The sequence below is a fragment of the Nocardia sp. NPDC059195 genome (assembly GCF_042754695.1).
In the GTDB taxonomy this organism is placed as follows: domain Bacteria; phylum Actinomycetota; class Actinomycetes; order Mycobacteriales; family Mycobacteriaceae; genus Nocardia.
Genome location: NZ_JBHZBG010000011.1, coordinates 115,344 through 171,546, shown reverse-complemented (window position 1 = coordinate 171,546; position 56,203 = coordinate 115,344). Strand labels below are relative to the sequence as shown.

The 56,203-nt window shown below is 66.7% G+C and carries 56 protein-coding genes (2 of these 56 only partly in view); 27 read left to right on the top strand and 29 right to left on the bottom strand.

The features are described from left to right. Positions 1-1,195, bottom strand: partial view of a glucose-1-phosphate adenylyltransferase gene (glgC, locus tag ACFXKN_RS16810; protein ID WP_378940528.1) — the 5' portion only. 23 nt of this gene lie to the left of the window's left edge; only the first 1,195 of its 1,218 coding nucleotides appear in the window; the start codon lies at positions 1,193-1,195; its stop codon lies off the left edge, out of view. Between the two features lie 111 nt (positions 1,196-1,306). Here glgC and glgA point away from each other — a divergent pair, with 111 nt between their 5' ends. Further along, positions 1,307-2,473, top strand: a complete 1,167-nt coding sequence (glgA, locus tag ACFXKN_RS16805; RefSeq protein ID WP_378943044.1) for a glycogen synthase — start codon at positions 1,307-1,309, stop codon at positions 2,471-2,473. A 92-nt stretch (positions 2,474-2,565) separates the two neighbouring features. On the opposite strand, the gene ACFXKN_RS16800 is transcribed toward glgA, so the two are convergent. From ACFXKN_RS16800 to ACFXKN_RS16760, 9 genes are all read right to left on the bottom strand, one after another. Then, complete coding sequence (locus tag ACFXKN_RS16800) at positions 2,566-3,396, bottom strand: putative RNA methyltransferase (protein WP_378943039.1); 831 nt, start codon at positions 3,394-3,396, stop codon at positions 2,566-2,568. Beyond that, positions 3,393-3,560, bottom strand: a complete 168-nt coding sequence (locus ACFXKN_RS16795; protein ID WP_011211259.1) for a DUF3117 domain-containing protein — start codon at positions 3,558-3,560, stop codon at positions 3,393-3,395. Before ACFXKN_RS16795 ends, ACFXKN_RS16800 begins: the two co-directional genes overlap by 4 nt. Before the next feature lie 106 nt (positions 3,561-3,666). Next, positions 3,667-4,299, bottom strand: a complete 633-nt coding sequence (locus tag ACFXKN_RS16790; RefSeq protein WP_378940527.1) for a DNA-3-methyladenine glycosylase I — start codon at positions 4,297-4,299, stop codon at positions 3,667-3,669. Continuing rightward, complete coding sequence (locus ACFXKN_RS16785; protein WP_378940526.1) at positions 4,296-4,616, bottom strand: DivIVA domain-containing protein; 321 nt, start codon at positions 4,614-4,616, stop codon at positions 4,296-4,298. Before ACFXKN_RS16785 ends, ACFXKN_RS16790 begins: the two co-directional genes overlap by 4 nt. A 37-nt stretch (positions 4,617-4,653) precedes the next feature. Then, a complete protein-coding gene (locus ACFXKN_RS16780) occupies positions 4,654-5,790 on the bottom strand; it encodes an Mrp/NBP35 family ATP-binding protein (protein ID WP_378940525.1) in 1,137 nt (378 codons plus the stop codon). A gap of 71 nt (positions 5,791-5,861) precedes the next feature. Beyond that, positions 5,862-6,725 carry a lytic transglycosylase domain-containing protein gene (locus ACFXKN_RS16775; RefSeq protein WP_378940524.1) on the bottom strand — a complete coding sequence of 288 codons (864 nt, stop codon included), beginning with the start codon at positions 6,723-6,725 and terminating at the stop codon, positions 5,862-5,864. A 96-nt stretch (positions 6,726-6,821) separates the two neighbouring features. Continuing rightward, entirely contained in the window at positions 6,822-8,192 is a 1,371-nt protein-coding gene (locus ACFXKN_RS16770) for a lytic transglycosylase domain-containing protein (protein WP_378940523.1), read from the bottom strand. A 112-nt stretch (positions 8,193-8,304) separates the two neighbouring features. Beyond that, positions 8,305-8,895 carry a DUF1003 domain-containing protein gene (locus ACFXKN_RS16765; protein WP_378940522.1) on the bottom strand — a complete coding sequence of 197 codons (591 nt, stop codon included), beginning with the start codon at positions 8,893-8,895 and terminating at the stop codon, positions 8,305-8,307. Beyond that, the gene (locus ACFXKN_RS16760) at positions 8,892-10,199 is read right to left on the bottom strand and encodes a magnesium transporter MgtE N-terminal domain-containing protein (RefSeq protein ID WP_378940521.1); all 1,308 of its coding nucleotides are present in this window, start codon (positions 10,197-10,199) and stop codon (positions 8,892-8,894) included. Before ACFXKN_RS16760 ends, ACFXKN_RS16765 begins: the two co-directional genes overlap by 4 nt. A 52-nt stretch (positions 10,200-10,251) precedes the next feature. Between ACFXKN_RS16760 and ACFXKN_RS16755 the strand changes: the two genes are divergently transcribed. The 3 genes from ACFXKN_RS16755 (at position 10,252) to ACFXKN_RS16745 (ending at position 12,351) form a co-directional block, all read left to right on the top strand. Next, entirely contained in the window at positions 10,252-11,181 is a 930-nt protein-coding gene (locus tag ACFXKN_RS16755) for an HpcH/HpaI aldolase/citrate lyase family protein (RefSeq protein WP_379433353.1), read from the top strand. Positions 11,182-11,270: 89 nt separating this feature from the next. Further along, positions 11,271-11,765, top strand: a complete 495-nt coding sequence (locus tag ACFXKN_RS16750; RefSeq protein WP_056813349.1) for a general stress protein — start codon at positions 11,271-11,273, stop codon at positions 11,763-11,765. Between the two features lie 4 nt (positions 11,766-11,769). Next, positions 11,770-12,351 (top strand): suppressor of fused domain protein, encoded by a 582-nt coding sequence (locus ACFXKN_RS16745; RefSeq protein WP_379433334.1) that lies wholly within the window; start codon positions 11,770-11,772, stop codon positions 12,349-12,351. Here the strand turns inward: ACFXKN_RS16745 and ACFXKN_RS16740 are convergent. Next, complete coding sequence (locus ACFXKN_RS16740) at positions 12,348-13,424, bottom strand: magnesium and cobalt transport protein CorA (RefSeq protein ID WP_379433333.1); 1,077 nt, start codon at positions 13,422-13,424, stop codon at positions 12,348-12,350. The two genes, ACFXKN_RS16745 and ACFXKN_RS16740, sit on opposite strands and share 4 nt — an antisense overlap. A 77-nt stretch (positions 13,425-13,501) precedes the next feature. Here ACFXKN_RS16740 and ACFXKN_RS16735 point away from each other — a divergent pair, with 77 nt between their 5' ends. The 5 genes from ACFXKN_RS16735 to ACFXKN_RS16715 all read left to right on the top strand — a co-directional run bounded on the left by ACFXKN_RS16735 (position 13,502) and on the right by ACFXKN_RS16715 (position 18,149). Then, complete coding sequence (locus ACFXKN_RS16735; protein WP_379433352.1) at positions 13,502-14,356, top strand: PHP domain-containing protein; 855 nt, start codon at positions 13,502-13,504, stop codon at positions 14,354-14,356. Continuing rightward, on the top strand, positions 14,353-14,619 hold the full coding sequence (locus tag ACFXKN_RS16730; RefSeq protein WP_379433332.1) for a hypothetical protein: 267 nt from the start codon (positions 14,353-14,355) through the stop codon (positions 14,617-14,619). Before ACFXKN_RS16735 ends, ACFXKN_RS16730 begins: the two co-directional genes overlap by 4 nt. Positions 14,620-14,670: 51 nt before the next feature. Next, positions 14,671-16,227, top strand: a complete 1,557-nt coding sequence (locus ACFXKN_RS16725; RefSeq protein ID WP_378940517.1) for an FAD-binding protein — start codon at positions 14,671-14,673, stop codon at positions 16,225-16,227. A gap of 422 nt (positions 16,228-16,649) precedes the next feature. Further along, positions 16,650-17,870: an NADP-dependent malic enzyme gene (locus ACFXKN_RS16720; RefSeq protein ID WP_378940516.1), complete on the top strand. Its 1,221-nt coding sequence runs from the start codon at positions 16,650-16,652 to the stop codon at positions 17,868-17,870. Positions 17,871-17,939: 69 nt separating this feature from the next. Then, entirely contained in the window at positions 17,940-18,149 is a 210-nt protein-coding gene (locus tag ACFXKN_RS16715) for a hypothetical protein (protein ID WP_378940515.1), read from the top strand. 42 nt (positions 18,150-18,191) lie between these two features. Here the strand turns inward: ACFXKN_RS16715 and ACFXKN_RS16710 are convergent, their stop codons facing one another. The 4 genes from ACFXKN_RS16710 to ACFXKN_RS16695 are packed head-to-tail and all read right to left on the bottom strand — an operon-like array spanning position 18,192 to position 21,673. Further along, positions 18,192-18,911, bottom strand: coding sequence for an ABC transporter permease (locus ACFXKN_RS16710; RefSeq protein ID WP_378940514.1), 720 nt, complete (start codon positions 18,909-18,911; stop codon positions 18,192-18,194). Continuing rightward, complete coding sequence (locus ACFXKN_RS16705; RefSeq protein WP_378940513.1) at positions 18,908-19,567, bottom strand: ABC transporter permease; 660 nt, start codon at positions 19,565-19,567, stop codon at positions 18,908-18,910. The genes ACFXKN_RS16710 and ACFXKN_RS16705 overlap by 4 nt, the downstream gene beginning before the upstream one ends. Next, positions 19,564-20,712 carry an ABC transporter ATP-binding protein gene (locus tag ACFXKN_RS16700; RefSeq protein WP_379433331.1) on the bottom strand — a complete coding sequence of 383 codons (1,149 nt, stop codon included), beginning with the start codon at positions 20,710-20,712 and terminating at the stop codon, positions 19,564-19,566. The genes ACFXKN_RS16705 and ACFXKN_RS16700 overlap by 4 nt, the downstream gene beginning before the upstream one ends. A 28-nt stretch (positions 20,713-20,740) precedes the next feature. Beyond that, positions 20,741-21,673, bottom strand: a complete 933-nt coding sequence (locus tag ACFXKN_RS16695) for an ABC transporter substrate-binding protein (protein ID WP_379433351.1) — start codon at positions 21,671-21,673, stop codon at positions 20,741-20,743. A 199-nt stretch (positions 21,674-21,872) separates the two neighbouring features. On the opposite strand from ACFXKN_RS16695, the gene ACFXKN_RS16690 reads away from it, so the two are divergent. Together ACFXKN_RS16690 and ACFXKN_RS16685 are read left to right on the top strand one after the other, a co-directional pair. Next, the gene (locus ACFXKN_RS16690) at positions 21,873-22,481 is read left to right on the top strand and encodes a hypothetical protein (RefSeq protein WP_379433330.1); all 609 of its coding nucleotides are present in this window, start codon (positions 21,873-21,875) and stop codon (positions 22,479-22,481) included. Between the two features lie 274 nt (positions 22,482-22,755). After that, positions 22,756-23,817, top strand: a complete 1,062-nt coding sequence (locus tag ACFXKN_RS16685) for an alpha/beta hydrolase family protein (protein WP_378940510.1) — start codon at positions 22,756-22,758, stop codon at positions 23,815-23,817. 113 nt (positions 23,818-23,930) lie between these two features. On the opposite strand, the gene ACFXKN_RS16680 is transcribed toward ACFXKN_RS16685, so the two are convergent. Beyond that, positions 23,931-24,791: a hypothetical protein gene (locus ACFXKN_RS16680; RefSeq protein WP_378940509.1), complete on the bottom strand. Its 861-nt coding sequence runs from the start codon at positions 24,789-24,791 to the stop codon at positions 23,931-23,933. Positions 24,792-25,163: 372 nt separating this feature from the next. On the opposite strand from ACFXKN_RS16680, the gene ACFXKN_RS16675 reads away from it, so the two are divergent. Both ACFXKN_RS16675 and ACFXKN_RS16670 read left to right on the top strand, forming a co-directional pair. After that, positions 25,164-25,820, top strand: coding sequence for a PadR family transcriptional regulator (locus ACFXKN_RS16675; protein WP_378940508.1), 657 nt, complete (start codon positions 25,164-25,166; stop codon positions 25,818-25,820). A gap of 28 nt (positions 25,821-25,848) precedes the next feature. Continuing rightward, positions 25,849-27,321, top strand: a complete 1,473-nt coding sequence (locus ACFXKN_RS16670) for a DHA2 family efflux MFS transporter permease subunit (RefSeq protein ID WP_378940507.1) — start codon at positions 25,849-25,851, stop codon at positions 27,319-27,321. Positions 27,322-27,468: 147 nt separating this feature from the next. Here the strand turns inward: ACFXKN_RS16670 and ACFXKN_RS16665 are convergent, their stop codons facing one another. After that, positions 27,469-29,100, bottom strand: a complete 1,632-nt coding sequence (locus tag ACFXKN_RS16665; RefSeq protein ID WP_379433329.1) for a molybdopterin-dependent oxidoreductase — start codon at positions 29,098-29,100, stop codon at positions 27,469-27,471. Positions 29,101-29,144: 44 nt separating this feature from the next. Then, a complete protein-coding gene (locus tag ACFXKN_RS16660; RefSeq protein ID WP_378940505.1) occupies positions 29,145-29,456 on the bottom strand; it encodes a hypothetical protein in 312 nt (103 codons plus the stop codon). A gap of 367 nt (positions 29,457-29,823) precedes the next feature. Here ACFXKN_RS16660 and ACFXKN_RS16655 point away from each other — a divergent pair, with 367 nt between their 5' ends. After that, complete coding sequence (locus ACFXKN_RS16655) at positions 29,824-30,534, top strand: cutinase family protein (RefSeq protein ID WP_378940504.1); 711 nt, start codon at positions 29,824-29,826, stop codon at positions 30,532-30,534. Positions 30,535-30,585: 51 nt separating this feature from the next. Here the strand turns inward: ACFXKN_RS16655 and ACFXKN_RS16650 are convergent, their stop codons facing one another. From ACFXKN_RS16650 to ACFXKN_RS16635, 4 genes are all read right to left on the bottom strand, one after another. Further along, a complete protein-coding gene (locus ACFXKN_RS16650) occupies positions 30,586-32,382 on the bottom strand; it encodes an AMP-dependent synthetase/ligase (protein ID WP_379433328.1) in 1,797 nt (598 codons plus the stop codon). Between the two features lie 92 nt (positions 32,383-32,474). Beyond that, positions 32,475-33,428 carry an alpha/beta hydrolase gene (locus tag ACFXKN_RS16645; protein ID WP_378940502.1) on the bottom strand — a complete coding sequence of 318 codons (954 nt, stop codon included), beginning with the start codon at positions 33,426-33,428 and terminating at the stop codon, positions 32,475-32,477. 18 nt (positions 33,429-33,446) lie between these two features. Then, positions 33,447-34,280, bottom strand: a complete 834-nt coding sequence (locus tag ACFXKN_RS16640; RefSeq protein WP_379433327.1) for an SDR family NAD(P)-dependent oxidoreductase — start codon at positions 34,278-34,280, stop codon at positions 33,447-33,449. After that, positions 34,277-35,824 carry a flavin-containing monooxygenase gene (locus ACFXKN_RS16635; protein WP_379433326.1) on the bottom strand — a complete coding sequence of 516 codons (1,548 nt, stop codon included), beginning with the start codon at positions 35,822-35,824 and terminating at the stop codon, positions 34,277-34,279. Before ACFXKN_RS16635 ends, ACFXKN_RS16640 begins: the two co-directional genes overlap by 4 nt. A 68-nt stretch (positions 35,825-35,892) precedes the next feature. Between ACFXKN_RS16635 and ACFXKN_RS16630 the strand changes: the two genes are divergently transcribed. Further along, entirely contained in the window at positions 35,893-36,528 is a 636-nt protein-coding gene (locus ACFXKN_RS16630; protein WP_378940499.1) for a TetR/AcrR family transcriptional regulator, read from the top strand. A gap of 12 nt (positions 36,529-36,540) precedes the next feature. On the opposite strand, the gene ACFXKN_RS16625 is transcribed toward ACFXKN_RS16630, so the two are convergent. From ACFXKN_RS16625 to ACFXKN_RS16615, 3 genes are all read right to left on the bottom strand, one after another. Next, positions 36,541-37,287 (bottom strand): response regulator transcription factor, encoded by a 747-nt coding sequence (locus tag ACFXKN_RS16625; protein ID WP_379433325.1) that lies wholly within the window; start codon positions 37,285-37,287, stop codon positions 36,541-36,543. A gap of 135 nt (positions 37,288-37,422) precedes the next feature. Then, the gene (locus ACFXKN_RS16620) at positions 37,423-37,788 is read right to left on the bottom strand and encodes a hypothetical protein (RefSeq protein ID WP_379433324.1); all 366 of its coding nucleotides are present in this window, start codon (positions 37,786-37,788) and stop codon (positions 37,423-37,425) included. Continuing rightward, a complete protein-coding gene (locus tag ACFXKN_RS16615; RefSeq protein WP_379433323.1) occupies positions 37,785-39,164 on the bottom strand; it encodes a cation:proton antiporter in 1,380 nt (459 codons plus the stop codon). Before ACFXKN_RS16615 ends, ACFXKN_RS16620 begins: the two co-directional genes overlap by 4 nt. Before the next feature lie 590 nt (positions 39,165-39,754). Here ACFXKN_RS16615 and ACFXKN_RS16610 point away from each other — a divergent pair. The 10 genes from ACFXKN_RS16610 (at position 39,755) to ACFXKN_RS16565 (ending at position 50,916) form a co-directional block, all read left to right on the top strand. After that, positions 39,755-40,468 carry a LuxR C-terminal-related transcriptional regulator gene (locus tag ACFXKN_RS16610; RefSeq protein ID WP_379433322.1) on the top strand — a complete coding sequence of 238 codons (714 nt, stop codon included), beginning with the start codon at positions 39,755-39,757 and terminating at the stop codon, positions 40,466-40,468. Between the two features lie 124 nt (positions 40,469-40,592). Continuing rightward, a complete protein-coding gene (locus tag ACFXKN_RS16605; protein WP_378943017.1) occupies positions 40,593-41,654 on the top strand; it encodes an LLM class flavin-dependent oxidoreductase in 1,062 nt (353 codons plus the stop codon). A 2-nt stretch (positions 41,655-41,656) separates the two neighbouring features. Then, a complete protein-coding gene (locus tag ACFXKN_RS16600; protein ID WP_379433321.1) occupies positions 41,657-42,907 on the top strand; it encodes an MFS transporter in 1,251 nt (416 codons plus the stop codon). Further along, a complete protein-coding gene (locus tag ACFXKN_RS16595; protein WP_378940493.1) occupies positions 42,904-43,392 on the top strand; it encodes a cobalamin B12-binding domain-containing protein in 489 nt (162 codons plus the stop codon). Before ACFXKN_RS16600 ends, ACFXKN_RS16595 begins: the two co-directional genes overlap by 4 nt. Then, on the top strand, positions 43,392-44,627 hold the full coding sequence (locus ACFXKN_RS16590) for an acetyl-CoA carboxylase biotin carboxylase subunit family protein (protein ID WP_378940492.1): 1,236 nt from the start codon (positions 43,392-43,394) through the stop codon (positions 44,625-44,627). The genes ACFXKN_RS16595 and ACFXKN_RS16590 overlap by 1 nt, the downstream gene beginning before the upstream one ends. Next, positions 44,624-46,105: a hypothetical protein gene (locus tag ACFXKN_RS16585; RefSeq protein WP_379433320.1), complete on the top strand. Its 1,482-nt coding sequence runs from the start codon at positions 44,624-44,626 to the stop codon at positions 46,103-46,105. Before ACFXKN_RS16590 ends, ACFXKN_RS16585 begins: the two co-directional genes overlap by 4 nt. 1 nt (position 46,106) lies before the next feature. Beyond that, positions 46,107-47,369 (top strand): methylaspartate mutase, encoded by a 1,263-nt coding sequence (locus tag ACFXKN_RS16580; RefSeq protein WP_379433319.1) that lies wholly within the window; start codon positions 46,107-46,109, stop codon positions 47,367-47,369. A gap of 38 nt (positions 47,370-47,407) precedes the next feature. Continuing rightward, a complete protein-coding gene (locus ACFXKN_RS16575; protein ID WP_379433318.1) occupies positions 47,408-48,616 on the top strand; it encodes an ATP-grasp domain-containing protein in 1,209 nt (402 codons plus the stop codon). A 36-nt stretch (positions 48,617-48,652) separates the two neighbouring features. Further along, positions 48,653-49,648 (top strand): asparagine synthetase A, encoded by a 996-nt coding sequence (locus ACFXKN_RS16570; protein WP_379433317.1) that lies wholly within the window; start codon positions 48,653-48,655, stop codon positions 49,646-49,648. Then, positions 49,645-50,916: a glutamate synthase-related protein gene (locus ACFXKN_RS16565; RefSeq protein ID WP_379433316.1), complete on the top strand. Its 1,272-nt coding sequence runs from the start codon at positions 49,645-49,647 to the stop codon at positions 50,914-50,916. The genes ACFXKN_RS16570 and ACFXKN_RS16565 overlap by 4 nt, the downstream gene beginning before the upstream one ends. Positions 50,917-50,920: 4 nt before the next feature. Here the strand turns inward: ACFXKN_RS16565 and ACFXKN_RS16560 are convergent, their stop codons facing one another. Beyond that, on the bottom strand, positions 50,921-51,571 hold the full coding sequence (locus ACFXKN_RS16560) for a TetR/AcrR family transcriptional regulator (protein ID WP_378940486.1): 651 nt from the start codon (positions 51,569-51,571) through the stop codon (positions 50,921-50,923). A gap of 177 nt (positions 51,572-51,748) precedes the next feature. On the opposite strand from ACFXKN_RS16560, the gene ACFXKN_RS16555 reads away from it, so the two are divergent. Both ACFXKN_RS16555 and ACFXKN_RS16550 read left to right on the top strand, forming a co-directional pair. Further along, entirely contained in the window at positions 51,749-52,468 is a 720-nt protein-coding gene (locus ACFXKN_RS16555) for an alpha/beta fold hydrolase (protein ID WP_378940485.1), read from the top strand. Between the two features lie 205 nt (positions 52,469-52,673). Further along, a complete protein-coding gene (locus ACFXKN_RS16550; protein ID WP_379433315.1) occupies positions 52,674-53,252 on the top strand; it encodes a LuxR C-terminal-related transcriptional regulator in 579 nt (192 codons plus the stop codon). Between the two features lie 45 nt (positions 53,253-53,297). Here the strand turns inward: ACFXKN_RS16550 and ACFXKN_RS16545 are convergent, their stop codons facing one another. From ACFXKN_RS16545 to ACFXKN_RS16535, 3 genes are all read right to left on the bottom strand, one after another. Beyond that, complete coding sequence (locus ACFXKN_RS16545) at positions 53,298-53,777, bottom strand: PaaI family thioesterase (RefSeq protein WP_378940483.1); 480 nt, start codon at positions 53,775-53,777, stop codon at positions 53,298-53,300. Between the two features lie 244 nt (positions 53,778-54,021). Then, positions 54,022-54,930, bottom strand: a complete 909-nt coding sequence (locus tag ACFXKN_RS16540) for an SDR family oxidoreductase (RefSeq protein WP_379433314.1) — start codon at positions 54,928-54,930, stop codon at positions 54,022-54,024. A 26-nt stretch (positions 54,931-54,956) separates the two neighbouring features. Next, on the bottom strand, positions 54,957-56,203 hold the 3' portion of the coding sequence (locus tag ACFXKN_RS16535) for an NAD(P)/FAD-dependent oxidoreductase (protein WP_379433313.1). It continues 322 nt past the right edge of the window; only the last 1,247 of its 1,569 coding nucleotides appear in the window; its start codon lies off the right edge, out of view; the stop codon is at positions 54,957-54,959.

Below are 56,203 nucleotides of genomic sequence, written 5' to 3'. Positions count from 1 at the left end.
CTACGGTGACCACACCGCCGTTGCTGACCGCGAAACGCTCCCGGTCACGATCGAGATCGAGGCCGATGATCTCGCCCTCGCCGACCACTACGTTCTTGTCCAGGATCGCGTGGCGCACCACCGCGCCACGCCCGATCCGCACACCGGGCATCAACACACTGCCCTCGACCGTGGCGCCGTCCTCGATCACCACATTCGAGCTCAGCACCGAATTACGGACCGTGGCCGCCGACAGGATCGAGCCCGCCCCGACGATCGATTCCTGGGCGAGCCCGCCCTGGGCGAATTTCGCGGGCGGCAGGTTCTCGGCGGCGCCGCGGATCGGCCAGTGCTTGTTGTAGAGGTTGAACACGGGGTGCACCGAGACCAGGTCCATGTGCGCCTCGTAGAAGGCGTCGATGGTGCCGACGTCGCGCCAGTAGCCGCGGTCGCGTTCGGTGGCGCCGGGGACGTCGTTGTCGGCGAAGTCGTAGACGGCGGCCTGGCCGGCGGCGACCAACGTCGGGATGATGTCGCCGCCCATATCGTGGTCGGAATCGGAGTTCTCGGCGTCGGCGCGGATCGCGTCGACCAGCACGCGCGTGGTGAACACGTAGTTGCCCATCGATGCGAACGTCACGTTCGGGTCGTCGGGAGTGCCCGGCGGGTGCGCGGGCTTCTCCAGGAACTGGGTGATCTTGCCGGACTCGTCGGTGTCGATGCAGCCGAACGCGCTCGCCTCGGCGCGGGGCACCCGGATCCCGGCGACAGTGACGCCAGCGCCCGAGGCGATATGGCTGGCCACCATCTGCTCCGGGTCCATCCGGTACACGTGGTCGGCGCCGAACACCACGATGTAGTCGGGGTCCTCGTCGTAGATCAGGTTGAGCGACTGCATGATCGCGTCGGCGCTGCCGGTGTACCAGCGCGGTCCGAGACGCTGCTGCGCGGGCACCGGGGTGATGTACTCACCGGTGAAACCGGACAGCCGCCAGGTCTGTGAGATATGGCGATCGAGCGAATGCGACTTGTACTGGGTGAGGACGCACAGGCGTAGATATCCCGCGTTCACGAGGTTGCTCAACACGAAGTCGATCAGCCGGTACGCGCCACCGAACGGAACCGCGGGCTTGGCCCGGTCGGCCGTGAGTGGAAACAGTCGTTTGCCCTCGCCACCGGCGAGCACGATCCCGAGTACGTGCGGCTGGCTCCTCACCCTGCTCAAAGTACAGGGCCAGCGCGGCAACGGTGGCCCATGTCGACCCGAGGGTCTAATTTAGGACCAGTGAGTGACGGCACCGACAGCGAGCAGACTCCGGCGCAACCGCTGCGGGTCGCCATGCTGACCCGGGAATATCCGCCCGAGGTGTATGGCGGTGCGGGAGTTCATGTCACCGAGCTCACAGCCCGGCTGCGCGAGCTCTGTGATGTCACCGTGCACTGTATGGGCGCGCCGCGCAACGGTGCCGTGGTGCACCGCCCCGACCCCGAGCTGTATGCCGCCAACGCCGCGTTGCAGATGATGTCGGCGCAGCTGCGGATGGCCGATGCCGCCGGCGGTGTGGACGTGGTGCATTCGCACACCTGGTACGCGGGCTTGGCCGGGCATCTCGCCGCCATGCTGTCGGGGATTCCGCATGTACTCACGGCGCATTCGCTGGAACCGCGCAGGCCGTGGAAGGCCGAGCAGCTCGGCGGTGGCTATCGGCTCTCGTCGTGGTCGGAACGCACTGCGATGGAGCACGCCGATGCGGTGATCGCGGTGAGCGAAGGCATGCGTCACGACGTGCTCGACGCCTACCCCGCGATCGATCCCGATCGAGTTCATGTGGTGCACAACGGTATCGACGCGAGTGTGTGGCATCCTGGCCCGCCCGCCGGTGCCGAGGTGCCGGTGCTCGACCGGCTCGGGGTGCGCGCCGACCTGCCGATCGTGTCGTTCGTGGGGCGGATCACCCGGCAGAAAGGCGTCGGGCATCTGCTCGCCGCGGCCGCCTCGTTCGACCCCGATATCCAGCTGGTTCTGTGTGCGGGCGCGGCCGATACCAAGGAACTCGAGGTGGAGGTCGCCGCCGCCGTCGCCGGATTGCTGCGGCAGCGCGGCAACGTTTTCTGGGTGAAGGAGATGCTCCCCGCCGAGCAGGTCCGCCAGATCCTGTCCGCCTCCTCGGTATTCGTGTGCCCGTCGGTGTACGAACCGCTCGGCATCGTGAACCTGGAGGCGATGGCGTGCGCGACCGCCGTCGTCGCTTCCGATGTGGGTGGGATTCCCGAGGTGGTCGTCGACGTGGTCACCGGCCGATTGGTGCACTACGACCCGGAGGCGACGGGGGAGTACGAGCGGGGACTCGCGGCCGCGGTGAACGAGGTCGCGGGGGATCCTGCGCTGGCCGCGCGTTATGGCGAGGCCGGGCGGGCGCGGGCGATCGCGGAGTTCGACTGGACGCGGATCGCCGAGCGCACGCTCGAGGTGTACCGGAGCGTTTTGCGCTAGGGCCGAGCACTGCCGACGGCGCGGGAGGCCGAAGTGTATTGCCGGGGTCTGACGGCAGCATGCCCAGCTGGGTCTCGGTGCGACGTGTGCGGTCAGTTGCGCGGTAAGTAGGTCGACACGGTTACCGAGGCCGTCACTTCGGTGCTGTCGGGTAGCGCCGCGATGCGTGGGTCATCGGCGGGGGTGCCGTGGAAAGCGGACGGCCCCATCGCGACGACATTGGTGACGTCGGGGCGCGACAGCTTCATCGGGAACTCGACGAGGGTGTGCTCGGCGCGGGTGAAGGTGCCTGCCAGGGAGTCGGCCAGGCGGCGGTCCTTGTCGGGGTCGACACTGACCATGCCGAGGGGGCCGATCAGCTCGCCGAGATGACGAGCCGTTGGCGTGACGACGACGAAGCGCCCGCCCGGCGCGAGGACGCGGGCGACTTCGGCGGGGTTACGCGGGGCGAAGACCGAGAGCACGCCGGTGGTGGCGTCGTCGCGCACGGGCAGCCCACGCCAGGCGTCGGCCAGCACGGAGGCCATCCGGGGGTGCGCGCGAGCGGCTCGGCGGGCGGCAGGCTTGGCCACATCCAAGGCGATGCCGAGGGCGCCGGGATGCGCGTCGAGCACATCGGCGAGGTAGTAGCCCGTGCCCGCGCCGATCTCGAGCACCGTGGGATCGGTGTCGAAGGCGCGAGCGATCGCCGCGGCGATCGGGGCGAAATGGCCCGCACCCTGAAAAGCGGCGCGGGCGTCGAGCATGTCGGCGGTATCGCCGGTCATTTTCGTCGATGCGCCGGTCAACAGCCCGACATAACCCTGACGGGCGATGTCGAAGCTGTGGCCGGTACCGCATCGCAGCGCACGATCGTGCGGTTGCAGTTCATCGCCGCACTCCGGGCAGGCCAGAAGTGCGGCGACCTCGGTCAGCGCATTCAGCTGGTGACGCTTTTCAGTTCGTCACCGAGCGCCGCAGCCTCGTCCGGTGTGAGTTCGACGACCAGACGCCCGCCACCCTCGAGTGGAACCCGCATGACGATTCCACGACCTTCCTTGGTTGCTTCGAGGGGACCGTCCCCGGTACGGGGCTTCATGGCCGCCATCCTCTGCTCCCTCCAGATCTGCGCGGTGGTTCTGCGCACTGTTTTCTCGTCTGCCGGTTGTCGCCAACCAGCGGGCTCGCCGGGTGTTCGGCGGGCCACACCGGTCCTATTCTTCCCTATTGCCGTCGCGGGCGGACACCTGAGTGCGAAATGTGACTGCCGAGTCGGTTCCGTTCGGTGCCGCGCTCACCCAGCAAACCTCCAGGTGATCGTCCACCATGCCGGTTGCCTGCATGAGGGCATACGCCGTCGTCGGGCCGACGAAAGCGAACCCGCGACGCCTCAATTCCTTTGCCAGAGCAATGGATTCAGGTGTGGTGGCGGGCACATTCGCGATCGAGGTGGGCCGTGGGCGTGGCGCGGGTGCGAACGACCACACCAGCTCGTCGAGACTCACCGGCAGGTCGCGAGCAACCCGGGCGTTGTTGATCACCGCGTCGATCTTGGCGCGGTTGCGCACGATGCCGACGTCGGCGAGCAGCCGCGCGCGGTCGTGATCATCGAATTCGGCGACCTTCGCGATCTCGAACCCGGCGAACGCGGTGCGGAAGGCGGGTCGCTTACGCAGGACGGTGATCCAGGCCAGCCCGGACTGGAATGCCTCGAGGCAGAGCCGCTCGAACATGGCGTCGTCGCCGTGCAGGGGCCTGCCCCACTCGGTGTCGTGGTAATCGCGGTACAGCTGTGAGCCGGTCGACCAGTCGCAGCGAACGAGGCCGTCGTCGGCGAGCTCGCTCACTCGCGATCCCTGCCCGCCGCCACCTGCGGCTGCCACTGCCGAGCCTGCGCCACCTCGAACTCGAGTTCATCGATCCGCGCGGCCAGCCTGCCCAGCGCCCAGTCGACCTCGCCGGCCTTGTATCCGCGCACCACCTGCTGGAACCGCAATGCCCGCACATCGGCCCCCGTGACCCCATCGGCGGGCAGCACGGTAGCGGTGGTCCCCTCGGGCAACGGCCCGAGCTCCTCGGACCGCCCGAACACCGCACTGGCGACGAGAAACAGCATCGCCGCGACCAACCCGACGATGAGCACGTATAGAAGCAGCGTCAGCATAGAAACAGCCTAGGCAACGCCACTGACAAGTCCTCAATCAGAGATGACGGGTGGTGTCGATTCCCAGGGACATGCCTGCCAGGCCGCGCTTGCGGACGGCGAGTTTGTCGGCCACGCCGCGCAGGGCGACGGCGGCCGGGTTCTCCGGGTCGGAGAGCACGATCGGGTTGCCTTCGTCGCCGCCCTCGCGCAGCGCCTGCTCGATCGGGATCTGGCCCAGCAGCGGCACATTCGAGCCAACGGCGCGGGTGAGGCGGTCGGCGACGACCTGGCCACCGCCGGAGCCGTAGAGCTCCATGCGGGAACCGTCGGGCAGGTCGAGCCAGGACATGTTCTCCACGACCCCGGCGATGCGCTGGCGGGTCTGGAGGGCGATCGCACCCGCGCGCTCGGCCACCTCGGCGGCGGCGATCTGCGGGGTGGTGACGACCAGGATCTCGGCGCTGGGGATGAGCTGGGCGATGGAGATCGCGACGTCGCCGGTGCCGGGCGGCAGGTCGAGCAGCAGCACGTCCAGGTCGCCCCAGAACACGTCGGCGAGGAACTGCTGCAGCGCGCGGTGCAGCATCGGGCCGCGCCACACCACGGGGGTATTGCCCTGGGTGAACTGCGCGATCGAGATCATCTTCACGTCGTGCGCGACGGGCGGCATGATCATCCGCTCGACCTGGGTCGGGCGGGCGTCGGTGCCGAGCATCCGCGGGATGGAGTGGCCGTAGATATCGGCATCGAGCACACCGACCGACAGCCCACGCTGCGCCAGCGCGACGGCCAGGTTGGCGGTGACGCTGGACTTGCCGACGCCACCCTTACCGGAGGCCACCGCGTACACGCGGGTCAGCGAACCGGGCTGGGCGAACGGGATGACCGGCTCGGCCGAATCGCCGCGCAGCGATTTACGCAGCTCGGTGCGCTGCTCATCACTCATCACATCGAGGTCGACAGTCACCGCGCCCGCGCCGTTGACATCCGCGACGGCCTTGGTGACCCGCTGAATGATCTCGGTCCGCAACGGGCACCCGGAGGTGGTCAGATAGATCTCGATATGCACATCACCGCTGTCGGCGATGGCGATGGACTTGACCATCCCCAACTCGGTGATCGGCTTGCGGATCTCCGGGTCGTCGACCTTCGCGAGCGCCGCACGCACATCCGCTTCCGTAATCACTGACATACCCCGATGTTATGCGCCCTTGGATCAGTCGACGATCCGGGGACGACAGTCGATGGTGGTGGGGTCGATTCCTAGTGGATCTGGGGCAGGTCCTGGGGCTTGGGGGCGAGGCCGCTGGAGTAGGAACCCGACCAGGCCATCACGTTGGCGACGTAGGCCATCGAGTTGTTGTAGCGCAGGATCGCCTTCGACTGCTGCGAGAGATCGCGCATGTTCAGGCCGCCGTCGCACAGGTAGCGGCCCGCGGTGAGGGCCGCGTCGAAGAGGTTCTGGGGATCGGCGATGCCATCGGCGTTGCCGTCGGCGGCGTAGCGGTGCCAGGTTTCGGGCAGGAACTGCATCGGGCCGATGGCGCGGTCGTAGCCGCCGAGGCCGTCGAGCTCGCCGCCGTCACTGTCGTGGATGACGTTGTTGCCCGAGAGGCTGCCGTCGAGGACGGGTCCGTAGACCGCCTTGATCGGATTGCCCTGCGCGTCGGCCTTGCCGTAGGCATGGGTGGATTCGACGCGGCCGATGCCCGCCAGCAGCGACCAGGACATCCCGCAGTGCGGATTCTCCACGGACAGTTGCTCTTCGGCGGTCTGATAGGCGGCGACGGCGATGCCGGGAATGCCGAGCGGACCCGCGGGCATATCGGCGGACGAGCGATCTCCCGACAGCGCAACGGTTTTCACGACCGGTGTGGCCGAGGCCGACTGCCGCGCTTCCGCGTGAGCGACCTCGGCGAATTCGGCCTGAGGCGCCGCGACCAGATCGGCCGCCGCCTCGGGCTCGGCGCCGGGCAGCAGGTCGTGCTCGACAGCTGCGTTGGTTGCCGTGGTCGCCTCGGTGGCGGCCGCGGTAACGGCTACCAATCCAGCGGGGACCAAACCGGTCAGTGCGATGAGCGAGCTACGCCGAACTGTCGTAGCAGGCTGTTTCCGATGACGACCCACTGTGTGGTGCCCTCCTCAACCGTGTTGGATGAGAAGAGATTACCGCACCCGAGACCTTTTTGTTACCCCTCTGTGATCTGAGTTTCGGTTTGATTTCTACGGAGCAGGTGCGGGGGCGGGCGGCAGCGGGATGACGATGCCGAACGGCAGCGTGATGCCGGGTTGCTGGGTCGGCGCCACCGGCGCTGGTTCGGCGGGTGCGGGTTCCTCGGCGGGCGCGACACCGGGTTCCGGTGTCTTCTCCGGCGTGGCGGGAGCGGGCTGCTCGGTGGGCTCCGCGGCGGCCGGTGTGCACGCGGCGGGTTCGACCACCGGTTGCTCGGGCGCGGCCGGATCCTTCGGTGCCGCGGCGCCGTAGGTCTGCTGGGCAGGCTTGTCGACGGGCTGCTGTTCGGGTGCGAGCGGGTTGGGCATCTGCGCGGGCACCGGCTCGCTCACACAGGTTTCGGGCGGCGCGACCGGCGCCGGGCAGAAGATGCCACACGGAATCGGCGGCAGACCGGGCAGCGTGATCATCACCTGGGTCGGCGTGGTGACCTTCGGCGTGGTGGGCGCGGGCGTGGTGGTAGTAGTGGGTGTGTTGGTCGACGCGGCCAGCACATTGGGCGCCACCAGCGGACCACTGCCCGGCGGGATGATCTCCGGCGAGATGGCCACCTGACTCGGTGCGCCGCCGGTGCGATAGGCCGCCGACCAGCTCAGCACATTGGCCGCGTAGGACATGGAGTTGTTGTAGCGCAGCACCGCTCGCAGTTCCTGGGCCGCCTCGCGCAGGTTCATGCCACCCGAGCAGAGGTACTTGCCCGCGGCCAGCGCGGCGTCGAAGACATTGTGCGGGTCCGAGGCACCGTCGCCGTTGCCGTCGGCGGCGTAGTGCACCCAGGTGCTCGGCAGGAACTGCATGGGACCCATCGCCCGCACGAATCCGCCGTCGGCTTCCTTGATGATCTCGTTGCCGGGCAACGTGCCGTCGAGGGCGGGCCCGAAGATCGGCGTCGTGGTCGTGCCCGCGGGGTCGGTGCGGCCACTGCTGGCGTGCCCGGATTCGATCCGGCCGATGCCGGCGAGCAGGTTCCAGGTGAGCCCACAGCCCGGCTGCGCCGATTCCAGGGCCAGCTCGGCATTGCGGTAGGCGGCGAGCACGATCTCCGGGATTCCGAGTGCGCCGCTGCCGATGGGTAGCGAAATGCTCTGTAGCGGAACGGTCCCCGCGAAGGGTGCGGCACTGTTGGCGTTCGGCGAGAGGGCACGCAACCTGCGCGGGGCCTCCTGCGCTACCGGTAACAGGCCGACGATCTCGGACGGATCGACTTCGGGCGTGTCCTCGGCGGTGCTCGCGGTGGCGGCCAGCAGGGCCTCCGGTGCGGTCGGTGCGGTGCTCGAGTCGCTCGTGTGCACCCCCGACCCCGAGGCGACGAGACCTGCGACTACAAGGGCCGACATCGTTATCGGAGCTGAGATTCGCACGGCCACACCCTTTTCGTCGAAAAGCAGCGGTGCCGCAGAGTCCCCCTCCGGCCCGCCCGGAACAACGTGATCCAGGTTACCTACCGGTCAGGAAGTTGTTGAGCATTTCCGGTCATGCATCTGGAGCACCAGGCGAAATCGGGGCGGAAGAGGGCGTTTGACCGGAGGTTTTCTTGCGGACCGCTTTCCGCTTTTTGTCCGTCTTCGGCGCGCCGTCGGGGGTGGTGACCTCGTCGATGCGGTCGAGCACGTCTTTGATCTCCTCCAGTTCCCGGCGCAGGTAGTCGCGGGTGGCGACCTCGCCGACCGCGAGGCGCAGCGAAGCGAGTTCGCGGGCGAGGAACTCGGTATCGGCCTTGGTCTGCGCGGCCCTGGTCCGGTCCTCTTCGAGTGAGACCTTGTCCCTGTTGTCCTGGCGGTTCTGCGCCAGCAGGATCAGCGGTGCCGCGTAGGCCGCCTGGGTGGAAAAGGCCAGGTTGAGCAGGATGAACGGGTATGGGTCCCAGCGCAACCACACCACGAACACATTGATCACGATCCACACGATGACGATCAGCGTCTGGATCGCCAGATAGCGTCCGGTGCCGAGGAACCGCGCGACCCGCTCGCTGGAGCGGGCGAACGCGTCGGAGTCCCAGTCGAAATTGAACCGCGACCCGACCGGGGTCTCCAGCCGCTGCCTGGCCGGATTCTTCTCACTCACGCCGAACTCCCGTGCACCAGGCTCGGATCGACCCGGCCCAGTGCCGGTGGTTCCTCTTCCCGCCAATCCTCGGGCAGCAGATGGTCGAGGACGTCGTCGACGGTCACCGCGCCGAGCAGGTGATTCTCCGCGTCGACCACCGGTCCGCACACCAGGTTGTAGGTGGCGAAATAGCGGGTCACCGCGGAGAGCGGCAGATCGGGTGACAGCGGCGCCAGATCAGTGTCGACGATCCCGCCCACCAGGTGCGCCGGCGGTTCCCGCAGCAGCTGCTGAATGTGCACGCAGCCCAGGTAGCGACCGGTCGGCGTGGCCGTCGGCGGTCGTACGACGAAGGCCATCGAGGCCAGCGCGGGCGTGAGGTCGGGGTCGCGGACCCGGGCCAGCGCTTCGGCGACGGTCGTCGCGGGTCCCAGCACGATCGGTTTGGGCGTCATCAGACCGCCCGCGGTGTCGGGGGAGTGCGCGAGTAATCGGCGCACCGGCTCGGATTCCTCGGGATCCATCAGCGCCAGCAGTGATTCGGCTTCGCTCTCCGGCAGCTCGCCGAGCAGGTCGGCGGCGTCGTCGGGGTCCATCGCCTCTAGCACGTCGGCGGCGCGGCGCACCTCGAGATGGCCGAGCAGGTCCACCTGGTCGTCGTCGGGCAGTTCCTGGACCACATCGGCCAGGCGTTCGTCGTCGAGGGCGATCGCCACCTCGATACGACGTTTCTCCGGCAGCTCACGCAACCGATGCGCGACATCGGCCGCGCGCAGCCCCTCGAACTGGGTGAGCAGGGTCGTCACATCCTGGCCGGGCCGGGCCACCTCGGCCGGGGTGAGCCCGTCGACCAGCGACCACTCCACGACGTGCACCGCGCGCCTGCGCCCGATCCGCCGATGCCCGCGCACCGCGACCCGGCTGACGATCCAATCCCGTGTTCTGGTCTGCTCCATCCCCAGATCGGCGACGAGCACCTCGACGTCGGCCAGATCCGGCAGATCCGGGTCGTTCACGCGCACCTGCGAGTCCACGATCTGTGCCAGGGCGAGGAGTTCGCCCGCGCGCTGGGCGAATCGGCGCAGGCTCACGGTCCCGGTATTGAGCGTGACCATGCCCGGTTCGATCGCGGTGACCCGCAGCATCGGCACGAAAATTCGTCGCCGGGTGAGCAATTCCACGACGAGCCCGTGCACGCGTGGCGGCTGGCGCCCGTGCCGGACGGCGACGACCACGTCGCGGACCCGGCCGATAGACTCCCCGTCCGGACCCAGCACCGTCAGGCCGGCGAGCCGGGCGACATACACCCTGGTGGTTGCCATGACCATCAGGTTATCGGTCGGGGACGGCCGGATCAGCCAGGAGGCGCTCCTCATGAAGCCACGTCGTTCGGTACTCGCCGTACCGGGAAGCAACCCGAAGATGATCGCCAAGGCGAAGACTCTGCCGGTGGACGAGGTGTTCCTCGACCTGGAGGACGCGGTCGCCCCCGGCGCCAAGGCCGCCGCGCGGGCGAACATCGTCGCCGCGCTGAACGAACCCGGCTGGGGTGCGCAGTTACGGGTGGTGCGGGTCAACGACTGGTCGACCGAATGGACCTTCGCCGATGTGATCAGCGTGGTCGAGGGCGCGGGCAGATGGCTCGACGCGATCCTGCTGCCCAAGGTCACCGATGCGGGTCAGGTGCAGGCCCTCGATCTGCTGCTGACCCAGCTGGAGAAGGCGAGCGGCCTCGAGGTCGGGCAGATCGGTATCGAACCGCAGATCGAGAACGCGCTCGGCCTGCGCAATATCGATGCGATCGCCACCGCGAGCCCGCGCGTGCAGGCGCTGGTGTTCGGGCCCGCCGACTTCATGGCCAGCATCAATATGCGCACGCTGGTGGTCGGCGAGCAGCCGGAGGGCTACGACGTCGGCGACGCCTACCACCACATCCTGATGACGATCCTGCTCACCGCCCGAGCACACGGCCTGCAGGCGATCGACGGACCCTACCTGCAGATTCGCGATGTCGATGGTTTCCGGCGGGCCGCGGGCCGTACGGCCGCACTGGGTTTCGACGGCAAGTGGGTGCTGCATCCGGGTCAGGTGGACGCGGCCAACGAGATCTTCAGCCCACGCCAAGCCGACTACGACCGCGCCGAATTGATCCTGGAGACCTACGCCTTCCACACCTCCGAGGCAGGTGGCGCGCGTGGAGCTGTCATGTTGGGAGATGAGATGATCGACGAAGCAAGCGCCAAAATGGCTCAGGTTGTAGCGGACAAAGGCCGTGTTGCAGGAATGACAAGGACTGACGCTTGATTCCTCAGGTGGTAGCGGACAAGGGCCGTGCCGCCGGGATGAGGCGTTTCACTGCGGCACAGTCGGTCGACGAATAGCAGAATAGGACTATGACGAATCCCTTGGGCAACTCGAATCGCGGGCGGCAGGCGTTGCCGACGCCGCCGTCGGGCTGGCCGGTCGGCTCCTATCCCACCTACGCCGAGGCGCAGCGTGCGGTCGACTACCTGGCCGACGGGCAGTTTCCGGTGCAGGACGTGACCATCGTCGGTGTCGATCTGATGCAGGTCGAGCGGGTGCTCTACCGGCTGACCTGGGGCAAGGTCATCGGCGGCGGTGTGGTGTCGGGTGCGTGGCTCGGCCTGTTCCTCGGTCTGCTGCTGAGCCTGTTCACCACCACCGGCGGTGCGCTCGGACCGCTCGTCGTCGGTCTGCTCGGCGGCATCGTCTTCGGTGTCATCACCACGTCGATCCCGTACGCGGCCACCAAGGGTCAGCGCGATTTCGCCTCGACCATGCAGTTGGTCGCGGGGCGTTACGACGTGCTGTGCGATCCGAAGTCCGCCGAACAAGCCCGCGACATGCTGGCCCGATTGGCCCTGTAGCGCAATGGATGTAGAGAACACGGTCCGCGCCGCGGTGCTGGATCACTTCGATGTCGAACGCGCACAGGTCGATTCGGCCTCGGTGACCTTCCTCGGGCTGGAACCCGTCGAGATCCTGCGTATCCCGGGCGACGGCGCGGTCCACTACGCCACGCTGGGCGGTTCACGTCATCCGATGGGTGATCCGACCGATCTGCTGGCCGACCCGGTGCGCGGACCGCGCGCCGAACTGATCCTGACGCTGTTGATGAGCGCCGACCCGCAGGTCGGGGTGGCCAAATCCCTCGGGGTGTTGGTCGCCTCGCCGTCGGTGGAAGGTGTTGTGCTGCAAGCGGACGCGCTCCTCGATCTCGGCGAACCGCTGTGGCGCAACGCGAAGTTCACCGCGGTGGTGCTCGGCGACAGCGACATTCCCGCGATCCCGCTGCCCGATCCCGCCGACCCGGTGCGCTACCTCAGCGTCACCCCGGTGACCGCGACCGAGGCCGCCTGGGTGCGGGTGCGCGGTGCGCAAGCGTTGCGCGACGCCTGGGCCGAGGCCGGTATCGACGTGCGTGATCCCGAGCGCGGTGCGGTGAACCTCTAGAGCCACCCGTTACGGCGGAAACTACGTAACAACAGGGCGCACAGCACCGCCATGAGCGCCATTACGGCGGGATATCCCCACACCTGATGCAGCTCCCATATGTGGTCGAAGTTCATGCCGTAGACGCCCGCGATCATCGTCGGCACGGCCGCCATCGCCGCGTAGGCCGAGATCTTGCGCATGTCGGTGTTCTGCTGGACGCTGATCTTCGCCAGTGCCGCGTTCACCAGCGCATTGAGCGATTCGTCGAAGTAGGTGATGTGCTCGGAGACACTGGTGTGGTGATCGGCGACGTCGCGCAGGTAGCGACGAATCTCCTTGGGTAGCGGCAGGTCCTGGTTGTGGACCAGTTGCTGCAACGGCACTCCGAGCGGCCCGACGGCCCGCCGCAGTTCGACGACTTCACGTTTGAGCTGATAGATCGACCCGATGCCGATCTTCGACGACGGCGTGAACACGGCCTCTTCCATCTCGTCGATGTCCTCCTCCACCGATTCGGACACCTCGACGTAGGAGTCGACCACGTGGTCGGCGACCGCGTGCAGCACCGCGCACGGACCGAGCCGCAGCTGATCGGGATTGCCCTCCAGTTCCCGGCGCACCCCCGCGAGGCCGGTGTGTTCGCCGTGGCGCACGGTGATCGCGAAATGCGGGCCGGTGAAGACCATGATGTCGCCGGTCTCGACGATCTCGCTGATGGCGTGGATATCGTGCTCGATGTAGCTGACGGTGCGCATGACCAGGAACAGGGTGTCGTCGTAGCGCTCCAGCTTGGGGCGCTGGCGGCCATGCACGACGTCTTCCACCGCGAGCGGGTGCAGGTCGAAGATCCGGGCGATCTCGTTCATCTGCGACTCGTCGGGATCGTGCAACCCGACCCACACGAAGCCGGATTCGGTCTTGCTCGCCTCGCTCAACGCCTGGTGCGGGGTGAAATGTCCCGGCGTGCGTGTGCCATCGACGTAGACACCGCAGTCGACGATGGCTCGCGCGGTCGGCACCGGTATCCGCGGTCGCGGATGCGTGGCCCGGCCAGGGCCACGAAACGACGGCATCGGCGGTAGGGAGGGCACCAGCGTGATCCTACGGCCACCGCCTGTCTCGGCGGACGAGTGCGCGCCAGCCGAGACCGCACTGTATGACTGAGGGTGTGCGCATCGACCTCCACACCCATTCCACCGCCTCCGACGGCACCGACACCCCCGCCGAACTGGTGCGTCATGCCGCGGCGGCCGGTCTCGACGTCGTCGCGATCACCGACCACGACACCACCGGCGGCTGGGCCGAGGCCGAGGCCGCCCGCCCACCCGGGCTCACATTGGTGCGTGGCATGGAGATGTCGTGCACGGGCATGGGGGAGGACGGCCACCCGGTGCCGGTGCACCTGCTGGCGTATCTGTTCGACCCCACCGACCGCGGTTTCGCCACCGAACGCGAGCGGTTGCGCGCCGAGCGGGTGGCCAGGGTGCGGGCGATGGCCGACAAGATGGCCGCCGACGGACTGCCGATCGATCCCGACGCGGTGATGGCGAGCGCCGGTCCCGCCGTGGGCAGGCCGCATCTGGCGCAGGCACTGGTCGCGGCCGGAGTGGTCGAGAGCGTGAACGCCGCGTTCATCGATCTACTCGCCCCGCACGGGCCGTACTACGCCGAGAAGGCCGACACCCCGCTGACCAGGGCGGTGCAGTTGATCGCGGCCGCGGGCGGGGTCAGCGTGATCGCCCATGCCCGCGCGCGCACCCGGGGCAGGCTGCTTGCGCTCGACGAGATCAGGGAGCTGGCCGGGCTCGGCCTCGGCGGGCTCGAGATCGACCACCCGGATCACAGCGCCGCCGATCGCCTTGTGCTGACCGGACTTTCGCGGGAATTGGGCCTTGTCCGCACCGGCTCGTCGGACTATCACGGCAGCAACAAGACCATCGAGATCGGCGCGTGCGCCACCGATCCCGAGCAGTACGAAGCGCTCATCGACAAGGCGAGCGGGACGCCGGTGATCGCCCCGTGACGCTGGTGCGCACGGTCAGCGGTGTGGTGGCAGGCGGGGTGCTCGTGCTGCTGTGCGTGGTCGTCGGCGCGGCCGTGATCGGCTCGCGCCGCGACTTTCCCGGGCCAGGCGGTGAATCACTGACATGGCATTTCGTGGCCGCGGCGGTGGTGGTCGTTGCCCAGGTGTTCGCCGATCGGCGGCGCGGGATATCGGCACTGCTCGGATCCGCGGCGGTCTTGGTCACGGCCGGTGTATTGCTTTGGACACAATGGTGGGGTTGACGGACCCGTAATGGTTGCGGACGGGTGAACTGTGCCCGAATATTTCTGTTTGTGACCAGCATCGAAACGGATGTCCTGATCCTCGGCGGTGGACCCGCCGGGCTCTGGGCCGCCGTCTCGGCCGCGGCGACGGGCGCGCGGGTGGTGCTGGTCGACAAGAGCCGCTGCGGCTCCAGTGGTCCCACCGTGTACGGCACCACCGTGCTCTGGGATATTCCGCCCGGTCCCGGCCGCGCCGAGGCGGTCGAGAAGGTGTTCGTCGGTGGCGGCGGTCTCGGTGATCGGGCCTGGCTGCACCGCGTCGTCGACGAGACCCACCGGCGATTGCAGACCTGGTCGGGCACCCGCCACCGCGTGCCCGACCCGAACGGCGACCCGGCCCACGTGCATTTCGACGGCGCGAGCTACCTGCGCAGACTTCGTCGCGGCGCGCTGGAGGCGGGCGTGCGCATCCTCGATCATCATCCGGCGCTGCAACTGCTCGTCGATCCGGCGGGCACGGTGGTCGGGGCCGCGGGGGTCCAGCGCCACAACAAGTTTCGGCCGTGGGCCATCCGGGCAGGCGCGGTCGTGGTCGCCACCGGTGGCTGTGCCTTCCTGTCCGGGGGTGCGGGAACCGAGGTGAGCACCGGCGAGGGCCTGCTGATGGCGGCCGAGGCCGGTGCCGAACTGTGCGGGATGGAATTCTCCAGCGCGTACGGACTGGCACCGGTGCTGTCGCGAGTGCATCCGCATCCGGCGGTCGCGCCCGGTCTGTCGGTGCATTTCGCGGCCCTCTACGACGAAGCGGGCGCCGAACTGCCCGACCGGTATCCGGCGGCACTTGCCGCCATCGCGGACGGTCGGCGGGTCTTCGCCGCACTGAACGAGGTGCCCGACACCGTCCGGCACTGGCTGAGCAGACACGGCGCCGTCGATGCCACGGGACGGGTTCCCGTGCGGGCGGTGCTGGAGGGAACCATCCGCGGCGCGGGTGGACTCGCTCTCGCCGACACCGCTTGCTCGACGACGATCCGCGGTCTGTTCGGTGCGGGCGATGTGACGGGCAGGCAGGTGGTCACCGGAGCGGCGGGCGCCGGCGGCGGCCTCAACGGTGCGTGGGCGCTGGCCTCTGGCACCTGGGCTGGGCACGGTGCCGCCGCGTTCGCGGTCGCCAACGAACGGGCGAGCAGCGCGCGCCCCGTGCCCGGCGCCGGCCTCGGTCCCCATGCCCACATCGATCCGCGTTCGGTGGTCGGCCTGGTGCAGGAACACACGCTGCCGTTGCGCCGCAGCTACCGGCGTAGCGCGGGCAGCCTCGGCGACAGCATCGCCGAACTGGACGCCATGTGGCCCGGCGCGCAGTTCGAACTCGGCGGCCTCGGCGTCGGGCAGTTGCGGGCACGTCAGGCGGCGGCCTTGCTCGCCGTCGCCCGGTGGGCGGGCTACAGCGCGCTCGTGCGCGCCGAGAGTCGCGGTATCCACCGTCGCATCGACCACCCCGCCGCGCGCTCGGACTGGCTGGTCCGGCTGCGCTGTGGTGGGCTCGACGACGTGTGGGTGCGTCGCGAGGAATGGCCGGAGCCACTCGGTGGCGAGCTCACCGCGGCTACCCCCGCCACGGTGTGAGAGTTCACCGGATGTTACCGCTGTGCTGCGAGTTTTCGCTTACGCCACGGCAATTCGACACGGCTACGCTCGACACATGACGCAGTTTGTCAATCGACGCACCATGCTGGCAGAATGTTGCGGATTCCCTTCCCTTGCCACCGCCGGGATCGGGGACATCGGCGACCTTCCGCCGTGCGACGCACCGTCGCAGCGTCGGTCGACCCGTTCTGCTCGCCCGGACACACCCGTCCGGTTCCGCTCGGCGGATCAGTGCCGCGCCACGCGTACCGGTAGCCACCGCGAAACGCGTGCGGTCGCGCACCCGATGAGTGCTGTAGCGATCCGACGTCGTAGAAATCCGGCGTCTGAAAATTCGTAGTTCCGATATACCCGGCGGTAACCGTCCCCCGGTTGAGCCCGACTCGAGCAGGAGTGAAATCGTGTCACCTGTGACTGACGCACCGAATGCCACCGCGGCGCCCAAGGCCGATGACGCAGCGAGCCTAGCTGCCATCACCAACGACGAGATCTTCGCGGGCCACCTCGGCGGCAAGCTGTCGGTCGAGCTGAGCGCCCCCCTCGAGACCCAGCGCGATCTGTCCATCGCCTACACCCCCGGTGTCGCCCAGGTCAGCCGTGCGATCGCCGAGGACGCCGCGCTCACCAAGCGCTACACCTGGACCGACCGCCTCGTGGTCGTGGTCAGCGACGGCACCGCCGTGCTCGGCCTCGGCGACATCGGCCCGCGCGCCTCGCTGCCCGTGATGGAGGGCAAGGCCGCGCTGTTCAAGAAGTTCGCGGGCCTGAACTCGATCCCGCTGGTGCTCGACACCACCGACCCCGACGAGATCGTCCAGACGCTGATCCACCTGCGTCCGAGCTTCGGCGCGGTGAACCTGGAAGACATCTCCGCCCCGCGCTGCTTCGAGATCGAGCGCCGCGTCATCGAGGCGCTCGACTGCCCGGTCATGCACGACGACCAGCACGGCACCGCCATCGTGGTGCTGGCCGCCCTCAAGGGCGCGGCCGCGGTGCAGGGCCGTGACATGTCGGCGCTCAAGGTCGTCGTCTCCGGTGCCGGTGCGGCCGGTGTGGCCTGTGCCGACATCCTGATCGCCGCCGGCGTCCCCGACGTCGTCGTGCTCGACTCCAAGGGCATCGTCAGCGCCGGTCGCGACGGTCTCAACGGTGTGAAGGCCGACCTGGCCGCCCGCTCCAACCCGCGTGGCCTGACCGGTGGCCCGGCCGACGCGCTGGCCGGTGCCGATGTGTTCCTCGGCCTGTCCGCCGGCACCATCGGAGAAGAGCTCATCGCCTCGATGGCGCCGGAGGCGATCGTGTTCGCCATGTCCAACCCGGATCCGGAGATCCACCCCGACGTGGCCGCCAAGTACGTGGCGATCGTGGCGACGGGCCGCAGCGACTTCCCGAACCAGATCAACAATGTGCTCGCCTTCCCCGGCGTGTTCAAGGGTGCGCTCGATGCCGGTGCCCGCCGGATCACCGAGGGCATGAAGGTCGCCGCCGCGAACGCCATCTTCGGTGTCGTCGCCGACGAGCTCGCCGTCGACAAGATCATCCCGAGCCCGCTCGATCCGCGCGTGGCTCCGGCTGTGGCCGAGGCCGTCGCGGAAGCCGCGCGCGCCGAGGGTGTCGCCTAGTTTGCTGCTGACAGCGCCCCCGTTCCCACCGGAGCGGGGGCGCTGTCACGTGTCTGGGATCATCGAACGATGACCACGATCACCGTGCAGCTCCCCGACGAGGTCTACGAACAGCTGGCCGCCGGGGCCGAGGCCGATGGTGTGTCGGTGAATGTGGCGATGGTGCTGGCTGCGCAGGAATGGGTCCACGCGCAAGCTCAGCGTTCCCGCGGTCGCGCCAGGATGCAGGAAGTGCTGGCCGACGACCCGCACCTGCGCGCACTACTCGGCGACGACTGACGCTGTAGGACCGGCCTGATCGTGCAAAACGGCTCGTTCCAGTCAGAATTCTGAGTGTGCGGCGCTCGATTGCACGATTACGCCGGGGGAGGCAGGGCGCGTGACTCGGCCGGATCCTGGCACGCTGGCCCAGACCGCCACCGCGAGCAGCCCGTCGAGCGCCAGCGCCAGCGCCGCCACCAGCAGCGCACCGACCAGCACCAGGTCGTACCGGTAGAGGCCGAGCCCGTCGAAGATGTATCGGCCCAGCCCGCCGAGGTTGACGTAAGCCGCGATCGTCGCGGTGGCGACAACTTGCAAAGTCGCGCTGCGCAAGCCGCCGAGCAGCACCGGCATCGCATTGGGCACCTCGACCCGGAACAGGATCTGGCGCTCCGTCATCCCCATCGCCCGTGACGCGTCGACCACATCGGCTCCCACATTCGCGATCCCCGCATAGGCACCCGCCAGCAGCGGTGGAATACCGACGGTGATCAGGGCCAGCAGCGGCGGGATCAGCCCGAGCCCGAGTCCGAGCACCAGAAAGGTGAGCAGGCCCAGCGTCGGCAGCGCTCGCATGGCATTGGCGAAGCCGACCATCACCGCGCTGCCGCGACGCGTGTGCCCGATGACCAGCCCGAGCGGCACCGCGATCACCGCCGACAACGCCACCGCCAGGAAGCTGTACCAAAGATGTTGCAGCAGGCGATGTTCGATGCCGGTGGGGCCGCCCCAGTTGGCGCCGTCGCTGAGGTAGTTCCAGGCCTCGATGAACAGGTTCACGACCGCGCCCCTTTCACCCGCGCGTCGGCACGGGTCCACGGGGTCGCGAGGGTACCGAGCAGGAACACCAGTCGATCGAAGATCAGTGCCAGCACCAGGGTGACGATGATGCCTGCGATGATCTGGTCGGGGTAATCACGCTGATAGCCCTGTGTGAACAGCTTCCCGAGCCCGCCGACGCCGATCAGCGCGCCCACCGACACCATCGCGATATTGGTGACCACCACCACGCGCAACGAGGCGGTGAAAACCGGTAGCGCCAACGGCATATCGACGGTGACGGTGCGTCGCAACCGTCCGAATCCGATCGCGTCGGCGGCATCGACCACGCTGGCGGGCACCGTATCCAGCGCCATCGGCACCGCGATCAGCAGCAGCGCGGTCGAATACACGGTGAGCGCGATGATCACATTGAGCGGGTCGATCATCGAGATGCCGATCAGCGGCGGAATGATCACGAACAACGCGAGCGATGGGATGGTGTAGGCCAGGCTCGACATCGTGGTGGTGATCCGGCGAGCCCAGCGGTTTCCGCGCACCAGCGCGCCCACCGGGACCGCGATCACCAGGCCGATCAGCAGGGGAACCAGTGCGAGCACCAGGTGGGTGCGGGTGATCGCCATGATGTCGGCGAAGTTGTCGATCAGATATCTCACGACGTGCCCTTGGCGAAGAACTCCTGATTGCGTTCGGCGTCCGCGGTTGCCCGCTGTCGCGCGAGCTGGGTCAGCACGTCGGTGGCGAGCAGCCCGCCGCGCACGGCACCCGCCTCGTCCACGGCGACGCCGATGCCAGCGGGCGAGGAGATGGCCGCGTCCAGCGCCTGACGGAGGTCGCCGTCCGGGGTGAACAGCGAACCACCGGCGGATACGCTGGAGTCCAAGGGTTTTCCCGCGCGCACTCGCTCCACGCCGGTGACATCGATCCAGCCGCCCGGCTTGCCGAAGGCATCGACGACCAGCGCCCATTCGCCTTGGGTGAGCCGCAATCCGGCGATGTCGTCGGGCTCGATCATCCGAATCGGTGCCAGCGCGACAGCTTCGGCGCTACGGAACGAAAGCCCTCGATAGCCGCGGTCCCTCCCGACGAACCTGGCGACGAAATCTGTCGCGGGCTGGGCCAGTACGCGCTCCGGCGTGTCGTATTGCTGCAACACCCCACCGCGTCCGAACACCGCGATCTTGTCGCCGAGGGTGATCGCCTCGTCGATATCGTGGGTGACGAACACGATCGTCTTGTTCAGCTCCGCTTGCAGGCGCCGCATCTCCGATTGCAGCTCGGCGCGCACCACCGGGTCGACCGCGCTGAACGGTTCGTCCATCAGCAGCACCGGCGGATCCGCGGCCAGCGCCCGCGCCACCCCGACCCGCTGCTGCTGTCCACCCGAGAGTTGCGACGGATACCGCTGCGCCAGACCGCGATCCAGCCCCACCCGGTCCATGACCTCCAGCGCCGCCGCGCGGGCGGCCTTGCGTGATTGCCCGAGCAGGATCGGCACGGTCGCCACATTGTCGACCACCTTGCGGTTGGGCAGCAGCCCGCCGCTCTGGATCACGTAGCCGATGCCGAGGCGCAGTTTCACCGGATCGACGGCCGCGATGTCGCGTCCGTCGATGGTGATGGTGCCCGCGGTGGGGTCGACCATCCGATTGATCATCCGCATCGAGGTGGTCTTGCCGCAGCCGGACGGCCCGACGAAGACGGACAACGATCCCGAGTCGATGTGCAGGTTCAGGTCGCGCACCGCGTGTGTGCCGTTCGGATAGGTCTTGTCGATACCGCGGAATACGATGTCGGACAATATTTTTCTCCTCGAGGCGCGAACACGCCTAGCCGATGGGGGAGTTCAAACCCTTCGCTGTGATCCAGGCGAGCGCGGCGGCCTTCGGTTCGATCTTGCTGTCGCCCGAGACGGCCGTGTTCAGCGAGATCAGCTCGGTGGTGGTCAGTTTGGCCGATACCGCGTCGAGCACGGCGACGGCCTTGTCGGTCTTCTTCGCCGCATTGAACAGCGGCACCACGTTCTGCGCCGCGAAATTGTGCTGAGGATCGGCGAGCACGACCAGGTCGTTCTCGGCGATGGCCTGCGAGGTGGTGAAGATGTCGGCCGCGGTCACCTGGCCATCGACCAGCGCGCGCACCGTCGCGGGGCCACCGCCGTCGGCGATCGGCACGAAATTGGCGTCGCTGATGTCGAGTCCGTAGGTCTTCTTCAAACCTGGCAATCCGCCCGGACGCTGCGCGAATTCGGCCATCCCACCGAACTTCACCTCGGCCGAGTGCGGCGCGAGGTCGGCGATGGACTTCAAGCCCCATGTGTCGGCGGTGGCGCGGGTGACGACCACCGCGTCGGAATCCTCGCCGGGGGCGGGTGTGGCGATGGCGAGGTCGTCGCCGAGCGCCTTGGTGAGTGCGGCGTTCACCTCGGGCGCGGCGGTGGCCGTGGCGTCTTTGTCGAGGTATTGCAGCAGGTTGCCGGTGTATTCCGGGATCAGCGAGATCGCGCACTGGCGCAGTGCGGGAATGTAGGCCTCGCGAGAGCCGATATCGAACTTGGTGTCGACCTTGAAGCCGTTGATCCGCAGCACCTCGGTGTAGATGTTGGCCACGGTCTCGGACTCGGGGAAGTTGGCCGACCCGACGATCAATGCGTCGCTCGCGCAATCCCCCTTCGCGGCAAGCGGATCGCTGGTGCCACAGGCGGCGACGATCATGGCGGCGGCCAGCGCCACCGCGGCGACCAGTACCCGGCCCGCCCGCACTGCGAGGCGGCGTGCCGGTCGACGTTGTCCTGGTGATGAGGAGGCGAAGGCGGTTTTCACTGGTGTCCTTCCGGCAAAGGCGGGCAGTGCGCTGTGCGTGCGACCCGGGGGCCACAGGTACATTCTGGTAGTTCATACTGCCCGCCGTCGGGCCGAATTGCGCGGGTTGACGGCAAATACAGAAAGTTGGTGTCGCCGGATGCACTCGGTCGCCGTGCGTCGAACCGCCGCCGCGATCCTGGCCGCAGCCTGCGCTTTCACCACTATTTCCTGCGCCTCCGACGACGCGAAGCCGGTGGTTGCGGTGGGCGCGGATTCGTCGACGGAATCGGTTCTGCTCGCCGAGATCTATTCCCAGGCACTGGCCCGCACGGGCACCGAATCCACCGTCGTCACCGGATTGACCACCCCACTCGCCGATCTCGACGCAGGCCGCATCGCGGTCCTACCCGCCCGCAACGGCGCCCTCCTCGACCGCTGGAACCCGGCCTCCCCGGCCCGCAAACCTGACGAGGTCGTCGCCGCAGTCAACGCCGCACTCCCACAGGGCCTTTCGGTAACCGACGCCGCGGACGGCACCGACCTACGCCCCCGCGACGCCCTCCCCGGCCCCGACTACACCTTCCGCGCCCAGAACATCCTCGCCCTCTACCGCACCGGCATCTTCGACCGCCAACAGCTGAAAAAGCTCAACTACGTGGCAGGCGAACTGACCACCGAGGGCCTGATCGAGTCGATCAACCAGATCGAAACCGGCACCCGCCCCGCCGACGCAGCCAGATCCTGGCTGGACGCCCACAGCCTGTAGGCGAGGAGATGGTGCTCGTCCGCGGCGAACGTCAGCCACAGGGCCACCTACCGGGCTCGGGCTAGGCTGAACCGGCCGAAGGCTGGCGATGTCGACGCTTGGGGAGTGAATGGTCGTGTGGACGAAGGTATTTCGATGCATTTCGGTTCTTGTTCTGCTGATGGTGCCCACGGTCGGCGTTGTCGCTCACGCTGAACCAGAATTGCCGCAACAGGACTCGGTGCTCATTACCCTGCCGGAACCATCTGGTGCCGAGGCAATCGGTGTAACAGACATGCATTTGGTCGATTCCTCACGGCGCGATCCGTACAAGCCGAGCGCGCCGCGCGAATTGATGGTGAGCATCTGGTATCCCGCCGCCGATGTGGCGGGAGCGCCTGCGCGGCCTTGGCTTTCTCCCAGTCTCACTCGGATCTATGCCGACAGTCTCGCTCAGATCGGGGCAGCGTCGACGGAGCGATTGACGATCGCGCCCAGCCACGGCCACCTCGGCGCGCCCGCGGAGATCTCTCGTGGGCCGCGCCCGATCGTTGTGTTCTCGCCGGGTATGGGCATGCCGCGTGAGCTGAGTACAGCGCACGTCGAAGACCTTGCCAGCCACGGTTTTGTTGTGGTCACCCTGAGTCACACCTACGAATCATTGGCGACGGAATTCCCCGGCGGGCGGATCGAACGCAGCCTCCTGCCGCCGACCACCGATCCCGGCGAAGTCGAGGCTCAGGGCGCTATCGCGATAGAGACGCGGGTAGCCGACACGCGGTTCGTGCTCGACAGGCTCGCCGACATCACCGCGGGGAACAACCCGGATGCCGACCAGCACCCGCTGCCCGCGAACCTCGCCCGCGTACTCGATGTATCGAAGGTCGGGATGTTCGGACATTCCCTCGGCGGCGCCACCGCGGCCCAGGCAATGCACGACGACCGCCGGATCGCGGCGGCAGCCAACCTCGATGGCCGTCTCTGGGGCTCGGTTGTCACCGACGGGCTGGACCGCCCTTTCATGCTCATCAACGGTGAGGGCCACGACCGTGACGACGTCCCGAGCTGGAAACAGTTCTGGGCAACCAGTCACGGCCCGAAACTGAATTTCCGCCTCAACGGCGCACAACATCAGTCGTTCTGCGACACCCAGTTGATCGCCGCACCATTGGTCGCCGCGGGCCTCATCCCCTCCGCTGCCGCGTCGCAGGTCGTCGGCACCATCGATCCGCGCAAGTCACTCGATGTGCAACTCGACTACCTGCGCAGCTTCTTCGATACGACGCTCGGTCGATACGACGACCTCGCCCAGCTACCGGCCACCTTGCTGCACCCGGAAATGGTCCTGGTCCCGTAGGAACACCACCACCGAGCACGACCCGGCACCGCCCTGGACGGGTCGTCGCTGGACGACTACGGATCGACATGGCGTCGGTGAAGTCCGCAACGATCTTCCGTCACGATCGGGCTTTACCGATACATGCCTGGATGGCCGTATACGGCGAAATCACCGTCCAATTGATGCACGATTCGATAGGCCCGCGCAGAAGGTCGGCCCGCGATAAGCAGCGACTCGCTGATCGCGATGAGCCGAACCCGCGGAGGACGTTCGGAGACCTCCACGTCGATGCGCAAATCTGTAAAGCTCTCAGCAGCGTTGTCCGCCAGGAGCTTTGCGATCCAACCGCGCAGGTCGCCCGCGGCCACTACAAGCACTGCCCTCGCACCCCAAGCGTCCGCGACCTTCGCGAAGTCGCGCTGAATATCCTCGGCTTCGCCGGGAGGTAGCTGCCGCGCGGCCATGACGACCTTGTCCGCTTGTGCGCCGACCGGATCCGAGATTTCCTCGTCTCGAACGACTTCGCCCGTTCGCCTCGACGTCTGTCGTACACGCACGAGTTGATCGCCCTGAAAGACGAGATCGGTGTTGTAGCCGCGCGGTTTGTTGGAATAGCTCCAGAAGCGCTGACTGGGCAACTTCCCGTCCGTGACGACGACTGTGAAACTCGCGAGGATCTCTTCGGTGCTCACCTGCTTGTTCGTATACCCCAGCAGCGCAACAACTTCCGATTCCATCATTCCGAGCGCGACCTGTTCGTCAACGGCGTTGCTTCGTTTCCGAAGCTCGGTTCTAGCGGTGCCGAGCAGTATGACTGCCAATATGACAACGATGATGGCTGAACCGACGAGGAACTGACCGGACGACATGATGGTTTCACCTCGGCTGTGAGTGTTCGTGGCCACCCGAGTTGGGCGTGTCATGCCCGTACGAATGGGCGAGCCAACCAGCTCGCTTTTCCCGGCCTCGCAACCACTTTCACGGTATTTCATCGTGATGAACGGCGCACCTGTTCGATCTATATCCGACCGGGTCCATCCCCTTCGGGGCGCCACCGCCCGCGGCTGAACGGAGTCCGGCACAGCCCGGCGTAGTGGTGTGCGACGTCGAGGTTCCCAACCGTGGCCGCACCTGTCAGATCGACGCCCCAGATCTGGACGCCGCAGCGCTACTACGCCGGCAATTCGCCCTTCTGCCCCGGCGCAGCCCACCGCCGGCTCGGCCAGGTTGCTCGAGACATGGCAATCGGTTGGTTTCAGCCTTGCCATGCTATGTCCCGCTCCGTATATTTCTACTGGAATATTTGGTCTGGAACATAGAGCTGGAGTGGAGGTGGCGGGGTGGGGCAGTCAGGGCGGAACGCGATGACACCGTTGGCTATCGCGGTGCTCGCGTTGCTCGATGAGCGGCCGATGCATCCGTACGAGATGTATCAGCTGTTGATCGCTCGGCGGGAGGATCTGCTGGTCAAGGTGCGGCCGGGGTCGCTGTATCACGTCGTTGCCCGGCTCGCCGATGACGAGATGGTGGCGGCGGAGGGGGTCGGTCGGGCCGGGAATCGGCCGGAGCGGACCACCTATCGGATCACTGATTCCGGGCGAACCGCGCTGCGCGGGCGGATCGCCGAGCTGCTGCGTACGCCGGTGCAGGAGTATCCGATCTTCCGGGTGGCGCTGGCCGAGGCGCACACCCTCCCGCAGGAGCAGGTCGTCGCGTTGCTCGAGGAGCGCGTGGAATACCTGAACCAGTCGCGGACCGACATGGACGCGCTGCTCGACTGGACGCGCAGCCGCGCCATCCCGCGCCGCTATTACGTTGTCCTGGAATACATTCGCGCCAATCTCCACGCCGAACTCACCTGGATCGAAGAGTTCGCCGCCGAACTCGGCAGCGGTGCCGTGCCATGGGAGCAGTTCGACCCCGACACCGGCGAACGGATCACCGACGATCACGCCCACGAATGGCCGCAGGGGGATCACCCCGACGCCGCGCCCCGGCCCCGCTGGGCTGCCCGAAGCTGAATCCCTCACCTCGATTGGAACGAATTCGATGACCACCCAACGTAATCCGTGGCTAGCGCTCTTCGCGCTTGTGGTCGGGTTCTTCATGATCCTGCTGGATATGACGATCGTCGCGGTCGCCAATCCGGCCATCATGACCGAGCTCAGCACCGATATCTCCAACGTCATCTGGGTTACCAGCGCCTACCTGCTCACCTACGCGGTGCCGCTGCTGGTCACCGGCCGTCTCGGCGACAAATTCGGGCCGAAGAACATCTACCTGATCGGCCTGGCGATCTTCACCGCCGCCTCGCTGTGGTGCGGCCTGTCCGGCAGCATCGGCATGCTGATCGCCGCCCGCGCCGCCCAAGGCATCGGCGCGGCGCTGATGACGCCGCAGACGATGGCCGTGATCACCCGCACCTTCCCGCCGGACAAGCGCGGTGCCGCGATGGGCCTGTGGGGCGGTGTCGCCGGGCTGGCGACGCTGATCGGCCCCATCCTCGGTGGTGTGCTGGTCGACAACCTCGGCTGGGAATGGATCTTCTTCGTCAACGTGCCGGTCGGCATCATCGCGTTCGGGCTGGCCGTGTGGCTGGTGCCCGCGCTGCCGACCAGCGACCACAAGTTCGACATCGTCGGTGTGATCCTCAGCGGAATCGGCATGCTCGCACTGGTTTTCGGTATCCAGGAAGGCAATTCGCAGGACTGGTCGTTGCGGATCTGGCTGTTGATCGGCTTCGGCGTGGTGATGCTGGTCGTGTTCGTGATCAACCAGGCGCGCAACAGAGGCGAACCGCTGGTGCCGCTGAGCCTGTTCCGTGACCGCAATTTCGCGCTGTCGAATCTGGCGATCGCCGCGATGGGCGCCGCGGTGACCTCGATGATGGTGCCCACGTACTTCTATCTGCAGTCGGTGCGCGAGATGTCGCCGACCGTCTCGGCGCTGGTCTTCGCGCCGATGGCGATCATCACCGGTTTCGCCGCGCCGTTCATCGGCAAGATCTCCGACCGGCTGCCACCGCGCCTGCTGCCGACCATCGGTTTCACCCTGTTCGCCGGTTCGGTCTTCATCTTCGGCGTGCTCATGACGCCGGATTCGTCGATCATCTGGTTCCTGATCGCCGCCGGCGTCGCGGGCCTCGCCAACGCCTGCATCTGGGCCCCGCTGGCCACCACCGCCACCCACAACCTGCCGGTCGCCCAGGCCGGTGCGGGCGCCGGCGTGTACAACACCACCCGTCAGGTCGGCTCGGTCCTCGGTAGTGCCGCGATCAGCGCCCTGATCGCCGCCCGCCTGACCGCCAACGGCCTCGGCGGTGGCGGCCCGGTCGGGGAGGGCGCGGCCACCGGCCCGCTCCCGCCCCAGATCGTCGACGAATTCAGCACCTCGCTGGCCCAGTCGATGATCCTGCCCGCCTCGATCCTGGTGATCGGCATCATCGCGTCAGCGCTGTTCGTCGGCCACGGTAGGTCCGGCGCAGGCAGGTCCGAACCCGCGAAAGCAGATGCGTCGGTCTGATCGCGAAGTACATCTGCCCGTTGCGCATTCGTGTGGGCGACGGGCAGACGGGCTCACAGCACCAGCTCGCTCAACCGCTTCCAGTCGATCTCGCCGCCCGACGGCGGCATCTTGCCGGCAACTGGGAGCCTCTCCGTGCGACGACAGCTACTGCACCTGGATGGTGAGGGTGGGGTAGCCCGTTGCGCCGTCGGGGATGACGTCTTGTTCGACAGCGGTTTGGGGCTGGCCGGTGGTGTCGGTGGTACGGGCGCGCAGGGTGTGCTGGCCGGGCGTGGCGTCCCAGTCGTAGACCCATTGGCGCCAGGTATCGGTGGTGACTTCGGTCGAAAGTCGGGCCGGGCGCCAGTCGCCGTTGTCGATCTGGACCTCGACGCCGGTGACACCGCGATGCTGGGCCCAGGCGACGCCGGCGATCACGGTGCGGCCCTGCGGGATTCGGCCACGGCCGCGTGGGGTGTCGATGCGGGTGCCGGTCTTGATCGGGCCCTGCGCCGACCAGCCGCGGCGGGTCCAGTAGGCGGTGGCCTGGTCGAAGCGGGTCACCTCGAGTTCGGTGACCCATTTGGTGGCGGAGACGTAGCCGTAGAGGCCGGGGACCACCAGCCGGGCGGGGTAGCCGTGCTGGACGGGCAGTGGTTCGCCGTTCATGCCGATGGCGAGGATCGCGTCGCGGCCGTCGGTGAGCACCGACAGCGGGCTGCCCGCGGTCCAGCCGTCCTTGCTGTGGGACAGCACCATGTCGGCATCGGGAAGCGGGCCTGCTTCGGCGAGCAGTTCGTCGAGGCGGTAGCCGAGCCAGCGGGCGTTGCCGATCAGGTCGCCGTTGATCGGGTTGGAGACGCAGGCCAACGTCACCAGGTGTTCCACCGGCGTGCGGCGCAGCAGATCGTCCCAGCTGAGCTGGATCTCGCGTTCGACCATGCCGTGGATGCGCAGAGACCAGGTGTCTGTGGATACCTGGGGAACGATCAGCGCGGTATCGATGCGGTAGAAGTCGCTGTTGGGGGTGATATACGAGGTGAGCCCGGGCAATCGTAGATCGGCGTCCGGCGGAAGGTCCGGCAATGGTGTTGCTGCCCTTGGCAATTCGACGGTCGCACGCTCGGCTGTGACATCGCGGCGGGCACCGCCGAACAGCCGCCCCGCGAGCCCGGCTCCGAGAGCCAACACCCCGGTCGCCGCGAGACCGCCGAGCACTCGCCTCCGCCCGGCGATCGATGTGCCGGTGGGCGATGGAATTCGATCGCCGCTCACGTCCGGCGTCGCAGTGGCCGCACTGGACGTGGCCGCCTCGCCTCGTGCCGAACCGGGGTATCTCGATGCAGTAGGTTTCGCCGCTGATCGCACTGAATCAGCTGCGTCGTCGATCCGCCGGGTCAGCCCTCGCAACGCGAGAATCCCGGCGGCAGTACCGATCAGCGCGGGCAGCGCACCGGAGAAACCGCCGATTCTGCCAGCGCCGACGGCGGCGGCAGCCACCCCGAAAATCGCGAATCCGACCGACCCGATCGGCCGGGCCGTCCGTTCCGCGACCCCGGCGAGCCCCGCGACGACGACCGCGACAATGCCCATACACACGAACAACACGGCCTTGTCGTTCGTCCCGAAGGTCGAGATCGCCCACTCCCTGATCCCATCGGGAGTGTGGTCGACCACCGTCGCCCCGAGCGCGTACGCGGGCGCACTGCCTGCCCCGGTGAACACCGCGACCAACTCCGCCACGCCGAGTACCAGCGCAGCGGCCACGATTCCGGCCACTGCCCGCAAGAACGCCATGAACTGAGCCTACGTCGCTACCTGCCGGCCGGGCTGAGTCGCGATCAGGAGGCCTTTCGGTGCCGGTACTCCTCAGCGGCCGCCAGCAGCACGGAGATCGGGACCGATTCCTCGTCGTCGCGGTTTCGTGAGATCATCGCCTCGATGGCTTCTCGCAACCACGCGCCGGTCGTAATGCCGCGAACCTTGGCGATTTCGCGGGCTTCTTCGAGTACGGCGGCGGGCATGCGAACGCTGTATGAAGCCATCGCGCTACCGGGGGCGTTGCCAGGGTGTGCCGTCAGATCAGCGTTTTCGATCTCGTCCGCGATGTCGTTGTTGTCGTAGTAGTCGCGTGCTTTGTCTAGATCACCCATAGTCATCTCGCTTTCCGGGTGTACACGCGCCGCTCTGCGTCGGTCATGTCGCGAGCAGTTGCGACATAGGCGCGACCGTCGTAGGCGGACGCGAACACGACCAGCAGGTACCGGCCGTGATACGTGCGACCGAGGAGCAGTGTGGTGCCTTCTCGGCCGGGCATCGTGTGGAACGGCCGCTCAGTTGCCTCCCTCACCTCGTGCGGCTCGACTTGGTGTCGAGCGATATGAGCTTCTGACGCGGGTGTCCACAGGATGTCATCGAACACGACACAGCGTACCACGATCGTAATGCGATGAGGTCGGGCTGTCGGCGCGCCGGTGGCCGAGGCGCTGGTGAACGTTCGCGGTCGGTAGTCTGCGCGGCATGACAGCACGTTCCTTCTCGCGATTCGTGTCTGCAGTCTTCTTGGCAGCCGCGATTCCCCTGGTATCGCCCATCCAATCCGCTACCGCCGCGCCCTGTTCCGATATCGAGGTGGTGTTCGCTCGCGGGACCGCCGAGCCGGGTGGCGAACTCGGTCTGACCGGTATTTCCTTCGTCGAAGCGCTGCGCGCGAACGCGGGCGGGCGCTCGGTCGGCTCGTACGGCGTCGACTATCCGGCCAGCAGCGACTTCACCGATCGGCTCGCCTTCGCGCACACCGTCGTGCGGGGGATCAGCGATGCCCAGCGCCGCGTCGAATACATCGCGGCGAACTGCCCCAACGCGCGGATCGTCCTCGGCGGGTACTCCCAGGGCGCGGCGCTGGCCGGGTTCGCGACCGGCGTCGATGTGCCCGACGGCGTGCCGCCGGAGTACGAGATGTATCTGCCCGAGCCGATGGCGGCCGAGGTGGCCGAGCATGTCGCGGCGGTCGCGTTGTTCGGCAAACCGTCGGATCGGTTCATGCGCGACGCCGACGCGCCCCCGGTCTCGATCGGCGCGCTCTACAAGGACAAGACCATCGACCTGTGTATCGACGCGGACAACATCTGCGACGGTTCCCCACTCGCCCAACCCAATGCCCTGCACACGCTCTACGGCATCAACGGAATGACCGTCACCGCAGCACAATTCGCGGCGCAACGGTTCTAGACAGCCGAAAGGCCGGTTGCGGATACGCAACCGGCCTTTCGCGAGCGAGGGTCAGGAGTAGATCTTGTCTACTTCGCCCGCGTACTGCTTCATGACGACGGCGCGCTTGAGCGACATCTTCGGGGTGAGCTCGCCACCCTCCTGGGTCCAGTCGACCGGGAGGATGCGGATCTTCTTGATCGCCTCGGCCTTGGAGACCTTCTTGTTGGTCTCGTCGATCGCGGCCTGCACCTCGGCGACCAGCGTCGGGTTCTCGATCAGGGTCTCGATCGCGGTGTCGGCGGCGACGCCGTTGCGATCCTTCCAGCCCGGCAGGGCCTCCGGGTCGAGGGTGATCAGCGCGCCGATGAACGGCTGGCCGTCACCGACGACCATGACCTGGCTGATCAGCGGGTGCGCGCGCAGGGAGTCCTCGAGGATCGCGGGGGAGACGTTCTTGCCGCCCGCGGTGACCAGGATTTCCTTCTTGCGGCCGGTGATGGTGACGAAGCCGTCGGCGTCGATGGCACCCAGGTCGCCGGTCTTGAACCAGCCGTCGACGAAGGACTCCTCGGTGGCCTCGGCGTTGCCCCAGTAACCGTCGAACACGACCGAGCCCTTGAGCAGCAGCTCGCCGTCTTCGGCGATCTTGGCCGAGTGGCCCTGGATCGGGCGACCGACCGAGCCGACCCGGATGAACGTGGGCGTGTTCACGGTGAACGCGGCGGTGGTCTCGGTCAGGCCGTAGCCCTCGTAGATCGTCACGCCGGCGCCACGGAAGAAGTGGCCCAGGCGGGCGCCCAGCGGGCCACCACCGGAGACAGCGGCCAGGCACTGGCCACCGAGGGCCGCGCGCAGCTTGCTGTAGACCAGCTTGTCGAAGACGAAGTGCTTGACCTTGAGCAGCAGGTCGGGGCCGCCCTTGGTCTCGAGCGCCGTGCTGTAGGCGATGGCGGTCTCAGCGGCCGCGTCGAAGATCTTGCCCTTGCCGCCGTCGTGCGCCTTCTGCTTGGCGGAGTTGAACACCTTCTCGAATACGCGCGGCACCGAGAGGATGAAGTCCGGCTTGAAGTCGCCGAACTGCTCCACCAACGTGGTCCAGTCCGAGCTGTGGCGGATGGTCACCTTGGAATCGAAGGAGATCAGCGCGACCGCGCGGGCGAACACGTGCGCCAGCGGCAGGAACAGCAGGGTCTTCTGGCCCTCGGTGACGAACGCGGACAGCTCGATACCGCCGGAGCGCGATTCGGCGTAGAGGTTCGCGTGGGTCAGCTGCACGCCCTTGGGCTTGCCGGTGGTGCCCGAGGTGTAGATCAGCGTCGCGGGGGAGGCCGCGCCGACCAGCTTGCGACGGTTGTGCACGACGGAATCGTCGAGATCGGCGCCGCGCTCGGTGAGCGTGTCGACCGCGCCCTTGTCGATCTGCAGGGTCTCGGCCAGCGCGGTCAGCGAACCGGCTTCGATCTCGTCGATCGTGGCGCGGTGCTTGTCGTTCTCGACGACCAGCAGCTTGGTCTCGGAATCCTGCAGGATCCACTTGGCCTGCTCAGCGGCCGAGCTGTCGTAGATCGCGACGGTGACGCCACCGGCGGCCCAGATCGCGAAGTCGAGTAGCGACCACTCGTAGCGGGTGGCCGCCATGATCGCGACGCGGTCGCCCAGCTCGATGCCGGAGGCGATCAAGCCCTTGGCAACGCCGGTGACGGCCTTCTCGAACTGAGCTGCCGTGACGTCGTTCCAGCCGCCGCTGCCGTTCGGGACGTTGAACAAGACCGTGTTCGGCGTCTCCTGCGCGAAGCGGAAGACGTTGTCGGAATTGTTCGCATCGTCCGGGATGGTGTAGGAAGCCGGAACTTCGAACTCTCGCATCTGTGCCCTTCCAGTGGGTTCTACTCGCCAGTAATCTACGACACGTTCGCGCGGGTCGCGATATCGCCGCCCGAATTGCCCGTCACCAGGCTTTATCGTAAATCGTCGATCGATACTGGCTGAATTGCTTCTCGCAGGAATTCTGCGAGTTCGCTGAGGGCCAGCGCTGCCTCGGTGACCAGCGCGGCCTGCAGTTGCGCGACATGCCAAAGTCCGCGGGTTTCGGTGAAGCGGACGTGCACGCCCGCGCCACGCAAGGCTGAGACGAGCTTGCAACACTGGTCGTGCAGGAGTTCGCTCACATCGACCTGCACATAGGTGGGCGGCAGGCCGATCAGGTTTCCGGACAGCGGGGCGTAACCCGCTTCGGTCGCGGCGGCGTCGCCGAGGTAGTAGGCGGCGCACGCCCGCGACCACGCCCGGTTGATCACCAGATCACGGTCCCTGCTCGGCACCTCGGTGGGGTCGACCCACGGTGCGATGAGGCCGAGTGCGGCCGGCGTCATCTGATGCCGCTCGATCAGCCGCTGGGCCAGCGCCATCGCCAGGCCGCCGCCCGCCGAGTCACCGGCCAGACAGATCTGATCGGGTCGGTAGCCGACGTTGCCGACCAGGTCGAGGAACGCGGCCTCGGCGTCGTCGAGACCGGCCGGGAACGGGTGCTCGGGTGCCAGCCGGTAGTCCAGCGAATACACCGCGCACGAGGTCTCCCGCGCGAGCCCGGCCACCAGCGAACGGTGTGTGGCGATCGAACCGACCACGTAGCCGCCGCCGTGCAGGTACAAGATCGCGCCCGCGGCACGTTCCGGCGGGACCGCGCGGGTACGCGAACCCGGAATGGCGGTCTCGGCGATCACGCGCTCGGCGGGGCGCCCACCCAGCTGCAGGTGCTGCACGACGGAACCGCCGGGCACCAGCTGCAGCCGGGAGACCGCGTCGAGCAGAACACGCTGCACCACGACCGGTAGCCGCGCGTTGAGTGTCACCCGGAATACCGGGTCGAGCACCGTGCGGGCGATCGGCAGTGGAATCTTGAACTCGCGCATGGAGTTTCCTGGATCTTCTCAGTTCGGCATGAAGCGGCCGTTGACGACGGCCGAGATCCGGTTGTAGCCGGAGGCGAGGAAGCGCACGCTCACGTCGAGCAGCTTGGCCTCCCAGCCGATCAGCACGCGGGCCTGGCCCTTGCGCACGCCTTCGGTGATGGTCTGCGCGGCCATCTCCGGGCTGTGAATCGCCAGGTACTTGTCGAACAGGGTGGCGGCGTTGGCGCCGTCCATGCCCTCGGCGTAGGTGGCGTTGCGGGCGACCGCGGTCTTGATGCCGCCGGGGTGCACACAGGTGACCTTGACGGGCGCCTTGGCGACCTTCATCTCCTGGTACAGCGCCTCGGTGAAGCCGCGCACCGCGAACTTGGCCGAGTTGTAGGCCGCCTGGCCGGGCACGGCGACCAGGCCGAAGAGGCTGGAGACGTTGATCACGTGGCCGTCGCCGGACTCGATCAGCATCGGCAGGAACGCCTTGGTGCCGTTGACGACGCCCCAGAAGTCCACATCCATGATGCGTTCGATGTCTTTGAACTCGGTCTTGACCACGTCACCGTGGTAGGCGATGCCCGCGTTGTTGTAGATCTGGTGCACGACACCGAAATGCGCCTTCACCTGATCGGCGTAGAGCAGGAACGCCTCACGCTCGGCCACGTTGAGCCGGTCGGACTTGACCTGCGCGCCCAGCTTCTCGCAGGAGGCGACGGTCTGGGCCAGGCCCTCGGCGTCGATATCGGAGAGCGCGAGCTTGGCGCCACGGGCGGCCAGGTTCTCGGCCAGTGCGCGGCCGATGCCGGAACCGGCTCCGGTGATCACGCAGACCTTGTTCGTGAAGTAAGCGTCTTTGCTCACTGGGCTACCACTTTCTGATCGTCGGCGCGCGAGGCGCCAGCGGTTGTCACATTGTAGGCGTCGACATCGAATTGTCTTGTGAGACTGCGGAACCGGAAGGTGAAGTCGGGCCACAGGGTGGTGTTGTTGCCGTGCTTGTCCATGTACCAGCTCGCGCAACCGCCAGTGTTCCAGACGGTCTTGGCGAGCTTGTCCTGCAGATCGCGGTTGTAGGCCTGCTGGACATCCTTGCGGACCTCCACCGTGTGCAGGCCCTTGGCGTCGATGGTCGCGAGCGCGCTGGCGACGTAGTTGATCTGCGATTCGATCATGAACACCATCGAGGTGTGGCCGAGGCCGACGTTCGGGCCGACCAGGAAGAACATGTTCGGGAAGTTCTCGATCGCCGAACCCTTGTACGCCTGCTGGCCCACCTCGTCGAACACCTCCGACAGTGAGCGACCGTCGCGGCCGACCACCGTCTCGTAGACCGGGGAGTCGGTGACGTGGAAGCCGGTGGCCACGATCAGCGCGTCGATCTCGCGCTCGGTGCCGTCCAAGGTGGCGATGGAACCCGCCTTCACTTCGGCGATGCCGTCGGTGACCACGTCGACATTGTCGCGATCCAGCGCGGGGTAGTACTCGTTGGAGATCAGCATGCGCTTGCAGCCGATCCGGTAGTTCGGGGTGACCTTCTTGCGCAGTTCGGGATCGCGGATCTCGATCTGCAGCTTGGCCCGCGAGATGGCTTCGAAGGCCTTCATCAGCACGGGGAACCTGGTCAGGCCGACGACCTGGGTCTCACGGATGGCGTAGATGGCCGCTCGCGAGAGGCGCTGCGCGCCGGGGATGTGCTTGAACGCCAGCCGCTCGGGCAGCAGATACGGGCGATCCGAGCGCGGCAGCAGCCACGGCGCGGTGCGCTGGTAGACGTCGAGGGTGGCGACCTTGCTCGCGATGGCGGGCACGATCTGGATCGAGGAGGCGCCGGTGCCGATCACCGCGACGCGCTTGCCGGTGAGGTCGGCGTCGTGGTTCCAGCGGGCGGAGTGGAAGATCTCGCCCTCGAAGTCGTTGATGCCCTTGATGTCGGGCAGCGACGGCTCGCACAGCGCGCCGACCGCGGAGACCACGGTGTCGGCGGTGAAGTTGCCCTTGGTGGAGCCGATCTCCCACTGCGCGTCTGCATCGTTCCAGCGGATGCTCTGCACGTCGCAGTCGAAGATGTGCCGGTCGAGCACGTCGTAGCGCTCGGCGACGCCCTTTATGTAGCCCTGGATCTCGCCCTGCTTGGAGAACGAGCGCGTCCAGTCGGGGTTCAGTGCGAACGAGTACGAGTAGAGGTGCGAAGGCACGTCGCAGGCAGCACCGGGGTAGGTGTTGTCGCGCCAGGTGCCGCCGACTTCGCTGCCGCGCTCGAGCACGAGGAAGTCGTCGCGACCCTCCTGGCGCAGGCGGATGGCCAGGCCGAGCCCTGCGAACCCACTGCCGACGATGATCGTCTTCACGTGGCGGGTTTCGGCGACCCGGGGTTCGACAACATTGTCTGTAACCTTACGACTCATGTATTGCAGCCTACGGTCTTATTGAGGCGGAGTCAACAGCTATTGAACTGGATTCAGTAGCGGCTAGGATGGCCGCTGTGAGTACCAGGAGTCCGGGAGAGACGAAGCGTGTGCGGCTCGGCCCCGAGGAGCGTCGGCTGCAGCTGATCACCCTCGGTGCCGAGATGCTGGTCGACCGATCGCTCGAGGATGTCGCGGTCGACGACATCGCCAAGCAGGCAGGCATCTCGCGCGGGCTGCTGTTCCACTACTTCGCCTCCAAGCAGGAATTCCACGAGGCGATCGCCCGGCATGTGAGCGCCGAGTTCTTCGCCGCGATCATGCCCAACCGCGAACTGTCATTGTTCGACATGTTGCGCGACTCGATCGAACGGTTCGTCGACTACGCCACCGAGCACTCCGCGTCCTACCGCTCCGTCCTGCGCGGGCCCGCCAGTGTCACCCCCGACATGGCCGACTATGTCAACGAAACCCGTGGCGCCATCGCCGATCTCATCGTCAGCGAACTGCCGCTGCCGCCCGAGGACCCCGATCTGGCCCGGCTCACCTTGGCCATTCGCGGCTGGATCGCCTTCGTAGAGGAGACCATCCTCGCCTGGATGATCGACAAGCCCATCACCCGAGAGGCTTTGGTCGACCTGCTGGTCGAGTCCTTGCCCGCGCTGGCATTGAGTCCGGCATTGATCGCCGCGCTGCGGGTCTGAATCGGCTCGGTACTACCGCGTCTCCGGATACCCGTGGATCTCCGCCTGCACCGCGAGCACCGCGGCTTCGATCCGGCTGGTTACCCCCAGCTTGCCGAGAATCCGGCTGACATATTCCTTGACGGTATTCGGGCTGATGAACAGCCGGGAACTCACCTGGCGATTGGACAATCCGTCGGCGATCAAGGTCAGGATCTCGCGTTCCCTTCTGGTCAGCGTCGAGAGCTGCTCCGCCAGATCGCTCGCGGTCATATCCACCGCGCATATCGGTGATCGGGGCCCCACCGAAACCACCGCCCCCAGTTTCAGGACCCTCAAGGCCTCGAGCACGGCCGCGATTCCGAGTTTCACCGACAAGATGGCATCTACCCGGTCGGCCAGTGGCGATGGTTCGGTATCCCGGTCGATGACGAGCGTGATCATCGGTGGGTACTCGAGTTCCTGCAACCGAACGGCCGAGCCGGGCCACTCGCTGTTCGATTCGACAGCGCCGTCCACGATGACGATGTCGGGTCGCAGCCGCTCGTGGGCGGCGATGATATCTCGTACGCGGCACGTTCCGGCCAGCGTGAAGTCCGCGGCAGCGGCCACCGCTGCTTCGAATTGTGTTCGCAGCAAGGGTGTTTCGGTGACCAACAGCAGGGTCGAATGCCGCGGCTGCTGGTGCTGCGGCGAGGTCGGCGGCGAGTTGATCGCCGCGTGCGGTGGTTGTTGTGCGCCTCTGGTCGGGGACTCGCGGGGCTCGGGTTCGATCGCCATTGTTGTTCTCCCCGTGGAACTCTCGCACTCAGGACAGCACCAACGGTACCAATGCATCCTTCGTATCAGGTGCCCCGGAGTGTGACAGTCGCCATAGTGGATGGCGCAGTGCGAGCTCGATCCGGTGTCGCGTCGCTACCGCGGCCCGATCGAACGGATGGCTTCGGTTCTGGCATTGGTGACCACCACACCGATCGTCGTGTGCGTCCATGCTGTGGGATCAACGGGACGCAGGAGGATCATCGCGGCCAGATCGATCTCGGTCGTTCCATCGTCGATGAAGGTCACCATCTTGTCCGGGGCGAGCGCGTCGAGCTCGCGGCTCGCCGGGGCGCCGCCGCGCACCTCGCAAGAGGCGGTCGTGTTCTCGGGAAAGAGGACAACGCTGCAGCCCGTCTCGCCGATCGGGTCCGACCAGTGCCCGATCCTGAACCCGGGAACGTCGATCGCCATGATCTCTCCTGTCGCAGGCACGCTGCCTGTCGCGGCGTTGTCGTTCATCTGGCAGGTGCCTGCTGGCGGGGTGCTGCCTGCTCCGCGATGTCAGGATCGGGCTTCGGGGCTTCGCCCGACGGTCCGAAGACAAACCCGTTTCGCCATGCGCTCCGTTCGAACAGCCGCTGTAGCGGGCCGGCGACAAAGGTCGTGATGATCGTCATCAGTACCAGGACGGTGTAGAGCTGGCTGGTGATCAGGTCGGCGCTGAGGCCGATATTGAGCAGGATGAGCTCCATGAGACCCCGGGCATTGGCCAGGGCGCCCATCGAACCGGCCTCGCGCCGGCTCATGCCCTGCCACCGAGCCGCGAGGTACACGGCACCGAACTTTCCGGCGAACGCCACCGCGAGGACGGCCGCCCCAGCGACCAGCACCACCGGTTGGAAGATCAGACTCAACTCGGTGTTGAGGCCGGAATAGATGAAGAAGGCGGGGAGCAGGAGATAGGCGACCACTGGCTCGAATCGCTCGAGGATGCGGTCGAGCAGCTCGCCGCGGGGCATCACGGCGCCGACGATGAACGCGCCGAAGACCGAGTAGATACCGACAAGATCGGTGAACCAGCTGGCCAGCACAACGACGATCAAGACGATCGAGAGATAGCTGATCGGGATCGAGCTGGATTCCTCCTGGCGAGTCTGTGACGTTGTCCAGGTGTGGAAGCGGGCCAGCAGACGCCGGGCCACCGACACCATGAACAGGAAGTAGATCGCTCCACCGCCCACGGCGATGAGCGCCCCGCTCATGGAATCCTGTGTCGTCGCCATGACGGTCGCGAGCAGAACCCAGGCGCACGCGTCATCGACCGCGGCGCAGGACAGCGACATCGTGCCCAGCCGGGTGTTCAGCAGGCCCGCGTCGTAGATGATCCAGGCCAACATGGGGAAAGCTGTGATCGCCACCGCCGCGGCGAGGAACAGTCCGCCCTGCCAGGACTCGACCTTGGCGGTGAAGAATCCGCCGGCGTCGACGAGCAGCCATCCGGTCACGCCACCGAGCACCAGGGGAACCACCACGCCGGCGGCAGATGTCGCGGTGGCCTGCCGACTGTGGGATCGGAGAATGTCGAGTTTGAACGACGCCCCCACCATGAACATGTAGAGCACCAGCCCGAGCTGCCCGATCACATAGATGGCGGTCAGGTTCGGGTGGGTAACGGCGATGCCCTCGACCACCAGCTCGGTCGGGAAGATCCACTCCTGCACCGACGGAGCCACCCAACCCAGCACCGATGGACCCAACGCGAATCCCGCGACCATCATCGCGACGACTTGTGCCTGCCCCAGTCTCCGAAAAATAAGAACAAAAACCCTATACGCGATCAAGATGACAGCGACCTGCAGGAAAAGATGGGTGGTGACCTCTAACAGCGTTGGCATAATGCCCCCAATTTCGGATCCGCCGACGACGAATCAAACCTTACGCAGGCCACTTCGAAATATGCATCCACCTGGACGGGGGGATGCATATCTCAGGGTCGCTGACCTACGCTTCAGTCAACCCGGTCAGAAATGCCAAGACATGGGATGAAAGGTGTGAGTGCAAGGTGGACATGCCTATTCGTCCCGGTGAAATCCAGCTGGTGAACAATAACGTAATTGTGCACGCGCGTGCGGTATACGTGGATACCGATCGGGTGAGCGGGGAATTGCTGCGGATATGGCTCAACCCTTTCGATTCCCCTGTCCCGCCGGCCGGGGATGCCGCCCACGATACGGTGAGATCGGCTGTGCCGCATGGGATTTCATAGATTGAGGCACTGTGGCACCGCGGGGAACAGCTGCGCACTCCCCCGGTCGGGGGGATGTCGGCTGATCACACGGCGCATATCCTTAGGTCGGATAAACGGATTTGTGAGCATTGATTGAACGCGCGGATATGACACGCGCTTCCCCGATGATGTGGTGATCGATGGCATCTGTCCAGCAACTGGATTCGCGCTTTGTCAGTACTGAGCTAAGGGGCTGGTATGTCGATTGCCGAGCTCGATCGTGTCTTCGGCGGAACCGAGCGTGTGTCGCCGCGGGAGCACACCATGCTGATCGCCTCGGATTCCCCGGCCACGCGGAGAAATTTCGAGCAGGTTCTCGGTGTCGACCAGCGGGTGGCACTCATCCGGACCTCGACCTGTCACGAACTGGTCGAGAACGCGCTGCGCTGTCGTCCCGACATCATCCTGCTCGAGGTGTCAGGAATACTCCGGCCGAGCCTCGGCGCGCTCATTCGCGAGCTGCGGTCACTGGATCACCCGCTGCGGGTCGCGCTGCTCGTGCCGCGCGGGACTCCCCACCTCGAGATCGCCTGTGTCGATGCCGTGTTGACAGCCGACTACGGCGTGCCCGCGGTGCTTGAGTCGTTGGCGCTGGTGGCGACCGGTGTGATGGTCGCTGCGGCTCCGGTCATCCCCGCGGTGCGGCCGGCCTCGTCGGCGCAACTCGCCATGCGGCAACGATTATCGAGGCTGACCGGGCGGGAGCGGGAGATCCTTCGGCTCATCGTCGGTGGGCTGTCCAACCGAGACGTCGGCGCCCGGCTGTTCATCAGCCCCGACACGGTGAAAGAACACGTCGGCCGGATCCTCGCCAAGCTCGACGTGGCGACCCGCGTCGAGGCCGCGGTCGCGGCGGTGCGGGCCGATCGCGGGCAGTGGGGCAGACCGCTCGAACACGTCGGCGCCCAATGACGATGAACAAGATCCCCCGATCGGGTGGATGTCGAATTCGGGCGAGCCGACTATTCTGAACTTGTCGAACCGGGAAATTGCGGCCGCGATAATATCGGAAATATAGAGAATTCTGAGGGTGCCGATGCTTCGTCCGCTGAGATTTCACTGGTGCTCGCCGCTCGACAGTGGCCAGCAAAAAGCCACCGATAAATATGATGTCGGAGCACTCGATTTCGGCGGAATCGTCGATTTCGCGCAAGAAGCCGATGCCCTCGGCGTCGATTCTTTGCTCATGGGAATCAGCTATCACATGCCGGACCCGCTGCCGATGATCGGCGCCCTGGTCCGGGAAACCGAGCGGGTGAAATTCATTCTCGCGTATCGGCCAGGGCTGCTGTCGCCGACACTGTTCACCCAGATCGTCAACACGGTGTCGTGGATGTCCGACGGCCGCATCTCGCTCAACCTGGTCGCCGGGATCTCCCCGGCCGAACAGGCCTACTACGGTGACTTCCTCGCCCACGACGCACGGTACGCGCGTTCGCGTGAGTTCCTCGATGTGCTGCACAGGTTTTGGCGGGGCGAGAGCCCGCTCACCTTCGACGGTGAGCACTACCGGATCGACCAGGCGCAACTCGGGCTCGGATACAAGGGCGGTGGCAGGCCCGAGATCTACATCAGTGGCGCTTCGGAGGTGGCTCAGGAAACCGCCATCGAACACGGTGACTGCTGGCTTCGCTATGGCGACACCCCCGATGGCATCGCCGTGGCCGCACAACCGGTGCTACACAAGGCAACCCGAGTCGGCATCCGCATGCATGTGCTGGCGCGGGAGACCCGGGCCGAGGCGCTGACCGACCTGGCCGCGACGATGCGTGATCCGGACGAGGATCATCGCGCGTGGGTGGAGCAATTCGTGGCTACGTCCGATTCCCACGCGGTCAAGACCTCGTTCCGTCTCGCCGAGGAGGCGGACGACGACTGGCTCTCGCCGATGATCTACTCCGGCGCCGTTGCCTACCGGGGCGGACCCGCGCTGTGCGTGGTCGGCAGCTATGCCGAGGTCGCTGAGTACCTCGTGCGATACAAGGCCGCGGGGGTCAGCGAGTTCATCTTCTCGGGGTGGCCGACGCGCACCGAAATGCGCACCTTCTACACCCATGTCCTGCCACTCATCCGGGAGCGCGAGCAGGCGGAGCAGTAGCGATGACATCGCCGTCGGCCCCGGCGCGTGATCGGGGACTGTTCGCCTTCGGCGTCCTGCTCGGCCTGATCGCCGAACAGGTTGTGCTGTTCGCGGTTCCGCTGCTCATCTTCCAGGATACGAAGTCGCTGGCCGGCCTCGGCATCGCGTTCGCGCTGGAGTGGCTACCCAGTCTGCTGGCCTACCCGTTCGCCGGGTTGCTGGCCGACCGCGACGGCGGCGCCCGGCTCTTTCGGCGGGTCGGCGTCGCCCGAGCCGTGATCCTGTGCGGCGTCGGCGCGATCTGCTTGGCTTTTCCGTCCTGGACGACCCCTGCCCTGATGATCGGTGGCGGGTTCCTGTCGCTGTGCATGGCGCCGACCCGCATGTCGGTCGAGAAGATGGTGCCGCGGCTGGCCGTCGAGGATCGGGTCGCGACGATGCAGTCGCTCGTGCAGAACATGGAGCTGCTGGCCATGGCGATCGGGCCCGCCGCGGCGGCGCTGGCGGCGGTGTATCTGGGCAAGGTGTGGCTGCTGGGGGTGGCCGCCGCGGTATTCCTGATCAGTGCGGCGTGCTGGTTGCCGCTCCCACGTGGCGCGGTACAGGCCGTCGTGAACGGATCGGCGCGCGCGATCGCGCACGATCTCGGCATCGGCTGGCGGCTACTGGCAGGCAACCGTCCGGTGCTGCTGCTCGGAATTCTGAACTTCGCCATCAACCTGTCGGTCGCGGCCTTGCTCACCTGCAATGTCGCCCTGGTGACGGGGGTCTTTCACGCGGCGGAGTCCGCCTACGGACTACTCAACACCGCCGTCGGCGTGGTGGGTCTGCTGAATCTGCTGATGATTCCGTTCCTGGTGCGACGCTTCGGGATCGGCATGATCGCGGTCACGGGATTCACGGTGCTGTGCGCGGCGCTGTTGCTCGTCGGCGCCGCGGCGGCCTTCTCCGTCTACGCGGTGGGATTCGTCGCGGTGATCGCGGGGGTGGCGATCTACAACGTCTACAACCGGACTCAGCGCTTGAAGGTCATCCCGCATGAGCATCTCGGCAAGGTCATGGGTCCCTTCTATTTGCTCAACCTCCTGTCCTACCCGATCGCGGGCGTGTTGGTAGCGACCGTGGGTACCGCGGTGGGAGCGCAGCGCCTGATCCTCGGGCTGGCGATCGGGCTGTGCCTGTTCGGCTCGATCTTCCTTCCGCTCACGATGGCGAGTTTCCGCGCGGCGATCGCCGCCCGATCGAGCACGCCGGTTGGAGTTCCCTCATGAACGCACGATTTCGATGCGTGCTCAGCACCGTCGAATCCGATTCGCACATCTGGAATCTGGTCTACCTGCAGAAGGTGCTCGAAGAGCAGGGCGCCTCGGTCCGCAACCTCGGGCCGTGCACGCCGATCGACGAGGTCGTGCAGGCGGTCGCCGTGGATCACCCGGACCTGCTGGTTGTCTCGAGCGTGAACGGTCACGGGTACCACGGTGCCAGTGAGCTGTTGACGGCTCTGCGCGCGCGGGGTCTCACCGTCCCCTGCGTGGTCGGCGGCAAGCTGACCACCGCGATGTCAGCCGGCGACCAGGTGCGGCGCGAACTGCTGGCCCTGGGCTATCTCGATGTCTTCACCAGCGACGACGCGATCGAGAACTTCCGTCGCTTCTTGAATCATGGTGTGGTATCGAACTTTTCGTCCTGGCAGGCAGCGGCCGCCGTGGTTCCGCCTTGGGACAGCAGTCCCGTGCTGACACCGGAGGTGTCCTGATGCATATCGTCGTAGTCAATCGGTGGCCTCGATTCGCCGACGGAGTGCGTTGGGACAACGAACTCACCCGGTATGAGGACTTCCTCGACCATGTCGGCAACCAGGTGAGCTACATCGTCGATGGCGCCGGCGCCGCGGGTGTCCTGGTGGGGGAGCCGCTGATCGCTCATCTCGAACAGGTCGAGGACGTCAATGATGTGGATCTGCTGCGCGCCGCGGTCCGGCGGACGGCCGAGCGGGTGGGTCGGGTCGACCGTCTGATCGCGTTGTCGGAGTTCACCCTCGGCGTCGCGGCGAAGGTTCGCGAGGATCTCGCGATTCCGGGACCGACCACCGCGGAGGTCGCTCGATACCGGGACAAAGTGCGGATGAAGCAGGTACTGGCGGATGCCGGAATCCGGGTGCCCCGCTTCGCGTCCTGCGAGAGTCCGCGGCAGGTGCGGGCCTTCGCGCACAGGTCCGGATTTCCGGTGGTGCTCAAACCCGTCGACGGCGCGGCCAGTATCGGCGTGCACAAGGTGGCGGATCCGGCGGCACTCGACCGGGTGTTGCCGTCGATCGAGCTGTCGGGGTACGAGATCGAGGAATTCGTCGACGGCGCCATCTACCACGTGGACGGTTACGCCGATGGCGCGTCGCGGATCGACTTCCAGGTGGTTTCCCGATACGTCAACGATTGTCTGTCGTTCGTCGGCGGTGCGCCGCTGGGGTCGGTGGTCGTGCAGCGATCGGAACTGCGCACCCGCATCGAGGAATTCACCCAGCGGTGTATCGACGTACTCGCCTTGCGAACCACCCCGTTTCATCTCGAACTGTTCGTGACCGCCGATGCCGAGTTGGTGTTCCTCGAGGTCGGCGGACGGGTGGGTGGGTCCGAGGTTCCCCACCTGCTGAACAAGCTCTTCGGCGTCAATCTCTACGAGGTGTGGCTCAAAGCGCTTGCCGAGCAGCCGGTCCCGCTCCTGGTCAAGGTCGGCGATCCCTCCGGCGGCTGGCTGGTGGTGCCGAAACCCGACCGGTGCGTGCGTGTCGTCGAGGCGGTCTCCATGCGCGCCGAGGTGCCGATCATCTGGCGCGAACTGCTGCCCGCGCCCGGTGAGGTGCTGGGTCAGGGCGGTTCCTACGACGCCGTGCACTCCGGCCGGTTCATCGTGCTGCACGACAGCGAACACGAGGCCGAGGCCGGCATCCGAAAGATCATCGACGACTTCTGCTTCGAGGCGGTACCGGTATGACCGAGCACGACGACCTGAATCTGTTCCAGCGCTTGATCGGTCACCTGTCCGATGTCGAGCGGCGCGGCGTCGACGCTGTCGGCGCGGCACTGATCGACGCGGCCGGTGGCATCGACCGCATCGGTGACTACAAGGTCATGGTCGCCTACGGTGGTGGCAAGGACAGCACCTATGTCGTCGCCATCGTCCGCGCTGTCCAGTTGCGCTTGCAGCTCGACCACGGACGCACCTTCACGATGCGGGTGGCGAATATGCGACACGCCGGTGTGCCCACCGCGGTGATGGAGAACATCGACCGGGTGTACGCGGCGTTGCGGATGCTCGACGACGACCGCGCCGAACTCCTCACCGTCGACCGCACCGAGATCCGCCGGTTCCGGGTCGACCTGCCGTTGCCGGAGAGCGTGGTCACCGTCAATCGGCTCGACGTGCTCATGAACGGCCACCGCTCGGCCGGGGACGGACGGCCGACGTTCTGCAACAGCTGCAATCTCGCGGTCGCGGACTTCTACGGTCGGGCGGGCTGGTGGGACGGGGGAGTCGACGCGATCATGACCGGCGACTCCCGACGTGAGCAGGCGCTGTACGCCGCGTGGATTCGACGGCTGGCTCGCGGAACCGGCGTCGAGCCGGATCGTGGTGGGGCACTGGACTTCTCCCAGCTGTTGACCGCGCTCCGCGGCATCGGTGACGCCTACTACCGCGAGCTGTTCGGCGATGGTGACGACGCGGTGCTGGCCGAGCGTTCGGTAGCCGTCGGCAACCGGACGCTACAGCCGCGCTTCGTCTCCATCTACGACGTGGTCAGCTATCGCGTGCACGATCACTGGGACCTGATCGTCGACTTCCTCGGTTTCCGGTTCGACGACTTGGCCTTCAGCTTCACCGAGTCCGATTGCGCGAACCCGACGCTGATGGCTCATCTGCGTGGACTGCGGGCCGAGCTGGTCGACGGACGTGGCTACGCGGCCGGAATCGGCGAGTACCTCGAGTTCGCCGAGGCGATGATGCGCAAGAAGGAGATGCCCGACCGGCTCATCGATCTTGCTCTCGGCCGGTACGACTCGCCGGCGAAGATCAGCGAACGGCGAACCATCGCCGCGGACTACGCCCTGCGGGCCTTCGGCCTCTCGGAGTCGGCACTGGCGGCAATCGTCTTCTCCCCCTTCACCGACCAGGGGCAACGCCTGGCGGCCTTCCTCCGACGTTGCCATGCCGACCATCTCGGCAGGCTGGACCGGTATCACGCCGCCTTGCGCGCCGAGCCGGGCACCGAATCCGAAGCCGACTGGCTCGCGGAGGTGTCCGGGCTGCCTATCGCGCTGCTGCGCACGCTGTACCACGATGCCCTGGTCGATTTCTCCCGACGCGACACCGTCATGGCGCGGGTGCGTTCCGGTGATCCGCACAAACAGGAGGTGCGGACGGTCGATCCGCGTACGGGCGCGCCCGTTGTCGAGCTGATCTCGGGGCGCTGACGTGCGCGGCCGATTCGATCGCTTCATCGCCGACAGCGCTCGTCGCGATCGGTTGGTCGTCCAGCCGCGGATGGGATTCGGGCGTCCCGAGGCCATGCGGGCCGGGCTGGCCGAGCTCGGGCTGCTGGACTTCCCGGTCGCCGCAACGCTGACCGTGGACAGCTACACCCGTGTCGGCGACCACCGGACTCCGCTGGCGCAGCTCGCTGCGGGCATCGAGCTGAACGGCTACCCGCTGGTGTCCCATCCGGTCGAGGTCACCCGGGCCATGCTCGATCAGCTGCCCGGTCCGGCATTCCCGGTGCAGGTGCGGCACGGCACCGCACTGCCGCTGCCCATCTTCCGCCGACTGGTCGAGGTGGGCTTGGACGCCACCGAAGGCGGGCCGGTGTCCTATTGCCTGCCGTACAGCCGGTTGCCGCTCGCGCACACCGTCGCCGCGTGGTCGGATGGCTGCCGATTCCTGGCGGGTGAAACCGAGTCGTGCCATATCGAGAGTTTCGGTGGATGTCTGCTGGGGCAATTGTGCCCGCCGTCGCTGCTGGTGGCGATGACCGTGCTGGAGGGGTGTTTCTTCCGGCAGCACGGAATCCGGCATCTGTCCCTCAGCTACGCCCAGGGGACCCTGCCCGAACAGGACCGGGGGGCGCTGCTGGCCTTACGGCAGCTGGCGCAGGACTACCTGGCCGACACGACCTGGCACATCGTGGCTTACACCTACATGGGGTTGTTCCCCAGGACTCCGGACGGGGCCACCCGATTGATCCGCGACAGTGCCAGGCTGGCGCGTGATGCCGGGTGCGAGCGGTTGATCGTGAAAACGGTATCGGAGGCATGGCAGATTCCGTCCGTGTCGGAGAATGTGGCCGCCCTGAGGCTGGCGTCGGCGGAATCGGCCGGTCCGCGCGCCCGCGCCGCAGCGGCCGACTTCGGCTACCGCGAGGAGATCCTGGCCGAGGCACGGCTGCTGATCGACGCCGTACTCGGCCTCCATCGTGACGTCGGCACCGCCTTGGTCGAGGCCTTCGCCCGTGGCCTGCTCGACGTTCCGTTCTGCTTGCACCAGGACAACGCCGGAGCCACGACCTGCCTGATCGACGATCGAGGTGCCTTGGTTTGGGGTTCGCGGGGCCGACTCCCGTTGCCCGCCGAGTCCGCCCGTGCCGGGCCGGGCGACCTGACCTCGGACCGGCTGTTCGGCATGCTCAACCATGTCGCGCGCCACTACGACCGCCTACCCGACCACGCACTGGACCCACGATGATCGGGGACAGGAGCAGGGCCCGCCCCACCATGGTTTTGGTGGACGCGCTGTCCACCGGCGCGTTGCTCGCCGAGCGTGCTGCGGCCGACTACCGCTTGGTGCACGTGCGATCACGCCCGGAACTGCCCGAGGTCTTCGCCGCGAGCCTGCCCACCGATCTCTTCGCGGCGGACCTGAGCTACGCCGACAACGGCGGTGATGTCCTGTACCGGCTCGCGGAAGACGATCCGGTGGCCGTGATCCCGGCCAGCGAATTCGGTGTCGAAGCCGCCGACGAGATCGCGGACAAACTCGGTGTGCGCGGCAACGACCCGGCGTTTTCCCAGTTCCGGCGGGACAAGTTCCAGATGCACGCCGCCGTGGCCGCGGCGGGTCTGCGGACCGCGCGACAGTATCGAAGCCGCGACGCCGACGCCGTGCTGCGGTGGCGCCGCGACGCGGGACCACAGCGCATGGTGGTCAAGCCGTTGGACAGCGCGGGATCCGACGACGTCTTCGTGTGCGAGACCGATGCTGATGTGCGCGCGGCGGTCGCGACCATCTTGGGTAAGACGAACCTGATGCTTCGGGCCAATAGCGCCGTGCTCGCCCAGGAATATCTCGACGGCGACGAATTCGTCGTCAACTCGGTCAGCCGGGACGGAACGCACTGGTGCACCGATGCGTGGATCAGCCACAAGCGGACGGTGGCGGGCAGACACAGAATCTATGATTTCGAGGAGCTGCTCTCCCCGGACGACGGACGGCTGCCCGCGATACTCGCTTACGTCCGAGGCTGTCTGGACGCACTGGGCATAGTCAACGGACCCGCGCACACCGAGCTGATCCAGACCGGCGACGGCCCGGTGCTGCTCGAGACCGGGGCCAGACTGTCGGGGTTGGCCAACCCCGCGGCACTGGATCGGTGCACGGGCGCCAATCAGGTCGACCTGACCTTGGACTGCTACGCCGGGTCCGGCCGGGCGTTGGCCCGGCGGCCGTCGGTGTACGTCCGCCGGGCGGCGGCCCGGTGCGTCAATCTCATCGCCCATCGACAGCTTCCGTTTCCCCGGGCGAGGCTCGCCGAGGAGCTGGCCCGGCTGCCCGGGTTCGAGAGCGTGCGCTTTCGGCTGGGTGAGCGGGAACCGACCACCCCGACGGTCGACCTCAACTCCGCGCCGGGCGCGGTGTTCTTCGTCGACCGCGACGCCGCGCGGATACAGAAATCCTATGCAGCTCTACGGCGACTCGAACACCGTGTGCTGTAGCCGACCAACCGATCATGGTTCGTTCAGGGAGATAGTGTGAGTGCCGAATCGACGCCGACCGTTCCGCCGACCCCGTATACCCACCTGACCTCGCCACGGACGATCGCGGCTCTGACGCTGCAGCAGAGCTTCCTCGCCGGAGCGCGCGAATTCCTCACGGCGGAAGGATTCACCGAACTGCTGCCACCGATCATCGGTCCGGTGACCGACCCGGGCGCGCGCGGTGCCAAGCAGGTCGACATCGATTACTACGGCCATCGGTACAAGCTGATGACCAGCGGGATCCTCTACAAGCAGGCATCGTTGCTCAGCTTCGACAAGATCTTCTGCGTGGCGCCCAATATCCGGCTCGAACCACTGGAGACAGCGGTGACCCACCGGCACCTGGTGGAGTTCCATCAGCTCGATGTGGAGTTCGCCGGGGGGTCTCGTGACGAGGCGATGGCGCTGGCCGAACGGCTGACCCGGCATTGTGTGGCGCACGTGCTCGCGACGAGCGGCCGGGAACTCGAGGTTCTCGGCCGAGACCGGTCCGAGCTCGCGAAGACGGTCGCGCGACCCTACGGGCGGCTCCGGCACGCGGAGGTGGTCGCCGAACTGCGTCAGCTCGGACACCCGCACGATGACTTCACCGAAATCGACTGGCGCGGTGAGGAACTCATCTCAGCGGCGAGGAGCGGCCCGTTCTTCATCACCGACTATCCGAAAGGGTCACGGGGCTTCTACGACCGGGAGTCCCCCCAGGAACTCGGGGTGCTGCGCAACTTCGACCTGATCTTCTCCGCCGGGTTCGGAGAAATGATGAGCGGCAGTGAGCGGGAAACGGACTATGGCCGGGTGCTGCGGCGAATCAGGGAGACCGGTGAGAATCCCGCGAAATACGAGTGGTATCTCACGCTGGTCCGGGCCGGGCTGCCGCCCAGTGCCGGATTCGGGCTCGGTGTCGAGCGGTTCACCCGGTTCCTCGGCGGGCTGGATGCGGTCTGGCAGGCCACGGCCTATCCCAAGCTGCCAGGGCAGGCGCGGCCGTGACCGGGTCCGACGGTGTGGCATCAGCCCTGTCCGCGACCGGGTTCCCGGAGTACGAGGTACGCCGCCGCGCGCGGATGGGGCGCGGCGCGGCCTTTCCCGCCATGGCCGACTACGGTTCGGCGCTGTTCGGGGAGCGTGCGCCCAGCGCACCGACCGACGCGCTCGATCGCGCACGGCTGGTACCGCCGATCTTCGTCCCGAAGCGGATGGCAGCGCTGATCGAACTCGGTCGCGAACCGCTTCCGGGCGACGTGGACCTCACCACCGTGATCGGTGGGTTGAACGCGACATCGCCGATCTACATCTCGGCATTCGGCTCGACCGCGGCCGCTTCGGGTGATCTGGGCATCGCGGTCGCAGCACAGGCCGCCGCGGCGGGGATTCCCATGGTGATCGGTGAGAACATCGTCCCCGTGGCCGGATACGGCAGGGTGATCGACGAGGAAGCGAGCTCCCTGCTGTCGCGGATCGCCGAGTACGCCGCCTCGGTGCCCGACGGGATCGGCGGTGTCGTCGTGCAGCAGAGCACCGAAGACGCCGACGCCGAGGTGTGGAACCTGGTCTACAGCGATCCCACGGCCACGGCGCTGTCGGCGACCGGTCGGCTGGCATTCGAGCTCAAGGTCGGTCAGGGTGCCAAGCCTGGTCTGGGGGGCATGACCATGGTGTCGCGAGCACAGGCGAAACACCTTGCGGCGCAGTACGACCTGGTCGACATCTACGGTGGCGCGCAGACGCCCGTCTTGCGCTGCGGCACACCGGGCACCTTCGACGACGAGATCCTGCGACGACAGATCCTGTTGATGCGCAACAACTATCCGCGGTGCCGAGTGTGGGTGAAGCTACCGCCCGCCCGCGATGTGCATCTGGCGGCGGCCCTCGCCTGGGCGGCCGGTGCCGACGCGGTCACCGTCGACGGTGCCGAGGGCGGGACCGGCTGGGCGCCACTGGGATTTCTCGGTCAGGTCGGCTTGCCGTTGGCGGAATGCCTGCGCCGCATCGATGTCCGGGACAACAGCTTGCTGGCGTCGGGCCGGATCTGGGAGGGCGGTCGAGCGGTGAAATGCCTTGCCCTCGGTGCGTCGGCCGTCGGCCTCGGACGCGCGGCGCTGATCGCGGCCGACGAGGACCCCGACCGGGGTTTGATCGGGCTGCTCGATTGCTTGGCATTCGAGCTACGTCTCATGATCAGCGCGCTCGGCTGCTATCGAGTCGGTGATCTCGGAGCCGAGGATGTCTGGTTTCCCGGCGCGGACGAGCCGAGCTGAACGCCTACCCCCGTTCCCGGGCGGGGGAGGATTCCCCGGACGCCGGTGCGGGGAGCTCGATGTCGAGGATTCGGGCCAGATTGATGGTCCACCAGCGGAGCTGAGGCTGCCAGTCCTCGGCATCGGGTCCGGTGAGCCCGGCGCTACGACGGAAGACCGCCCCGTAGGCGGATTCCGTCGCCACGGCGTGGTGCAGTGCCGCGACGGCGAGTCGGGTGTCGTCGACGGGGATGCCCGCGCCCTTGTCAGGGCGCAGCGCGTGCAGCGCCTCGACAACCGGATTCAGCATCCCGGATCCGGGATCCCGCCATCCGGCGGCGTGCAGCGCGATCGCCAGCTCGCCATAGCCCTGCCGATAGAACGCCGCGAGGGTTTCCACGAATCCACCGAGGTCCGCCGGCTGGACCAGACAGGATTGCACCACCTGTTGCAGTCCTGATCCGACTTTGGTGCCGCCGTGGTGCAGCAAGGCTTCCAAAAGGCCATCGCGAGTCCCGAAGTGGTATCCGAGACCCGCGTCGGTCATGCCGACGCTAGCGGCGACGGCGCGGACGTGAACAGCGGAGACGCCGCCTTCTGCCAGGAGGTGCTCGGCGGCATCCAGGATCAGGCGCCGCGCCTCCTCCGGCGTGCGGCGCACACGGGGAGCAGTCATATCGCCACCTTACCTTGACTGGTCAAAGTAATCGGCTTAGGCTACGACCTGGCGGGTTTCGACGGGGAAACTGCGCGCATGATCACCGTAACTTGTTGCCGGATAGTGCATTACGCATTCACTGCTTTTGTCGGGTCGAACCTTCGACGACGACGTGGGCAACGCGGAAGGCCTCACATGAACGATTCCATGACCCGCGATCTACGGCAGATCGAACGCCCCGACGGCACGATCCTGCGTGGGCAGGCGGTCGGTTCGGGGCCGACTGTCCTGCTACTACATGCCGGTGGTGAGCGATCCCATGTCTGGGAGCCGGTGGTCGGCAGGCTTGTCACGGCGGGCTATCGGTGCGTCGCCTTCGATCTGCGGGGGCACGGCGACAGCGGCGGTTCCGCCCGGTCGACGGCGATGTGCGCCGCCGACGTCGCCGCGATGGTGCGCACCGAACTGTCCGGATGCATTGTTGTCGGGGCGTCCCTGGGGGGACTCGCCGCGCTGGTCGCCCTCGAGGACACCGAAGTGCGCGCCCGGGTCGGTGGCTTGGTGCTGGTCGATGTCGTGCCAACCATGAATCCCGCCCGCGTACTCGAATTCCTCACCGCGACAACCACACACGGCCCGTATGCCGAGCTCGTCGACGACGTCCTCGCGCATATGCCACAGCTTCGGCGGGCCGCCGATGTCCTTGACGTGCCCGTCCTGCTGGTGCGGGCCGATGGCAGAACACCGGTTGCCGACGACGACGTCGAGGGATTTCTGCGCTTGGCGCCGCACGCCACGGTCATCCAGATCCTGGGCGCCGGGCACCTGGTGGCCAGGGAGCGTCCCGAGGATCTCGCCGAGATCATCGCCCGGTGGCCGCCACTGGCGCTCCAGCGATATCTCCGGCTCGGTTGACTCGCCGGCCGGTCCACCACTGAACCGACCTCTCTCAGTACACGTCGTCATCTCAGGTCAAGGGTCTATGAAATTGGCTGCGAGTCCGGAACCGAAGATCCCGAAATCCCACCCGACGAGAGTCGCCGCGACCGACACCGCCGGTCGCGCTGTCCCGCGACTACCGTGCTGTCGCATCATGGTCGCCGAGTCCAGCTGCCACGCAATGAATATCGACTTCCTGCAGGCGATCAGGCCGAATCGGCAGATCGCGCTGGCCCCGATCTCGGGGATGGTGGAAAAGGCCACGAGGTGGCAGCCCGACATCGTGCTGCTCGACGCGGCGACGGGCCCGGAAGCCGCACTCGTCTCCGTTGTGCGGGGCTTGCGCTCACTCGACCAGCGACCGCTCATCGCACTGCTCGTCCCCCAGGACACCGCGCGAACGACGCTCGAGGTCGACGTGTTGTTGGCTGCGGATTTCCACGCGAAGGCAATACTCGATGCGCTGGATGTGGCAGCCTCGGGAATAATCGTCGCCACCACGAATGTCGAGCATGCGGATCGCATCGAACCGGACCACATTGCCTACCGGCGTCTTTCGCTGCTGACGGGTCGCGAAAAAGAGATCCTTGTGCTCATCGTCGACGGGCTGTCCAATCGTGAAGTCGGCGCCCGGCTTTTCATCAGTGCGGATACCGTGAAAGAACATGTGAGCAGGATTCTCGCCAAGCTCCAGGTGAGTAGTCGCATCGCGGCGGCAGTCGTCGCGGTACGCGCGGAATCATGGCGGTTGTCAGCCTGAACAGACGCTGTACTACCGGGTGGTAGTACAGCGTCTATTCGGCCGTCAGGAATTCGGCAACTGCATGACCTGGATCGTCGAGATCGCTGTGGCCGCGAGTTTGTTGTTCCCGTTGTGTGCCTCGGCGGCGAGGTAGATCACCGATCGGCCGGGCTTGCGCACCGTGGCATTCAAGGTCAGGCGTTCGCCGACGAATACCGGGCGCATGAAGTGCGTTGTCAGTTCCATCGTGGTCGTCGGGTTCTTCGAGGTCAGATAGCTGAGTGGGGCCATCAGGTCGTCGAACATGGCGGCGAGGAAACCGCCCTGGAGCAGGCCCATGACATTGCCGTACTGCGCCGGGATCTCGACTGTCGCCGAGAGTGATTGTCCGACGACGAATTCCTCGTACTGCAAGCCGAGGGTCGTGGTCGACGGCGGCGGCAGCTTCAGCTCGATTCCCGGCGGAATCGGAAGGTTATCGAATGCGGTGATCGCATGCTTGACGATCGCATCGTGTCCGGTGATGACGGTTTCCTCGGCCATGAACAGCTCCTCTATCGCATCGGACTATTTATCGGGGCGCGTGTATTTCGGTTCCGGTAGCCATGGTCGGGTCCATCAACGGAATCGGGGGAATTCCAGGCCATGGTACGGGCCGTCGCGCCGACGTCAACACTGCGGAAGTTGCAGTGCCACTACGCATTTCCCACGGTAAGCCTACCTGAATAAAGACCGGGAAATGCGCAGCTCGGTGACATCGCGTTCGGGTAGGCGGCACAGCCGAATGTCACGCGCCAGGCGACGCCTTCGCACCGGTGGCGGCGGCCAGCGCGGAGAAGTACATCTGCTGGGCGACCTCGGCGATCAGGTCCCAGCGTTCCCACGTCATCGGGGTCGGCTCGGTATCGGGGACGAACCGGTACCGCGACAGGTCGGTCATCCCCTTGAACTGAGCCAGGACGTCGTCGTCCATCAGCGCGTTTCCGGTGAATGTCGCCGGGTCCTGTTCCAGGACAGCCAGGATGGCATCGACGACGATGTCCTCGGTCCGCCAATCCGAGGGGCTGCCGATGCCGAGATTCTGGGTCGCGAGGGTGCCGATCAGCGTGCGCGTCCAGATCGTGTTGCAGGCGATGCCGTCTGCCGCGACCTCCTTTCCCAGGCCGAGGGTCAGCAGGGTGGCGTTGAGTTTCGACGACATGTAGGCCACCTTGCCGCCCATGTGCTGTATGCCCTCCGGATCCAGCGGGGGGCTCAGGTTGACGATGTGGCCCCACCCGCCTTGCCGCATGTGCGGAATACAGTGGTGCGCCAGCAGGAATGGCGCCCTGGCGTTGATCGCCATCACCAGGTCGTATCGCTTGTGCGGGGTGTGCTCGACCGACTGCAGCCACATGGCACCCGCGTTGTTGACCAGGATGTCGAGCCGGCCGAACCGTTCCATCGTCCGGTCCACCAGGTTCTTCAAGTCCGCCTCGTCGCGGACGTCGCAGCGCACGCCGAGGGCCTGTGCGCCCCGTTCTTCGATTTCCCGCACCGTATCCGGCACGCTGCCCGGCAGTCGCCCACCGGCTTCCATCGTCTTCGCACCGATGACGATGGACACGCCGCGTTCGGCGAGCGCCAGCGCCAGCGCCTTACCGATTCCGCGACTGCCCCCGGTGATGACGGCTACCCGGCCTTCGAACTGTGTCACTTTCCGCTCCTGTTCGGTCTGTTCGGTCACCGGATGCCTGCGGCTGCCGGTGACCTTGTCGGCAGGTCGAACCGCGCGCCGACCTCTTGCTCGAAGGAGTCCGCCCACGCTTCCAGCCGGTCGACATTGCGTCGCATGTCACGGAACGTCTGATCGGCGGTCTTCTCGGTGAGCAGGTCGAGGTGTAGTTGCGCGCAGATCGGCACCTTGCTGTATTCCACGAACAAGTACTTGTCCGGCTGCGTGGCCTGCGCGCCGAAAGCGCGCAGATTCGCCTGCATGCGCGCCTGAATTCCCTTGAATCGGGTAGCTATCGGGTGGAATTCGGCCGCCGCGTCTTCGTTGCCGATCAGCCCTCTGAACAGCAGTTGCGAAGGCAGTGCCCAGTAGAACGAGGTATCCCACATCACCTTCGTGAACATGGCGGGGGCGCTGCCGAAAATCGAGTAGTTCTGGTGGTACATCCCCAGATAGTTGGGCCACATGTCCTCGAGCATCAACCGATTGAAGGTCTGGGCGACCTCCGCGGTCAGCCGGCCTCGGCGATCGAGTTCGATCATGCGCGTCGTGATCGTGTTCGTGTAGGCGATGTAGTCCGACCCCGGGCTGTAGAAGGCATCGAGGAAGATGCCTGCCTCGCCGACGCAGGCCCACCGCTGGTGGGAGAAGATCTGCTCGGAGCCGTAACTGGCGTTGCGCACCTGCAAGAAGTCGAGCTGTTCGGCACCATCGATGAACGCGGCCAGTGTCGGCTCGTGCTCGCCGATCCAGTTCCTGGCCTTTTTCTCGGTCCCGTAGGTGCTGAACGGATGGATCGTGTCGTCGGTGACGATGCCGACGCTGGTGTTCCCGGAAGACAGCGGGATCATCCACACCCAGTACCCGGTACCCATCAAATGATTGGTGGAGAACCATCGGCGTTCCTGCGTGGGCGGGCGCCACGCGGGGTTCGTGGTATCGGTCATTCGTTCGACGTCGTACTCGCCGCGGAAGCGCCACCACGCCGCATTGATCTTGTGCGGGCTCGGCGCGCTCAGGCCGAGTTTGCGCTGCAACAACCGCTGACGACCGGAGGCGTCGACGACGAAGCGCGCCCGCACCTGCTGTTCGCCGCTCTCGCCGTCCACTTCGAAGCGCACGATATGGTCCGCGTCGGAGTCCGAGAGCTCGATGTCGAGTACCTTCGCCTGCTCGATGAGCTCGGTCCCGAGCTCGTGGACGCCTTCGCGCAGGTCTCGTTCGAATCTGCCGCGGTCGATCTGGTAAGACGTCA

What these genes read in the sequence shown, in the direction of transcription:
- ACFXKN_RS16795 (WP_011211259.1), bottom strand. Translation starts at nt 3,560, where the DNA reads ATGGCGGCCATGAAGCCCCGTACCGGGGACGGTCCCCTCGAAGCAACC.
- ACFXKN_RS16785 (WP_378940526.1), bottom strand. Translation starts at nt 4,616, where the DNA reads ATGCTGACGCTGCTTCTATACGTGCTCATCGTCGGGTTGGTCGCGGCG.
- ACFXKN_RS16780 (WP_378940525.1), bottom strand. Translation starts at nt 5,790, where the DNA reads ATGTCAGTGATTACGGAAGCGGATGTGCGTGCGGCGCTCGCGAAGGTC.
- ACFXKN_RS16760 (WP_378940521.1), bottom strand. Translation starts at nt 10,199, where the DNA reads ATGGCAACCACCAGGGTGTATGTCGCCCGGCTCGCCGGCCTGACGGTG.
- ACFXKN_RS16755 (WP_379433353.1), top strand. Translation starts at nt 10,252, where the DNA reads ATGAAGCCACGTCGTTCGGTACTCGCCGTACCGGGAAGCAACCCGAAG.
- ACFXKN_RS16750 (WP_056813349.1), top strand. Translation starts at nt 11,271, where the DNA reads ATGACGAATCCCTTGGGCAACTCGAATCGCGGGCGGCAGGCGTTGCCG.
- ACFXKN_RS16745 (WP_379433334.1), top strand. Translation starts at nt 11,770, where the DNA reads ATGGATGTAGAGAACACGGTCCGCGCCGCGGTGCTGGATCACTTCGAT.
- ACFXKN_RS16715 (WP_378940515.1), top strand. Translation starts at nt 17,940, where the DNA reads ATGACCACGATCACCGTGCAGCTCCCCGACGAGGTCTACGAACAGCTG.
- ACFXKN_RS16690 (WP_379433330.1), top strand. Translation starts at nt 21,873, where the DNA reads ATGCACTCGGTCGCCGTGCGTCGAACCGCCGCCGCGATCCTGGCCGCA.
- ACFXKN_RS16685 (WP_378940510.1), top strand. Translation starts at nt 22,756, where the DNA reads ATGCATTTGGTCGATTCCTCACGGCGCGATCCGTACAAGCCGAGCGCG.
- ACFXKN_RS16680 (WP_378940509.1), bottom strand. Translation starts at nt 24,791, where the DNA reads ATGAAATACCGTGAAAGTGGTTGCGAGGCCGGGAAAAGCGAGCTGGTT.
- ACFXKN_RS16675 (WP_378940508.1), top strand. Translation starts at nt 25,164, where the DNA reads ATGACACCGTTGGCTATCGCGGTGCTCGCGTTGCTCGATGAGCGGCCG.
- ACFXKN_RS16670 (WP_378940507.1), top strand. Translation starts at nt 25,849, where the DNA reads ATGACCACCCAACGTAATCCGTGGCTAGCGCTCTTCGCGCTTGTGGTC.
- ACFXKN_RS16665 (WP_379433329.1), bottom strand. Translation starts at nt 29,100, where the DNA reads ATGGCGTTCTTGCGGGCAGTGGCCGGAATCGTGGCCGCTGCGCTGGTA.
- ACFXKN_RS16660 (WP_378940505.1), bottom strand. Translation starts at nt 29,456, where the DNA reads ATGGGTGATCTAGACAAAGCACGCGACTACTACGACAACAACGACATC.
- ACFXKN_RS16655 (WP_378940504.1), top strand. Translation starts at nt 29,824, where the DNA reads ATGACAGCACGTTCCTTCTCGCGATTCGTGTCTGCAGTCTTCTTGGCA.
- ACFXKN_RS16650 (WP_379433328.1), bottom strand. Translation starts at nt 32,382, where the DNA reads ATGCGAGAGTTCGAAGTTCCGGCTTCCTACACCATCCCGGACGATGCG.
- ACFXKN_RS16645 (WP_378940502.1), bottom strand. Translation starts at nt 33,428, where the DNA reads ATGCGCGAGTTCAAGATTCCACTGCCGATCGCCCGCACGGTGCTCGAC.
- ACFXKN_RS16635 (WP_379433326.1), bottom strand. Translation starts at nt 35,824, where the DNA reads ATGAGTCGTAAGGTTACAGACAATGTTGTCGAACCCCGGGTCGCCGAA.
- ACFXKN_RS16630 (WP_378940499.1), top strand. Translation starts at nt 35,893, where the DNA reads ATGGCCGCTGTGAGTACCAGGAGTCCGGGAGAGACGAAGCGTGTGCGG.
- ACFXKN_RS16625 (WP_379433325.1), bottom strand. Translation starts at nt 37,287, where the DNA reads ATGGCGATCGAACCCGAGCCCCGCGAGTCCCCGACCAGAGGCGCACAA.
- ACFXKN_RS16620 (WP_379433324.1), bottom strand. Translation starts at nt 37,788, where the DNA reads ATGAACGACAACGCCGCGACAGGCAGCGTGCCTGCGACAGGAGAGATC.
- ACFXKN_RS16615 (WP_379433323.1), bottom strand. Translation starts at nt 39,164, where the DNA reads ATGCCAACGCTGTTAGAGGTCACCACCCATCTTTTCCTGCAGGTCGCT.
- ACFXKN_RS16610 (WP_379433322.1), top strand. Translation starts at nt 39,755, where the DNA reads ATGTCGATTGCCGAGCTCGATCGTGTCTTCGGCGGAACCGAGCGTGTG.
- ACFXKN_RS16605 (WP_378943017.1), top strand. Translation starts at nt 40,593, where the DNA reads ATGCTTCGTCCGCTGAGATTTCACTGGTGCTCGCCGCTCGACAGTGGC.
- ACFXKN_RS16600 (WP_379433321.1), top strand. Translation starts at nt 41,657, where the DNA reads ATGACATCGCCGTCGGCCCCGGCGCGTGATCGGGGACTGTTCGCCTTC.
- ACFXKN_RS16595 (WP_378940493.1), top strand. Translation starts at nt 42,904, where the DNA reads ATGAACGCACGATTTCGATGCGTGCTCAGCACCGTCGAATCCGATTCG.
- ACFXKN_RS16590 (WP_378940492.1), top strand. Translation starts at nt 43,392, where the DNA reads ATGCATATCGTCGTAGTCAATCGGTGGCCTCGATTCGCCGACGGAGTG.
- ACFXKN_RS16585 (WP_379433320.1), top strand. Translation starts at nt 44,624, where the DNA reads ATGACCGAGCACGACGACCTGAATCTGTTCCAGCGCTTGATCGGTCAC.
- ACFXKN_RS16560 (WP_378940486.1), bottom strand. Translation starts at nt 51,571, where the DNA reads ATGACTGCTCCCCGTGTGCGCCGCACGCCGGAGGAGGCGCGGCGCCTG.
- ACFXKN_RS16555 (WP_378940485.1), top strand. Translation starts at nt 51,749, where the DNA reads ATGAACGATTCCATGACCCGCGATCTACGGCAGATCGAACGCCCCGAC.
- ACFXKN_RS16550 (WP_379433315.1), top strand. Translation starts at nt 52,674, where the DNA reads ATGAATATCGACTTCCTGCAGGCGATCAGGCCGAATCGGCAGATCGCG.
- ACFXKN_RS16545 (WP_378940483.1), bottom strand. Translation starts at nt 53,777, where the DNA reads ATGGCCGAGGAAACCGTCATCACCGGACACGATGCGATCGTCAAGCAT.